The 55294-nt window shown below is 69.4% G+C and carries 57 protein-coding genes (2 of these 57 cut by a window edge); 29 read left to right on the top strand and 28 right to left on the bottom strand.

Going from position 1 to position 55294, the window contains the following annotated elements; all coding sequences use genetic code 11:
• Window positions 1–163, top strand: partial view of a DUF2000 domain-containing protein gene (locus tag BMY97_RS31735; RefSeq protein WP_091624010.1) — the end only. It extends 251 nt beyond the left edge of the window; the window shows 163 of its 414 coding nt (coding positions 252–414); its start codon lies off the left edge, out of view; it ends in the stop codon at window positions 161–163.
• A gap of 608 nt (window positions 164–771) precedes the next feature.
• Here BMY97_RS31735 and BMY97_RS31745 read toward each other — a convergent pair.
• From BMY97_RS31745 to BMY97_RS31755, 3 genes are read right to left on the bottom strand one after another with little or no spacing between them, the layout of a single operon-like run.
• The gene (locus BMY97_RS31745) at window positions 772–1374 is read right to left on the bottom strand and encodes a class I SAM-dependent methyltransferase (RefSeq protein WP_091624012.1); all 603 of its coding nucleotides are present in this window, start codon (window positions 1372–1374) and stop codon (window positions 772–774) included.
• Between the two features lie 32 nt (window positions 1375–1406).
• Complete coding sequence (locus BMY97_RS31750) at window positions 1407–1769, bottom strand: DUF2203 domain-containing protein (protein ID WP_091624015.1); 363 nt, start codon at window positions 1767–1769, stop codon at window positions 1407–1409.
• Between the two features lie 26 nt (window positions 1770–1795).
• Complete coding sequence (locus tag BMY97_RS31755; RefSeq protein WP_245787605.1) at window positions 1796–2269, bottom strand: hypothetical protein; 474 nt, start codon at window positions 2267–2269, stop codon at window positions 1796–1798.
• A gap of 229 nt (window positions 2270–2498) precedes the next feature.
• Here BMY97_RS31755 and BMY97_RS31760 point away from each other — a divergent pair, with 229 nt between their 5' ends.
• Both BMY97_RS31760 and BMY97_RS31765 read left to right on the top strand, forming a co-directional pair.
• Complete coding sequence (locus BMY97_RS31760; RefSeq protein ID WP_091624018.1) at window positions 2499–3722, top strand: NADP-dependent isocitrate dehydrogenase; 1224 nt, start codon at window positions 2499–2501, stop codon at window positions 3720–3722.
• Window positions 3723–3912: 190 nt separating this feature from the next.
• On the top strand, window positions 3913–4221 hold the full coding sequence (locus BMY97_RS31765) for an SH3 domain-containing protein (RefSeq protein ID WP_091624020.1): 309 nt from the start codon (window positions 3913–3915) through the stop codon (window positions 4219–4221).
• A 151-nt stretch (window positions 4222–4372) separates the two neighbouring features.
• Here the strand turns inward: BMY97_RS31765 and BMY97_RS31770 are convergent, their stop codons facing one another.
• A complete protein-coding gene (locus tag BMY97_RS31770; RefSeq protein WP_091624023.1) occupies window positions 4373–5365 on the bottom strand; it encodes an MBL fold metallo-hydrolase in 993 nt (330 codons plus the stop codon).
• A 110-nt stretch (window positions 5366–5475) separates the two neighbouring features.
• On the opposite strand from BMY97_RS31770, the gene BMY97_RS31775 reads away from it, so the two are divergent.
• A complete protein-coding gene (locus BMY97_RS31775) occupies window positions 5476–6285 on the top strand; it encodes an exodeoxyribonuclease III (protein ID WP_177231633.1) in 810 nt (269 codons plus the stop codon).
• A 63-nt stretch (window positions 6286–6348) separates the two neighbouring features.
• Here BMY97_RS31775 and BMY97_RS31780 read toward each other — a convergent pair whose 3' ends face one another.
• Window positions 6349–7101: a chitinase gene (locus BMY97_RS31780; RefSeq protein WP_091624028.1), complete on the bottom strand. Its 753-nt coding sequence runs from the start codon at window positions 7099–7101 to the stop codon at window positions 6349–6351.
• A gap of 498 nt (window positions 7102–7599) precedes the next feature.
• Here BMY97_RS31780 and BMY97_RS31785 point away from each other — a divergent pair, with 498 nt between their 5' ends.
• The 4 genes from BMY97_RS31785 (at window position 7600) to yhjD (ending at window position 10711) form a co-directional block, all read left to right on the top strand.
• Complete coding sequence (locus BMY97_RS31785; protein WP_091624031.1) at window positions 7600–7908, top strand: hypothetical protein; 309 nt, start codon at window positions 7600–7602, stop codon at window positions 7906–7908.
• A gap of 196 nt (window positions 7909–8104) precedes the next feature.
• Complete coding sequence (gene trpS, locus BMY97_RS31790; protein WP_091624034.1) at window positions 8105–9127, top strand: tryptophan--tRNA ligase; 1023 nt, start codon at window positions 8105–8107, stop codon at window positions 9125–9127.
• A complete protein-coding gene (locus BMY97_RS31795; protein ID WP_091624335.1) occupies window positions 9124–9642 on the top strand; it encodes an AAA family ATPase in 519 nt (172 codons plus the stop codon). The genes trpS and BMY97_RS31795 overlap by 4 nt, the downstream gene beginning before the upstream one ends.
• A 55-nt stretch (window positions 9643–9697) precedes the next feature.
• On the top strand, window positions 9698–10711 hold the full coding sequence (gene yhjD / locus BMY97_RS31800; protein WP_091624037.1) for an inner membrane protein YhjD: 1014 nt from the start codon (window positions 9698–9700) through the stop codon (window positions 10709–10711).
• Here yhjD and BMY97_RS31805 read toward each other — a convergent pair.
• Window positions 10708–11961, bottom strand: a complete 1254-nt coding sequence (locus BMY97_RS31805) for a D-alanyl-D-alanine carboxypeptidase family protein (protein ID WP_091624040.1) — start codon at window positions 11959–11961, stop codon at window positions 10708–10710. The two genes, yhjD and BMY97_RS31805, sit on opposite strands and share 4 nt — an antisense overlap.
• 42 nt (window positions 11962–12003) lie before the next feature.
• Between BMY97_RS31805 and BMY97_RS31810 the strand changes: the two genes are divergently transcribed.
• On the top strand, window positions 12004–12264 hold the full coding sequence (locus BMY97_RS31810; protein WP_091624043.1) for an SCO4848 family membrane protein: 261 nt from the start codon (window positions 12004–12006) through the stop codon (window positions 12262–12264).
• 78 nt (window positions 12265–12342) lie between these two features.
• Window positions 12343–13728, top strand: coding sequence for a S8 family peptidase (locus BMY97_RS31815; RefSeq protein ID WP_177231634.1), 1386 nt, complete (start codon window positions 12343–12345; stop codon window positions 13726–13728).
• Window positions 13729–13771: 43 nt separating this feature from the next.
• Here BMY97_RS31815 and BMY97_RS31820 read toward each other — a convergent pair whose 3' ends face one another.
• Window positions 13772–14683 carry a hypothetical protein gene (locus BMY97_RS31820; RefSeq protein WP_091624046.1) on the bottom strand — a complete coding sequence of 304 codons (912 nt, stop codon included), beginning with the start codon at window positions 14681–14683 and terminating at the stop codon, window positions 13772–13774.
• 341 nt (window positions 14684–15024) lie between these two features.
• On the opposite strand from BMY97_RS31820, the gene BMY97_RS49660 reads away from it, so the two are divergent.
• Window positions 15025–15309, top strand: coding sequence for a helix-turn-helix domain-containing protein (locus BMY97_RS49660; RefSeq protein WP_425425355.1), 285 nt, complete (start codon window positions 15025–15027; stop codon window positions 15307–15309).
• 253 nt (window positions 15310–15562) lie between these two features.
• On the opposite strand, the gene BMY97_RS31830 is transcribed toward BMY97_RS49660, so the two are convergent.
• From BMY97_RS31830 to sdhC, 4 genes are read right to left on the bottom strand one after another with little or no spacing between them, the layout of a single operon-like run.
• Entirely contained in the window at window positions 15563–16336 is a 774-nt protein-coding gene (locus BMY97_RS31830; RefSeq protein WP_091624052.1) for a succinate dehydrogenase iron-sulfur subunit, read from the bottom strand.
• Window positions 16336–18090 carry a succinate dehydrogenase flavoprotein subunit gene (gene sdhA / locus BMY97_RS31835; protein WP_091624055.1) on the bottom strand — a complete coding sequence of 585 codons (1755 nt, stop codon included), beginning with the start codon at window positions 18088–18090 and terminating at the stop codon, window positions 16336–16338. Before sdhA ends, BMY97_RS31830 begins: the two co-directional genes overlap by 1 nt.
• A gap of 48 nt (window positions 18091–18138) precedes the next feature.
• The gene (locus tag BMY97_RS31840; protein ID WP_091624059.1) at window positions 18139–18555 is read right to left on the bottom strand and encodes a succinate dehydrogenase hydrophobic membrane anchor subunit; all 417 of its coding nucleotides are present in this window, start codon (window positions 18553–18555) and stop codon (window positions 18139–18141) included.
• A 2-nt stretch (window positions 18556–18557) separates the two neighbouring features.
• Window positions 18558–19001 (bottom strand): succinate dehydrogenase, cytochrome b556 subunit, encoded by a 444-nt coding sequence (sdhC, locus tag BMY97_RS31845; protein WP_091624061.1) that lies wholly within the window; start codon window positions 18999–19001, stop codon window positions 18558–18560.
• 583 nt (window positions 19002–19584) lie between these two features.
• Between sdhC and BMY97_RS31850 the strand changes: the two genes are divergently transcribed.
• From BMY97_RS31850 to BMY97_RS31875, 6 genes are all read left to right on the top strand, one after another.
• Window positions 19585–20727, top strand: coding sequence for a BMP family lipoprotein (locus tag BMY97_RS31850; protein ID WP_091624064.1), 1143 nt, complete (start codon window positions 19585–19587; stop codon window positions 20725–20727).
• Window positions 20728–20805: 78 nt separating this feature from the next.
• Window positions 20806–22374, top strand: coding sequence for an ABC transporter ATP-binding protein (locus tag BMY97_RS31855; RefSeq protein WP_091624067.1), 1569 nt, complete (start codon window positions 20806–20808; stop codon window positions 22372–22374).
• Complete coding sequence (locus BMY97_RS31860; protein WP_091624069.1) at window positions 22371–23468, top strand: ABC transporter permease; 1098 nt, start codon at window positions 22371–22373, stop codon at window positions 23466–23468. The genes BMY97_RS31855 and BMY97_RS31860 overlap by 4 nt, the downstream gene beginning before the upstream one ends.
• A 47-nt stretch (window positions 23469–23515) precedes the next feature.
• Entirely contained in the window at window positions 23516–24748 is a 1233-nt protein-coding gene (locus BMY97_RS31865) for an ABC transporter permease (protein ID WP_091624340.1), read from the top strand.
• Window positions 24749–24753: 5 nt separating this feature from the next.
• Window positions 24754–25143 (top strand): cytidine deaminase, encoded by a 390-nt coding sequence (locus BMY97_RS31870; protein ID WP_091624343.1) that lies wholly within the window; start codon window positions 24754–24756, stop codon window positions 25141–25143.
• On the top strand, window positions 25140–26420 hold the full coding sequence (locus tag BMY97_RS31875) for a thymidine phosphorylase (RefSeq protein WP_091624072.1): 1281 nt from the start codon (window positions 25140–25142) through the stop codon (window positions 26418–26420). The genes BMY97_RS31870 and BMY97_RS31875 overlap by 4 nt, the downstream gene beginning before the upstream one ends.
• 57 nt (window positions 26421–26477) lie before the next feature.
• On the opposite strand, the gene BMY97_RS31880 is transcribed toward BMY97_RS31875, so the two are convergent.
• A complete protein-coding gene (locus BMY97_RS31880) occupies window positions 26478–27575 on the bottom strand; it encodes a coiled-coil domain-containing protein (protein WP_091624075.1) in 1098 nt (365 codons plus the stop codon).
• Window positions 27576–27786: 211 nt separating this feature from the next.
• Here BMY97_RS31880 and BMY97_RS31885 point away from each other — a divergent pair, with 211 nt between their 5' ends.
• Both BMY97_RS31885 and BMY97_RS31890 read left to right on the top strand, forming a co-directional pair.
• A complete protein-coding gene (locus BMY97_RS31885) occupies window positions 27787–28878 on the top strand; it encodes an adenosine deaminase (protein ID WP_091624078.1) in 1092 nt (363 codons plus the stop codon).
• 109 nt (window positions 28879–28987) lie between these two features.
• Window positions 28988–30196 carry an MFS transporter gene (locus BMY97_RS31890; RefSeq protein WP_091624345.1) on the top strand — a complete coding sequence of 403 codons (1209 nt, stop codon included), beginning with the start codon at window positions 28988–28990 and terminating at the stop codon, window positions 30194–30196.
• Between the two features lies 1 nt (window position 30197).
• On the opposite strand, the gene BMY97_RS31895 is transcribed toward BMY97_RS31890, so the two are convergent.
• Complete coding sequence (locus BMY97_RS31895; RefSeq protein WP_091624081.1) at window positions 30198–30779, bottom strand: TetR/AcrR family transcriptional regulator; 582 nt, start codon at window positions 30777–30779, stop codon at window positions 30198–30200.
• A 96-nt stretch (window positions 30780–30875) separates the two neighbouring features.
• On the opposite strand from BMY97_RS31895, the gene BMY97_RS31900 reads away from it, so the two are divergent.
• On the top strand, window positions 30876–31601 hold the full coding sequence (locus BMY97_RS31900; RefSeq protein ID WP_091624084.1) for an SDR family NAD(P)-dependent oxidoreductase: 726 nt from the start codon (window positions 30876–30878) through the stop codon (window positions 31599–31601).
• 67 nt (window positions 31602–31668) lie between these two features.
• Here BMY97_RS31900 and BMY97_RS31905 read toward each other — a convergent pair whose 3' ends face one another.
• Window positions 31669–32919 carry a primosomal protein gene (locus tag BMY97_RS31905; protein ID WP_091624087.1) on the bottom strand — a complete coding sequence of 417 codons (1251 nt, stop codon included), beginning with the start codon at window positions 32917–32919 and terminating at the stop codon, window positions 31669–31671.
• A 154-nt stretch (window positions 32920–33073) separates the two neighbouring features.
• Between BMY97_RS31905 and BMY97_RS31910 the strand changes: the two genes are divergently transcribed.
• Entirely contained in the window at window positions 33074–35578 is a 2505-nt protein-coding gene (locus tag BMY97_RS31910) for a DEAD/DEAH box helicase (RefSeq protein ID WP_091624090.1), read from the top strand.
• Here BMY97_RS31910 and BMY97_RS31915 read toward each other — a convergent pair.
• From BMY97_RS31915 to BMY97_RS31925, 3 genes are all read right to left on the bottom strand, one after another.
• On the bottom strand, window positions 35575–35982 hold the full coding sequence (locus BMY97_RS31915; RefSeq protein WP_425425351.1) for an NAD(P)-binding domain-containing protein: 408 nt from the start codon (window positions 35980–35982) through the stop codon (window positions 35575–35577). The genes BMY97_RS31910 and BMY97_RS31915 overlap by 4 nt on opposite strands.
• A gap of 194 nt (window positions 35983–36176) precedes the next feature.
• On the bottom strand, window positions 36177–36764 hold the full coding sequence (locus BMY97_RS31920) for a hypothetical protein (RefSeq protein ID WP_245787606.1): 588 nt from the start codon (window positions 36762–36764) through the stop codon (window positions 36177–36179).
• A gap of 106 nt (window positions 36765–36870) precedes the next feature.
• A complete protein-coding gene (locus BMY97_RS31925) occupies window positions 36871–37860 on the bottom strand; it encodes a sugar-binding transcriptional regulator (protein ID WP_091624096.1) in 990 nt (329 codons plus the stop codon).
• Window positions 37861–37992: 132 nt separating this feature from the next.
• Here BMY97_RS31925 and BMY97_RS31930 point away from each other — a divergent pair, with 132 nt between their 5' ends.
• The 5 genes from BMY97_RS31930 to BMY97_RS31950 all read left to right on the top strand — a co-directional run bounded on the left by BMY97_RS31930 (window position 37993) and on the right by BMY97_RS31950 (window position 43232).
• Window positions 37993–38997: a zinc-dependent alcohol dehydrogenase family protein gene (locus BMY97_RS31930; protein ID WP_091624099.1), complete on the top strand. Its 1005-nt coding sequence runs from the start codon at window positions 37993–37995 to the stop codon at window positions 38995–38997.
• The gene (locus BMY97_RS31935) at window positions 38990–40330 is read left to right on the top strand and encodes an ABC transporter substrate-binding protein (protein WP_177231635.1); all 1341 of its coding nucleotides are present in this window, start codon (window positions 38990–38992) and stop codon (window positions 40328–40330) included. Before BMY97_RS31930 ends, BMY97_RS31935 begins: the two co-directional genes overlap by 8 nt.
• On the top strand, window positions 40327–41259 hold the full coding sequence (locus tag BMY97_RS31940) for a carbohydrate ABC transporter permease (RefSeq protein WP_091624105.1): 933 nt from the start codon (window positions 40327–40329) through the stop codon (window positions 41257–41259). Before BMY97_RS31935 ends, BMY97_RS31940 begins: the two co-directional genes overlap by 4 nt.
• Before the next feature lie 83 nt (window positions 41260–41342).
• The gene (locus BMY97_RS31945; RefSeq protein ID WP_091624348.1) at window positions 41343–42131 is read left to right on the top strand and encodes a carbohydrate ABC transporter permease; all 789 of its coding nucleotides are present in this window, start codon (window positions 41343–41345) and stop codon (window positions 42129–42131) included.
• A gap of 12 nt (window positions 42132–42143) precedes the next feature.
• Window positions 42144–43232, top strand: coding sequence for an ABC transporter ATP-binding protein (locus BMY97_RS31950; protein WP_091624108.1), 1089 nt, complete (start codon window positions 42144–42146; stop codon window positions 43230–43232).
• A 63-nt stretch (window positions 43233–43295) separates the two neighbouring features.
• Here the strand turns inward: BMY97_RS31950 and BMY97_RS31955 are convergent, their stop codons facing one another.
• The 4 genes from BMY97_RS31955 to BMY97_RS31970 are packed head-to-tail and all read right to left on the bottom strand — an operon-like array spanning window position 43296 to window position 47174.
• Window positions 43296–43490, bottom strand: a complete 195-nt coding sequence (locus BMY97_RS31955) for a ferredoxin (protein WP_091624110.1) — start codon at window positions 43488–43490, stop codon at window positions 43296–43298.
• Window positions 43491–43530: 40 nt separating this feature from the next.
• Entirely contained in the window at window positions 43531–44739 is a 1209-nt protein-coding gene (locus tag BMY97_RS31960; protein ID WP_091624113.1) for a cytochrome P450, read from the bottom strand.
• Between the two features lie 10 nt (window positions 44740–44749).
• On the bottom strand, window positions 44750–45946 hold the full coding sequence (locus BMY97_RS31965; RefSeq protein ID WP_091624117.1) for a cytochrome P450: 1197 nt from the start codon (window positions 45944–45946) through the stop codon (window positions 44750–44752).
• 10 nt (window positions 45947–45956) lie between these two features.
• Window positions 45957–47174, bottom strand: a complete 1218-nt coding sequence (locus BMY97_RS31970; protein ID WP_091624120.1) for a cytochrome P450 — start codon at window positions 47172–47174, stop codon at window positions 45957–45959.
• A gap of 205 nt (window positions 47175–47379) precedes the next feature.
• Between BMY97_RS31970 and BMY97_RS31975 the strand changes: the two genes are divergently transcribed.
• Window positions 47380–48012 (top strand): TetR/AcrR family transcriptional regulator, encoded by a 633-nt coding sequence (locus tag BMY97_RS31975; RefSeq protein WP_091624123.1) that lies wholly within the window; start codon window positions 47380–47382, stop codon window positions 48010–48012.
• Here BMY97_RS31975 and BMY97_RS31980 read toward each other — a convergent pair.
• From BMY97_RS31980 to BMY97_RS32005, 6 genes are all read right to left on the bottom strand, one after another.
• Complete coding sequence (locus BMY97_RS31980; RefSeq protein WP_091624126.1) at window positions 48005–48508, bottom strand: hypothetical protein; 504 nt, start codon at window positions 48506–48508, stop codon at window positions 48005–48007. The two genes, BMY97_RS31975 and BMY97_RS31980, sit on opposite strands and share 8 nt — an antisense overlap.
• Before the next feature lie 70 nt (window positions 48509–48578).
• Window positions 48579–49448 (bottom strand): aldehyde dehydrogenase family protein, encoded by an 870-nt coding sequence (locus tag BMY97_RS31985; RefSeq protein WP_091624128.1) that lies wholly within the window; start codon window positions 49446–49448, stop codon window positions 48579–48581.
• Window positions 49441–50874, bottom strand: coding sequence for an aldehyde dehydrogenase family protein (locus tag BMY97_RS31990; protein WP_091624131.1), 1434 nt, complete (start codon window positions 50872–50874; stop codon window positions 49441–49443). Before BMY97_RS31990 ends, BMY97_RS31985 begins: the two co-directional genes overlap by 8 nt.
• Before the next feature lies 1 nt (window position 50875).
• On the bottom strand, window positions 50876–51850 hold the full coding sequence (gene deoC, locus BMY97_RS31995; protein ID WP_091624134.1) for a deoxyribose-phosphate aldolase: 975 nt from the start codon (window positions 51848–51850) through the stop codon (window positions 50876–50878).
• A gap of 23 nt (window positions 51851–51873) precedes the next feature.
• Entirely contained in the window at window positions 51874–53067 is a 1194-nt protein-coding gene (locus tag BMY97_RS32000) for a serine hydrolase domain-containing protein (protein WP_091624136.1), read from the bottom strand.
• Between the two features lie 23 nt (window positions 53068–53090).
• Window positions 53091–53705 (bottom strand): DUF1707 SHOCT-like domain-containing protein, encoded by a 615-nt coding sequence (locus BMY97_RS32005; protein WP_091624139.1) that lies wholly within the window; start codon window positions 53703–53705, stop codon window positions 53091–53093.
• Between the two features lie 107 nt (window positions 53706–53812).
• On the opposite strand from BMY97_RS32005, the gene BMY97_RS32010 reads away from it, so the two are divergent.
• Window positions 53813–54259 carry a protein-tyrosine phosphatase family protein gene (locus tag BMY97_RS32010; RefSeq protein WP_091624142.1) on the top strand — a complete coding sequence of 149 codons (447 nt, stop codon included), beginning with the start codon at window positions 53813–53815 and terminating at the stop codon, window positions 54257–54259.
• A gap of 66 nt (window positions 54260–54325) precedes the next feature.
• Window positions 54326–54949 carry a uracil phosphoribosyltransferase gene (upp, locus tag BMY97_RS32015; RefSeq protein WP_091624145.1) on the top strand — a complete coding sequence of 208 codons (624 nt, stop codon included), beginning with the start codon at window positions 54326–54328 and terminating at the stop codon, window positions 54947–54949.
• A 2-nt stretch (window positions 54950–54951) separates the two neighbouring features.
• Here upp and BMY97_RS32020 read toward each other — a convergent pair whose 3' ends face one another.
• Window positions 54952–55294 carry the 3' portion of a TetR/AcrR family transcriptional regulator gene (locus BMY97_RS32020; protein WP_091624147.1) on the bottom strand. Its footprint extends 254 nt past the window's final position, so the window shows 343 of its 597 coding nt (coding positions 255–597); the start codon falls outside the window, past its right edge — the gene reads right to left on this strand; its stop codon occupies window positions 54952–54954.

Consider the following 55294-nt stretch of genomic DNA (forward strand, 5'->3'; position numbering starts at 1 on the left):
CCCGATCTTCACCGAGGAGCTCTTCCACACGGGCAACGACGCCGACAATCGGGCCGCCGTCCGCGCCGTCCCGCGCGAGAAGCTCGCGCTGGCCGGATTGGCCGTCCACGGCCCGAAAAACGCGGTGGACAAGATCCTCAAGGGCGCCGAACTACACCGCTGACGACCCACGTTTGCCGTTCTTGGCGACCTGCTGCCCTGAACTACGGTGGTGGTTGCCGAGCCTTCGGGGTTGTGGTGACTGTTGCCTCGACGACCACGCCTGCGGTTGCCGAGCCCCCACGGTCGCGGCAGCTGCTGCCCTGACCACCGCGGTCGCGGCTGCCCGCTGACCCGGTTGCCACGGTCCGGGCCTCCGCCGGTCCGGCTCACCGCGCGGTCCAGATCTCCGCCAGCCCAGACCCCCACCCAACCACGGGTGCGCCCCGCTCCATTGTATCGCCGCTGAGCTGCGGAAACAGGCGTCGGGCGCGAGGTGGCCGCTCGCTGCGTGGGCGAGGTGGCCGTTGGCGACGGGTCGGGCGGTCGTGAGTGGACACCGTTGGCGAAGCAAGGCGGTTGCGAAAGGGCCGCTCGTGGAGTCGGGCGGTCGCGAGCGGGACCTTCCCCCGGCGGTTGTGAGAGGGACTTTCGCGCTGGGTTGCAGCGCCGTCTACGCCGACTTCACCAGCGGGCCGGCGACGGTACCGTCACCGACCTCGACGCCGCTTTCGACCAGCGTTGCGGAGCGGCCGACGCCCCCGCCGCGCACGGTGAGGTGCACTTCCACCGCTAAGCCACCGCGTGCACCACGAAGACTGAGCGCGTCCGGTCGCCCGCGGTGCTGGTCACGGTGTCGGCGGTCGCCTCGCGGAAGCCTGCCGCCGTGGCCAGCGCGGCGGCCTCGGCCAGGTCGCCCGGCAGCTGCAGATCGGCTGCCACCACCGAAGCGAACGCGTCCGAGGCCCGGAACCGGTGGACCGACGGCACGCTGAACGCCACCTCGCCACCCGGCCGCAACACGCGTCGCCAGTCGGCCAGTGCCGCGGGGCCCAGGAAGTGGAGGGCGGACGCGCAGACGACCGCGTCGGCCGTGCCGTCGTCCAGCGGCAGCGGCACACCGGGCGCGACCCGCCACTCGATCCGCCCGGCCGGGTCCAGCGAAGGGGCCTTCGCGGTGGCCAGCTTGACCATCGCCGGCGAGATGTCCACCGCGAGCACCGAGCCGGGCGAAAGCCGCAGCGCCGCGAAGGCCGCCGCGCCCGTGCCGGTCGCCACGTCGACCAGCAGGGACGGTTCGGGGGCCAGCCCGTTGATCAGGGTCTCGGCCACCAGCGGGTGGAAGGTGCCATCGTCGTCGTAACCAGGGGCCAGTGCGTCGAAGAATTCACTCACCGGCTCACTTTAATGACGTTGACCAGCGGTTTTCAGCTCAACGGCCGCCGGCCCGCGAAACCGAGGTCGGTGCGGTGGTACCAGGACAGCTCGCGGTCGCCCTCGAGCCAGCACAGCAGCACGTCGACGCCGTCGAGCTCCGCGGGGAAGTCCACCAGCAGCGGCGCGAAACCCTTCAGCTCGGCGCCGGTGCGCTGGACCGTGGTCATCAGGTCGTCGAGACGGGCCTGCGCGGCCTTCCACTCGGGCAGGCCGCCGAGGTCGGTGTCCCGCCCGCCCGGCCGCAGCGACGCGGCCAGCTCCGCGGCGTCGGCGCGCACCCGCACCAGCTCGTCGAGCACGGGGCGCAGCCGGGCGAGTTCGGCGCGGGCGTCGGCCACGGTGAACAGTCCCATGCGCGAAATGTTCCCACCGGGACCGGTCATCGGCGGCGCCGCACCAGCGTCGCCGCCAGCCCCGTGCCGACCAGCAGGAACCCGGCCGCGATCAGGCCGCCGGAGAACAGCCAGATGCTCGCGCCCGACATCAGGTCGAAGGGCAGGGCGCGCAGCAGGCGCAGGTCCCACTCCGGCATCGCCAGCCCCACCACGCCGGGCAGCACGCCCCACACCAGCCCGCCGAGCAGCGGCCCGGTCGACGACCACGCGCCGAGGGCGGCCACGACCAGCAGCAGGATCGCGCCTCCGGCCAGCAGCGCGATGGCCGGCGCGTCGCGGTGCGTGACGACCGCGGCCAGCTCGTTCTGCTGCTCGCGAAGGCCGCCGTAGCTCAGCAGCCCGAGCGCGACGGGCGTCAGCACCAAGCCGAGGATGCCGCTGAACAGGCGTGGCACCGCCCGGCCGCGCGGTTCCGCGACGGCCGGCTGGTAGGCGGTGTACGGCTCGGAGTACGACATGGCGTGACCTCCCGGGTGACTGAGTGCCCGAGGGGATGGTCTCCCGAAATCACCCGGTTCCGCGATCCGCTGAAGCGGGGTAAACCCGGTGATCGGCGCCGTCGGCGCCTGTTGGAGACTTGACGCCTACCACTTCTGGAACCATCCAGCTCCGTCAAGCAGTACGCTTGTACCGCTACGACGAGTCGAAGAAGTATCGCGAAGATCCGCGGAAGGAGCACCGCTGCTCATGGCCAAGATCAAGGTCCAGGGCACCGTCGTCGAGCTTGACGGCGACGAGATGACCCGCATCATCTGGCAGTTCATCAAGGACAAGCTGATCCACCCGTACCTGGACGTCAACCTGGACTACTTCGATCTGGGCATCGAGGAGCGGGACCGCACCGACGACCAGATCACGGTCGACGCGGCCAACGCCATCAAGCAGCACGGCGTCGGCGTCAAGTGCGCGACGATCACCCCGGACGAGGCCCGCGTCGAGGAGTTCGGCCTGAAGAAGATGTGGCGGAGCCCGAACGGGACCATCCGCAACATCCTCGGCGGCGTGGTCTTCCGCGAGCCGATCATCATGTCGAACGTCCCGCGGCTGGTGCCGGGCTGGACCAAGCCGATCATCATCGGCCGTCACGCCCACGGCGACCAGTACAAGGCCACCGACTTCAAGGTCCCCGGCCCGGGCACGGTCACCATGACCTACACGCCCGAAGACGGCTCCGCGCCGATGGAGTTCGAGGTCGCGAAGTACCCCGAGGGCGGCGGCGTCGCCATGGGTATGTACAACTACCGCCAGTCGATCGAGGACTTCGCGCGCGCTTCGCTGCAGTACGGCCTCGACCGCGGCTACCCGGTGTACCTCTCCACCAAGAACACGATCCTCAAGGCCTACGACGGCATGTTCAAGGACGTGTTCCAGGAGATCTTCGAGGCCGAGTACAAGGCCGACTTCGACGCCAAGGGCCTCACCTACGAGCACCGGCTGATCGACGACATGGTCGCCGCGGCGCTCAAGTGGGAGGGCGGCTACGTCTGGGCCACCAAGAACTACGACGGTGACGTCCAGTCCGACACGGTCGCGCAGGGCTTCGGCTCGCTCGGCCTGATGACGTCGGTGCTCCGCACGCCGGACGGCAAGACCGTGGAGGCCGAGGCCGCGCACGGCACGGTGACCCGGCACTACCGCCAGCACCAGCAGGGCAAGCCGACCTCGACCAACCCGATCGCGTCGATCTACGCGTGGACCCGGGGCCTCGAGCACCGCGGCAAGCTGGACTCCAACTCGGAGCTGGTCGGCTTCGCGAACAAGCTGGAGCAGGTTGTCATCGACACCGTCGAGGGCGGCAAGATGACCAAGGACCTGGCGATGCTGATCGGCAAGGACCAGCCGTTCCAGACCACCGAGGAATTCCTCGCGACGCTGGACGAGAACCTGGCCAAGAAGGTCGCGCAGGGCTGATCTTCCGCTTCACCGGCGACGGGCACCTCGGAGGAGTCTTCCGAGGTGCCCGTCGTTTTTGTACGCAGAGTGATGATGCGGTGACGCGGTTGGCGCCTCCGGGTGGTCTGGCGGCCGAAGCCTGTCCGCCGGACCCACTCACTGTCTACCCTGGTCCAGCACACTTTTTCGCGACGGAGGAGCGGCCGGCATGCTGGGCTTGTCGAAGAAGACGCTGATCATCCTCGCTGTGATCGCCGCGGTTGTCGTCATCTACGTGGTGAACCAGAAGGGCCAGGCCGACGCCCAGGGCTCCACGACCGGGTGCAAGGTCTCGGTGACCGCCGACGTCCTGAACGCCCGCGAAACCCCGGACGGCAACGGCAAAGTCGTCGGCAAGTACCTCAACGGCGCCGAGTTCGACGCGCTGCCGGTGGTACAGAACGGCTTCCGCAAGATCGCCGAGGGCAAATGGGTGGCGGGCGACTTCGTGAAGCCGATGGCCGGCTCCAAGTGCTGATCGTGGGCGGACCCGCTCTGCCGATGGTGGCCGGTTCGGGGTCCTGACGGTGGCCTGTTCGTGGTGTTGACGGCGGTTGGTTTCCCGGTGCGGGCAGGTCGGGCCGTGAGGTGGGCGGGGTTTGTCGGTGCCGGGTGGTAAACCTGGTGCATCACAGAGCGAGGGTCAGCCCCTCGTCCGCCGCGAGCACGTCGCCGGGGAATTCCGCGCGTGCCTCGGCCACCGACACCGCCCGGTCCGTCCCGGGCCAGAAATGCGTGAGGAGAAGTGTGCCCACCTTCGCTTCGGCCGCTGCCCGCCCGGCCTCGGCCGCCGTCATCAGCTGCCGTGGTTCGTCCGCGGGAGGCTCGCCCTGCAGGGTCGCCTCGCAGATCAGCAGGTCCGCACCTCGAGCCAGCTCGACCAGAAGCCGCGACGGTCCACAGTCGCCCGAATAGACCACGCTCAGCCCCGGCGCGCTCAGCCGCACGCCGTGGTTCGGCACGTGGTGGGGCAACAGAACGGCGGTGAGCTGAAACGGCCCGACGTCCCATCCCGAACCGAGTCCTTGCGCTGCACCGTGTTCCGGCGTTGCACCGAGTTCCAACGCCGCACCGCGTTGCCGCGCTGCGCTGAGTCCTTGCGCTGCGCCGGGTTCCCGCGTTGCACCGTGTTCCGGCGCGGTGCTGCGTTCCGGCGCTGTGCTTGGTCCTTGCGTTGCGCTGTCTTCCTGCGCCGGGTGGAGCTGCGGCCCGGAACTCAGGTCCCGCACGTCGAAGATCGTCGTCGGGTGGGGGTGTGGTTCCGTGGCTTCGAGCCGTCGCAGGGTTCCGGTGGTGCAGAACAGGGGCAACAGCAAAGGTCGCGAGGCGGTTTGTCCGTGGCGCGCACCTTCGCCCGGATCAGTCGGGGTGGGCGGCGCCTGCACCGTGTAGTGCCACGCGCGGCCGAGGGCGCTCAGATCCGCCATGTGGTCGGGGTGTTCGTGGGTGATCACCACGGCATCGACGTCCCGGGCGGCAGTGTGGGTCAGCAGCCGGCTCGCGGTGCCGTAGCCGAGGTCGATCACGAAGTTGAAACCGTTGTGGGACAACAGGAAACCCGTGCAGGCGCGGCCCGGCTCAGGCCAGGCCCCGCAGCTGCCCAGGACAGTGAGCCGGGTCATGGGGGCAGTCTTGCAGAAGGTCCGGCAGAAAGTCCGGACGAAGGTCCCACAGAAGCTCTCGCGGAAGGTCTCGCCCGGGATTGTCGGACCCGCGAGGTAGCGTTCGCGACGTGCTGACCGTCTCCACCGTGAATGTCAACGGCCTTCGGGCCGCCGTGAAAAAGGGCTTTGTCGAGTGGCTTGCCACCACGAAGGCCGACGTCGTCGCCTGTCAGGAGGTGCGGGCTGAGGCTGCGCAGTTGCCGGCGTCCGTTGTGTCGCCCGAGGGGTGGTTCGCTGTGCACGCGCCCTCGTCGGTGAAGGGGCGTAGCGGCGTCGCGCTGTATAGCCGCGTTGAGCCGGAAGAGGTGCGCATCGGCTTTGGTGAGCCCGAGTTCGAGGACAGCGGGCGTTACCTCGAGATGCACTTGCCCGGTGTGGTCGTCGCGAGCCTGTACCTGCCGAGTGGCGACGTCGGCACCGAGCGGCAGGACGAAAAGGAACGCTTCATGGCGGCCTTCCTGCCCTACCTCGTCGAGCTGCGCGCGAAGTCCGCCGCGGCCGGGCGCGAGGTCGTGGTGGTGGGCGACTGGAACATCGCCTACGACACCGTCGACCTCAAGAACTGGCGTGGCAACCGGAAAGCCTCCGGCTTCCTCCCCGAGGAGCGCGAGTGGCTCGGCCGCGTCTACGCGGAGGCGGGCTACACCGACGTCCAGCGGCGCCTCGACCCGGAAGGCCCCGGCCCGTACACCTGGTGGTCCTACCGCGGCCAGGCCTTCGACAACGACTCCGGCTGGCGCATCGACTGCCAGCTCGCCACCCCGGGCCTGGCCGAGAAGGTCACCTCCGTGGTCGTCGAGCGCGCGGCGAGTTACGACCAGCGCTGGTCCGATCACGCGCCCGTCACCGCCGTTTACGACCACCCGTTCGCCGGCTGATTCTTATTGCCGTACAAGCGAAAGGTCCCCTCGGCACGCGCCGGGGGGACCGTTCGCCCAGACTCAGCAGCTCAGGTTGGCACCCGGGTCGACGCCCAGGATGCCGGTGATCTTCGTGTAGGCGTCGATCCGGCTCTGCACCTGGGCGGGGTTGCCGCCGTTGCACTCGATGGAGCCGTTGATGCTGCGGATCGTCTCGCCGAAGCCGCGCTGGTTGACCATCGCGTCGTGCGGGGTCATGGTGCCGGGGCCGGTCTGGGTGTTCCAGTACCAGAGCCCGGTCTTCCACGAGACGGCCGCGTCCTGCTCGACCAGGTACGGGTTGTTCAGCAGGTCGATCCCGAGGGCGTCGCCGGCGGCCTTGTAGTTGAAGTTCCAGCTCAGCTGGATCGGGCCGCGGCCGTAGTACGCGGCCGTGCCCGCCGGGCAGCCGTAGGACTGGGTCGTGTCGCAGTAATGCGGGTAGTTCGAGGTGTTCTGCTCGACGATGTAGACGAGGCCGCCGGTCTCGTGGCTGACGTTGGCCAGGAACGCCGCCGCCTCCTGCTTCTTCACCGTGTCACTGCCGGTGTTGGCGAAACCGGGGTACGCGTCGAGCGCGGCCGTCAGCCCACCGTAGGTATAGAAGGAATTCCGGCCGGGGAAGATCTGGTTGAACTGGTCCTCGCTGACGACAAAGCTGGCGCTCGGCGAGGAAACGGCGGCGCTTCTGGCGGGTGCCGCGGTGGCTGTCGAAGCCGGGATGACCGCCGCCGCCGTGGCGACGAACGCGGCGGCCGTGATTCCGACGGCCTGCAAAATCCTTCGTAGAGACATCGTCAGCTCCCTTGGTCGGGCCCCCTGAAGTGGTCTACACCAGAGAGGTATAGACCAATAACAGCCGGGTGACCAGAGCGGGAAACCGGACATCGGAAAGAAAGCCGCGATAAGACCAGTGAACTTGGTGAAAAATTCGCGGAGGGTGACCCGGTGCGGCCATGTGGGTGAAGATCCCAGGCGCTCTCTTCGGCCGACGGGCGGCTACCGGGTTCGTCCGGACGGTGTCGGCGGTCTTCGTGCGTTCGGCCGCGGGCCCGCGGCCCGGTGCCCGGTTGGTCACGGAGCGCTGACCACGCACAACACTCAGGCGCCGGGGGTGCTCATTCGGCAGCCACGGATGGGCGCTAGTCTCGGCGCCCGAGTTGATCAAAACCAGCAGGTCTTGACACGCTCGGTAGTTTTCTCACCAGTAGCTCATCCTTACGGGTGAGCGTTCTCGCCAGGCACAGTCACTTCGCGGGAGGCACTCCGGTGCGTTACCCAGGTCATCTCCTGATGCGGTACACCCTGCGCTCGGCCCGGGCGGCGACGCTGGTCGCCCTCCCGGCGGCACTGCTGCTCGCCGGCGGCAGCGTCGCCTTCGCCGACGACGGGGTCGCCCGCGCGGAGACCAACTCCACGGGCTTCGGCATGCTCGGGCCGGTCGGCCTGGTCGCCGTGGCCCTCGGCATCGTCGGCATGACGCTCGGCGTCCTGCGCCAGCGACGCAAGGCCCGCGCGGCCGCCGCGCCGGCCCCGGCCGTCGAGGCACGGATGGACGCCGATGAGCCGACCCGCCCGCTCTCCCCGCTTCGCCAGCGCTGACGCCGCGGAGCCCGCCCAGCGGGCGGCGCCGAGCAGTGGGTACAAAGCAGCACACCCGATCTGACCTGGCAGTTTCCTTTGCCCAGGCCAAAACCGTGATAGCTCTCCGTGAACCGCCACTCCGTCGAGTAGGCGAAGAGCCGCCAGGGGAGACCTCCGTGTGACCCGCCCCGGCGGGGCCTGAAAGAATCCACTCGTGTCCGACGAACAGACCGGGCGCCTGCGGGTGCTTTCCGGGATCCAGCCGACTGCCGACTCGTTCCACCTCGGCAACTACCTCGGCGCGCTGCGCCAGTGGGTGCGGCTGCAGGACACGCACGAGACGTTCTACTGCGTCGTCGACCTGCACGCGATCACCGTCGAGCAGGATCCGAAGGTGCTGCTCGAGCGGACGCGGCGGTCGGCGGCCCAGCTGCTGGCCATCGGCGTCGACCCGCGGCGGAGCGCGCTTTTCGTGCAGAGTCACGTGGCCGAACACGCACAGCTGAGCTGGGTGCTGGAGTGCCAGACCGGCTTCGGCGAGGCCGGCCGGATGACGCAGTTCAAGGACAAGTCCGCCAAACAGGGCACCGACCGCGCCAGCGTCGGGCTCTTCACGTACCCGATCCTGCAGGCTGCGGACATCCTGCTCTACCAGGCGAACGCCGTGCCCGTCGGCGAGGACCAGCGCCAGCACCTCGAACTCACGCGAAACCTCGCGCAGCGCTTCAACAACCGGCTCGGCAAGACGTTCACCGTGCCGGAGCCGCACATCGTCAAGGACACCGCGAAGATCTTCGACCTGCAGGACCCGACGGCGAAGATGAGCAAGTCCGCGTCCGCCGCCAACGGCCTGGTCGAGCTGCTCGACGACCCGAAGCGCTCGGCGAAGAAGATTCGCTCCGCCGTCACCGACACCGGCCGCGAAGTCCGTTTCGACGCCGAGAACAAGGCCGGCGTCTCGAACCTGCTCACGATCTACTCCGCCCTCACCGACCGCACGATCGCCGACCTCGAGGCGGCCTACGACGGCAAGGGCTACGGCGACCTCAAGAAGGACCTCGCCGACGTGCTGGTGGAGTGGGTGACACCGCTGCAGGAGCGCGTTCAGTCCTATTTGGACGACGTCGCCGAGCTGGACAAGGTTCTGGCCGCCGGGGCGGAGCGCGCCCGCGAGGTCGCGGCCGCCACCCTCGCGACGGTGTACGAGCGCATCGGCTTCCTGCCGGTGGCCCGCTGAGCCCGCGGCTGATCCTCCTCAACGGTCCGCCCGCCGTCGGCAAGTCGACGCTGGCGGGCCGTTACGCCGACGAGCACCCGCCCGCGCTGGCCTTGGACATCGACCGGGTGCGCGCGCTGATCGGGGGCTGGCGGGACGACCCGTCCGGCGCCGGCCTCCCCGCGCGTGAGCTGGCGATCGCCGCCGCTCGCGCGCACTTTCAGGCGGGCCACGACGTCGTCATCCCGCAGCTGCTCGGGCGATGGGAATTCCTGGACCGGCTGGAAGCGCTGGCGCAGGAAGCCGGCGCGAGCTTCCACGAGATCGTCCTCTGGGACAGCAAGGACGAGATCCTCCGCCGGTTCGCGGAACGGCCGCCGCGGCCCGAGCACCCCGATGCCACGCCCGCCGAGGTCGCCGCACTCTACGACCGGCTCGAGGCACTGCTCGAGACCCGTTCGCGCGCGCACGTGGTGCCGGTGTCCGCCGGACGGGTGGACGACGCCTACCGTGCGTTCCTGTCCCGGCTCGACTGACCCACTCGTACCGGCTCGCGTTGCGGGGCGACACCCGCGTAGTTAGCGTCAACCAGTGGCGAAACAGACCGGTGAGAAGGAAAAGCTGCTGCCCCGGCTGCGGCGGAAGTACCCGTGGCTGGATCATCTGATCCGCGCCAATGACTCCTTCAACGAGCACTACGGCAATCACTACGCCGCCGCGATCACCTATTTCAGCGTGCTGTCGGTGATCCCGATCCTGATGGTCGCGTTCGCGGTCGTCGGTTTGGTCGTCGGTGGCGACCAGGCGGTGATCGGCCAGATCACCAACGGGATCAACAACTCCGTGCCCGCGGGCCTCCAGGACCTGGTCAAGACCATCACCAAGGCGGCGATCGACTCCGGCAGCGGCATCGGGATCTTCGGGCTGGTGATCGCGGCGTACTCCGGCGTCGGCTGGATGGCGAACCTGCGGGACGCGCTGACCGCCCAGTGGGGCCAGGAGAAAAAGCAACAGCCGTTGGTCACCACGACGCTCAAGGACCTGTTGTCGCTGCTCGGGCTCGCCCTGGCGCTGATCGTGTCGTTCGCGCTCACGGCCGCGGGCAGCGGCCTCGGCAACCTGCTGCTGAAGCTGGTCGGCCTGGAGGACCAGACCTGGGCCCGGTACCTGCTGACGGCCGCGACGATCGTGCTGGGCCTGCTCGCGAACACCCTGGTGTTCCTGTGGGTCATCGCGCGGCTGCCGCGTGAACGGGTCGTGGCGCGCAGCGCCGTGAAGGGCGCGATCTTCGCCGCCGTGGGATTCGTGATCCTGCAGAAGGCCGGGTCGTACTACCTGGCCAGCGTCACGAAATCACCGTCGTTCGCGATTTTCGGACCGGTGATCGGGCTGCTGGTCTTCGCGAACCTCGTCTCGCGCTTCCTGCTGTTCGTCACCGCTTGGACGGCCACGGCGGTCGAGAACCAGCGACGCGTTGTGGCGCCCCCGCCACCGGTGCGGCTGGAGCCGCAGGTGACTGTCCAACGTGGACTGGGCTTGGGCGCGGCCGCGGGCGCCTTCAGCGCCGGCGCGCTGCTCGGCTGGCTGGGCCGGCGCCGGCCTTAAGCGCTCCGCTGCTTGCGTAGCCGGTGCCGGAGGGTGAACCCGGCCGCGATGATCACGGCCACCACCAGGGTGAGGATCCAGCCGGTGGTGCCGAACGGGTCCGGCTTCGCGGCCGGGGCCGACTTCGCCGCCGCGGCGGGCGCGACGTTGAGCGGCGGCGCGCCGGGCGGGGCGGTGGCGACGAGGGCCTCGTACGCGATCCGCCCGACCGGCGTGGCGTGCTTGTCCTCCAACGCGAAGCTGTAGTCGAGCAGCTTGCCCGCCTGCGCGACGACGAGGGTGGGCCGCTGTTCGGCGCGCATCATCACCACGGCCAGGCGGTGGCCGTCGCGCTCGGCGGCGCCGACGTAGGTGTGCCGGGCATCGTCGGTGAAACCGGTTTTGCCGCCGAGGAAGCCGGGGTAGGCGCCGAGCAGCTTGTTGTCGTTGTAGACCGGGATCGCGGGCTTCCCGCCGGACGCCGGGATCGTGTACGCCTTCGTCCCGACGGCCTGCGCGAACTCCTGCTGCTTCATCGCGTAGTGGAAGATCAGGCTCAGGTCGTAAGCCGAGGTCGACATGCCCGGCCCGTCGAGGCCGGACGGCGTGGCCGCGCGGGTGTCGGTGGCGCCGATGCGCGCGGCCAGCCCATTCATCTTCCCGACGGCCACGTCCACGCCGCCGAGCGCGGTGGCGAACGCGTGCGCGACGTCGTTGCCCGAGTGCATCAGCAGGCCGTGCAGCAGCTGGTCGACGGTGTAGGGCACGCCCGCGGAGATGCCGACGCAGGTGCACTCCTGCTTGGCGTCCTCCTCGGTCGGCACCACGATCTTGTCCGGCTTCAGCTCGGTGACGACCACCAGCGCCAGCAGCGTCTTGATCAGCGACGCGGGCCGCTCGCGCGCGTGCGGGTTCTTGGCGGCGATGACGTCACCGGTGTCGAGGTCCTGGACCACCCACGACGCGGCCGTGTCGCCGGCGGGCAGCGGCGGCGCGCCCGGCGGGAGGATCGTGTCGCAGCTGCCGAGCAGCGGGCCGCCGACGGGCTGGGCCGGCACCGGCAGCGGGGGCGGCACGGTCTGGCCGGGAGCCGGCTTCTCGGACGTGTCCACCGGTGCCGGGGGCGCGGCGGCAGCGGTGCACGGCGACGACAGCGCGAGCGCGCCGGTCTGCGCGGCCGCGCCCGCCGCCGGTGGTGCGACGACGGACAGGACGCCGACGGCGAGCGACGCGACGAGGAGCCGGGGTGACCGGGAGGAGACGCTGAACACCCACGCAATCTAGCCGGGAGGGCGCGGCTGCATACTCAGGACATGCGTATCTCTCGTGGTACCGCGTGGTTCCTGCTGGCCTTCGGCGGGTGGTCCTGGATCATCTGGATCACGTTCGCGAAGAACCTGTGGGCCAGCGATCAGTCCTGGTCAGCGGACGGTTCGCCGACCGCGTACTTCATCGTGCACGCGGTGCTGACGGTCGTTTCGTTCGTGCTCGGCACGATCATCGGCCTGCTGGGCTGGCGCGCGGTCCGGGCGACGGCGAAGGAACGGGACACCGAGAAGAGCTCGGCCACCTGATCGTGTGACGGTCCTTTGGTCGGTGGCGGGCGGCGCACCGGCTGCCTAACGTTCTCGCCACCAACCTCGGAGGTGGGAATGTCCCGTTTACGTCGATTGCTCGTGCCCGCGGCGCTGGTGTCCGTCGTCGCCGGTGGGCTGGCCGCGCCGGCCTCGGCCGCCCCCGCTGTCGCCTGTGACACCACGAGCACGCCGTTCAGCTACGTGGTGCTGTACCAGCCGGGCTCGCCGCAGTTCGTGGTCGACGCGGAGTTGCGGGCCAAGTGCGGGGCGAAGGTGGGGTACTACCCGGAGATCGGCGTCGCCGTCGCGAGCTCGCGCAATGCGGACTTCGCGCAGCGGATCGGCGTCAACCGGGCTTATTCGGGTGGGAAGGACGTGGCCTCGCAGGCGGCGCGGGTCTCGGCGCGCTCGGCCGTCCGGGAGCTGGAGGCGACGCAGCGCGTGGCCGGTGACGGGGACCTTTCGGCCCAGCAGTGGGACATGCGCGCGATCCACGCGCCCGAGGCGAACAAGGTGAATCAGGGCTCGCGGTCGGTCACCGTCGGCGTGCTGGACTCGGGCATCGACGCCAAACACCCGGCGCTGGCGAAGGCCGTCGACGCGAGCTCGTCGGCCGGCTGCGTGACGGGCGCGCCGGACCGCACCCCGGCGTCGTGGGCCCCGACGAATTCCGACCACGGCACGCATGTCGCCGGCACCATCGCGGGCAAGGACGCGGCGCGCGGCTTCACGGGCATCGCCCCGGGCGTGCGGCTGGCGTCGGTGAAGGTCGTGAACGACGACGGCTACATCTTCCCGGAGGCCGCCGTGTGCGGTTTCGTCTGGGCCGCGCAGCACGGCTTCCGCGTGACGAACAACAGCTACTACATCGACCCGGGCATGTTCTACTGCTCGCGCGAGCCGGGCGATTCGGCCGCGTACGAGGCCGTCCGGCGCGCGGTGGTGTACTCGACCCACCGCGGCGTGCTGAACGTGGCGGCGGCGGGCAACAGCGGCTTCGACGTCACCAAGCAGACCACCGACCCCAACCGCCCCCACCCGGTCGACTCCTCGTGCGGCATCCTCCCGAAGGCGATCGACGGCGTCGTGACGGTCTCGTCGGTCGGCTACCAGGGCACGAAGTCGTCCTTCTCGAACTTCGGCGCCATCTCGGTCACCGCCCCGGGCGGCGACTTCGCGCAACTCCCGCCCACTGGTTCGGGCGAGGGCTGTCCGTTGTCGACGATCTTCGACGGCGGGTACGGCACCAAGTGCGGCACGTCGATGGCCTCGCCGCACGTGGCCGGGGTGGCGGCTCTGCTGGCTTCGCGGCACCCGTTCGCTTCGCCTCGGATTTTGACGGGGCTGTTGGAGGCCGAGGCGGACCCGGTGGCTTGCGACGCAGCGGAGTGCTCGGGGGCGGCGCGGGACAACTCGTATTACGGGCATGGGTTGGTGAACGCGCTCGACGCGGTTCGGTGAGCTGATCCGTCCGGCTCTGGTTTCCACCGGGGCCGGACGGAGTTCACTCGGCCAGATCCGCGACGAAGCCCCGAGGCTGCAACAGCTCGGGATTCGAGCCGCGGAAGGTGACGACGGTGTCGCCACTCCGTCGTTCGCGGACCACCTCGGTACCCGGCAACGGCCGGATGCCCAGACGGCGGGTGTGACCGGCACAGCGGAACACCACACGGTGCTCGAACCAGGCCACCGGAATGGCGAACCTCGCCTCGAATGTTTCCGGAGCCTTACCGGACATTAGCTCGGTCGAAAACCGGGGCCAGCTGCATTCGAGGGTGAGCAGATCTCCGTCCTGAACAGTCCTGCCGAGGTGGGCGTAGACGGTGAGCCGTTCTCCAGTCGGTGCCTTTGTCCAGCTGGCTGTGGTGTGCACCCGAGTACCGCCGCTGAGATCATGCGGCCGGCTCGCGTGGACGGCGGAGTAGGTGACACGTCGCCGAGAGCGTTCCGACATCGGTGACCTGTCGAACCGGACGATGCCCAGACTGACGTAGCGAGGGGTGTCACTGCCGGAATCGCCGAGGACGAGAGTCCGGGAGAAGTGCGTATCGCCAGTAGACTCAATGACGACTTCCTGTTTCCATTCACGAATGACTGTGGCTGGGCTCTTGTACAGCGACTCGGCGTAGTCGTGGAGCAGGGCCTCATCTCGGTCTATCCGCGAGCGCAGCCGTTGCGTGCCCGCGAAGGAAACCGCGCTGACCAGTACGAACAAGACGGCAGCGAAGGTTGCAAAAGTAGTACGCAGCCAAGCGATTCCGAGTAGCTGACCGATCAGGCCGACGCTGCCGAGTGTTGTGATCGTGGCCGCCAGCGTGCGGAGATATCCTTCGCGGTGGACCAGTTCTTCGATATCGGCGATGAACGGTGCGAATCTTCGGGAAACCGTTCTCCGGAGGTCCGAGTTCGCGCTCATATAGCCTCCCCGTGCCGACCGCGGGTGTCCACTTTAGCCCACTGTTCCGTCAGGGCCCAGGAAACGACGAAGGCCCCACCCGAATCCCTTGGGTTCTAGGAGTCGTCGCAACACCTCAGTTCAGGGGTTGCGATGGGCTTTCAGGTCCAGGCGGAGCGGAAGCCTCAGGGCCGCGCAGGCTTGTTGTGGAACGGGCCGAATACTTGCGGCTCGTGCGGTAGGGCGTGGGCAACGATGAGGCGTGCCGGCTGGTCGGGGTGAAGCTGAGGACCGGTAAGCGCTGGCGTAACGGGCGCAACGCGTGCGGCAAGGATAAGGCGGCACGACCAGTCGCCGCGGTGGTGCCGCCGTCTGCGTCTTCTCGCTATCTGGGCGAGGACGACCGCGTCCACATCGCTGACCGGCTGCGGGAGCAGGCCACGATCCGGCAGATCGCCGCCGAGCTGGGCCGCAGCCCGTCCACGATCAGCCGGGAGATTCCGCCGCAACCGCCACCCCGGCAACGGGCAGTACCGGCCACACGCCGCGCAGGCCCGTGCCGACACCCGCCGGCCGCGGCCCAAGACCTGCACGCTCGCGGCCGATGCCGAGCTCTACCAGGTCGTGCAGGACCATCTAGCCCGTAAACGCAGGCCCGAGCAGATCGCCGCGATCCTGCGACGGAAGCATCCCGACCGGCCGGAGTGGCATGTAATCCACGAGACGATCTACCAGGCCCTCTACGCCCAAGGACGCGGCGAGCTGCCCACGCAAAACGCTCGGCTGGGACACCCCAGCCGAGCGCCTCGCTAAACTCCTCACCCAAGCCAACTAACCACTCGTGCTGCAACGACCCCTCGAATCCGCCGAATCCGGGCAGGGGCCTTCGACCGGCAAGGCTCAGACGCGCTTGAACAGCAGTGCGCGCTTCACTTCCTGGATCGCCTTCGTGACCTGGATGCCACGTGGGCAGGCGTCGGTGCAGTTGAAGGTGGTGCGGCAGCGCCAGACGCCCTCGCCGTCGTTCAGGATGTCGAGGCGTTCTTCGGCTCCGTCGTCGCGGGAGTCGAAGATGAAGCGGTGCGCGTTGACGATCGCGGCGGGGCCGAAGTACGAGCCGTCGTTCCAGTAGACCGGGCAGGACGACGTGCAGCAGGCGCAGAGGATGCACTTGGTGGTGTCGTCGAAGCGGTCGCGGTCGGCCTGGGACTGGATGCGCTCGCGGGACGGCTCGTTGCCGTAGGTGATCAGGTACGGCTTGATCGCACGGTAGGCCTCGAAGAACGGGTCCATGTCGACATAGAGGTCCTTCAGGGTGGTCAGGCCCTTGATCGGCGCGATCGAGATGACGGTCTTCTTGCCGTCCTTCTCCAGCAAGTCCTTCATCAGCACCTTGCAGGCCAGCCGGTTGATGCCGTTGATCTGCATGGCGTCCGAGCCGCACACGCCGTGGGCGCACGAGCGGCGGAAGGAGAACGTGCCGTCGAGGTAGTCCTTGACGTAGAACAGCAGGTTCAGCAGCCGGTCCGTGCGCTGCGCCGGGACGTCGTAGGACTCCCAGTGCGGCTCCGAGTCGACCTCCGGGTTGAACCGCAGGATCTTCAGCGTGACCGTGATCGGCGTGTGCTCTTCGGAGGCCTCGGACGAGGGGGCCTCGGGGGTTGCCGTCGTCATCAGTACTTCCGCTCCATCGGTTCGTAGCGGGTGAAGGTCACCGGCTTGTAATCGAGCCGGATGTCGGACGAAAGGCCCTCGCCCTGCTTGTAGGCCATGGTGTGCCGCATGAAGTTCGTGTCGTCGCGGGTCGGGTAGTCCTCGCGGGCGTGGCCGCCGCGGGACTCCTTGCGGGCGATCGCGCCGACGATCAGGACCTCCGCCAGCTCCAGCAGGAAGCCCAGCTCGACGGCCTCGAGCAGGTCGGTGTTGTACCGCTTGCCCTTGTCCGACACGGTGATCCGCGTGTACCGCTCCTTCAGCGCCTGGATGTCGGTCAGCGCCTGCTTGAGCGTGTCCTCGGTGCGGTACACCGAAGCGTGCGAGTCCATCGTCTGCTGCATCGCCTTGCGGATGTCGGCGACGCGCTCGTCACCGTGCTCCGACAGCAGCAGCTCCAGCTGGTCCTCGACCAGCTTGGTGGGGATCTCCGGCAGCTCGACGTGCTCGTGCGCGAGCGCGTACTCCGCCGCCGCGATGCCCGCCCGGCGGCCGAACACGTTGATGTCCAGCAGCGAGTTGGTGCCCAGCCGGTTCGAGCCGTGCACCGAGACGCACGCGACCTCGCCGGCCGCGTACAGGCCCGGGATCACGTTTTCGTTGTCCCGCAACGCTTCGCCGTGGATGTTGGTCGGGATGCCGCCCATCACGTAGTGACAGGTCGGGAACACCGGCACCGGCTCCTTCACCGGGTCGACGCCCAGGTAGGTGCGCGAGAACTCGGTGATGTCCGGGAGCTTGGTCTCCAGCACCTCGACCGGCAGGTGCGTGACGTCGAGGACCACGTAGTCCTTGTTCGGCCCGCAACCGCGGCCCTGCAGCACCTCCTGGACCATCGAGCGGGCGACGATGTCGCGCGGCGCGAGGTCCTTGATGGTCGGCGCGTAACGCTCCATGAAGCGCTCGCCGTCGGCGTTGCGGAGGATGCCGCCCTCGCCGCGGACCGCCTCGGAGATGAGGATGCCCAGGCCCGCGAGGCCGGTCGGGTGGAACTGGAAGAACTCCATGTCCTCCAGCGGCAGGCCCTTGCGGAAGATGATGCCGAGGCCGTCACCGGTGAGGGTGTGCGCGTTCGACGTCGTCTTGAAGATCTTGCCAGCGCCGCCGGTGGCGAACACGATCGACTTGGCCTGGAAGACGTGCAGCTCGCCGGTGGCCAGCTCGTAGGCGACGACACCGCAGGCGACCGGGTTGCCGTGCTCGTCCTCGTTGGTCACCAGGTCGAGCACGTAGAACTCGTTGAAGAACTCCGTGCCGTACTTGACGCAGTTCTGGTACAGCGTCTGGAGGATCATGTGGCCGGTGCGGTCCGCGGCGTAGCAGGCGCGGCGGACGGCGGCCTTGCCGTGGTCGCGGGTGTGCCCGCCGAACCGGCGCTGGTCGATCTTGCCCTCGGGCGTCCGGTTGAACGGCAGGCCCATCTTCTCCAGGTCGAGGACCGCGTCGATGGCCTCCTTGGCCATGATCTCGGCCGCGTCCTGGTCGACCAGGTAGTCACCGCCCTTGACGGTGTCGAAGGTGTGCCACTCCCAGTTGTCCTCTTCGACGTTCGCCAGCGCGGCGCACATGCCGCCCTGGGCCGCGCCGGTGTGGGACCGGGTCGGGTACAGCTTCGTGAGGACCGCGGTGCGGGCGCGCTGGCCGGATTCGATGGCCGCGCGCATGCCGGCGCCACCGGCGCCGACGATCACCACGTCGTACTTGTGGAACTGCATGGGAAAGACTCCGCTTGTTCTCGGATGTGCGCTGTGGTGGGTGCGCCGTCAGCTGGCGGGCATCTCGGGGTCGAACGTGAAGATCACCATGGTGCCGACGGCCAGGATCAGCGCCATCGAGACGTACAGCAGGATCTTCAGCCAGAACCGCGTCGAGTCCTTGCGGGCGTAGTCGTCGATGATCGTGCGCAGCCCGTTGCCGCCGTGGATCTCCGCGAGCCACAGCATCGCCAGGTCCCAGAACTGCCAGAACGGCGAGGCCCAGCGCCCGGCGACGAAGCCCCAGTTGATCCGGTGCACCCCGCCGTCGAGGATGTTCATGATCAGCAGGTGGCCGAGCACCAGGATGATCAGCGCGAGGCCGGAGATCCGCATGAACAGCCAGCTGTACAGCTCGAAGTTGCTGCGGCGGGCCGCCGGGCGCTTGGGCGCGCGCGGCTTCTCGATGATGAGCGAGTCGGCCATCGTCAGTTACCCCCGAAGAGCGTCTCGACCGTGCGCTTGAGCATGAAGAACGCACCGGGAATCATCACGACGACCCAGACGACGCCGATCACCCACAGCATCGTCTTCTGGAACTTCGGGCCCTTCGACCAGAAGTCGACCAGCATGACCCGGATGCCGTTGAGCGCGTGGAAGAGCACCGCGCCGACGAGGCCGACCTCCAGCAGGTTCACCAGCGGGGTCTTGTACGTCTCGATCACCTGGTCGTACGTGTTCGGCGACACGCGCACCAGCGCGGTGTCGAGCACGTGGACGAACAGGAAGAAGAATGTCAGCACGCCGGTGATGCGGTGCAGCACCCAGGACCACATGCCCGGGTCGCCCCGGTAGAAGGATCCCTGACGGCGTGAGGCACCCGCCCGATCGCTCGCGCCTGCCTCAGTGGCAGGGCTCGCCGTGGTGGACATCGGTGAACGGCCTCCAACGTCATCTGTCGTGCCCGGGTACCCGGTGAGGTCCGCACTCGCCTCCGGGGTCGGTCCACTGGGGACAACTCCGGCAACGGTGCCGAGATCAGGGGCCATCGAGCGTGGATGACTGGATGCTAGACCCGCCATCCGGGCCCGGCTCACCTCCGGGTTCGTCTCTGTGATGGACCAGACACCGGGAGCGTCCTGCTCCGCTCGGGCGTGTGGTGTGGAGCACGTGGCGGTGCCGCTTCGCCGCCGGAGGGCTTCCGCCCGGCGGCCCGGGATGACCACAATGGACACCGAACGTGCCGGTCGGGCGGCCCGAGCCACCCCGGCGGTTCCGCTGATCAGGTGAGACCGGCGGGCCGAGCCTGCGGAGTGTGTCCGACCTGATCACCGTAAGTACACGAATGGTCGCGCATCGGGCCGCTGAGTAAACGTTTGTGTTACGTAGCGTGCCTTTCCTATGGCGACTTCCTGGCCGTTGGGTACGGTCTTGCGGTCGAACCCGGCGCCAAAGGCCGGGTCGTTCTCGGATCATCCGCTGGATCAGCGGGGAGGGAGACACACGTTGCGTCGCATGCGTGGAACCGCGCTGGCCGCCGTGACCATGGCCGGGGTGCTGACTCTGGCCGGTTGCGCGAAGGACACCGGGAACAGCAGTAACAACGCTTCGGGCTCGACCGGCAACTCCGGCTCGAGCTGCGTGACCGCGCCGAAGCCGCCCGCCGCGCCCGAACTGGCGACGAGCAGCAGCGCCGCCGGCGGCAAGGTCGACGCCAGCAAGCTGAAGATCGGCCTGGCCTTCGACGTCGGCGGCCGTGGTGACGCCTCGTTCAACGACGCGGCCGCCGCCGGCACCGACAAGGCGAAGGCCGACCTCGGCGTCACGCAGGTCAGCGAGAGCACCGCGAGCGCCAGCGAGGCCGAATCCGCGAAGCAGCAGCGTCTCGAGCAGATGGCCGCGGACGGCCTGAACCCGATCATCGCGGTCGGGTTCGCGTACGCCCCCTCCGTCGCCGCCGTCGCGCCGAAGCACCCGGGCACCAAGTTCGCGATCGTCGACGACGACTCGATCAACCAGCCGAACGTGACCCCGCTGGTCTTCGCCGAGGAGCAGGGCTCGTTCCTGGCCGGCGTCGCCGCCGTCTACAAGAGCAAGAGCTGCCACATCGGCTTCGTCGGCGGCGTCAACACCCCGCTGATCCAGAAGTTCGAGGCCGGCTACATCCAGGGCGCGAAGGCCGTGTCGGACAAGGTCAAGATCGAGGACGAGTACCTGTCCCCGGCCGGTGACTTCTCCGGTTTCCAGGACCCGGCCAAGGGCAACGTGAAGGCCGCGGCCGAGATCGCCAAGGGCGCTGACGTCGTCTACCACGCGGCCGGCGCCTCCGGTAAGGGCGTGTTCGACGCCGCGAAGGCGGGCAAGGCGCTGGCCATCGGCGTCGACTCCGACCAGTACAACCAGAAGACCGTCGCCGCGGACAAGGACATCATCATCACCTCGATGATCAAGCGCGTCGACGTCGCCGTCTTCAACTACATCCAGGCGGTCGCCAAGGGCGACCTGAGCGTGCTGCCGAAGCGGTTCGACCTGAAGGTCGACGGCGTCGGCTACGCCACCTCGGGCGGCAAGGTCGACGACATCAAGGACGTGCTCGACGGGTACAAGGCCCAGATCATCGACGGCACGATCAAGGTTTCGGACAAACCATCGAAGTAGCTCACTGACGCGCCAGGGCTCGGAAGGATCTTCCTTCCGAGCCCTCACGCGTTTCGACAGAACTGGATGCCTTCCTCCATGAGCACCGCAGAGGCCGAAGCCGTCCCGGACCGGGGCGTGGCGGCCGTCCAGCTGACCGGGATCACCAAGCGCTTCCCGGGTGTGGTCGCGAACTCCGACGTCAACCTGACCGTGGCACCGGGCGAGGTCCACGCCCTCTGCGGTGAGAACGGCGCCGGCAAGTCGACCCTGATGAAGATCCTCTACGGGATGCAGCAGCCCGACGAGGGCACCATCGCGATCAACGGCGCCGAGGTGAAACTGCGCAACCCGCAGGACGCCATCGGGGCCGGGATCGGCATGGTGCACCAGCACTTCATGCTCGCCGACAACCTCACCGTCGGCGAGAACGTGTTCCTCGGCGCCGAGTCCCTGCACGGCATCGGCCGCGCGGCGCGCGCCCGGCTGGCGAAGCTGGCCGAGCAGACCGGCCTGCACGCGAAGCCCGAGACGCTGCTGGAGGAGCTCGGCGTCGCCGACCGCCAGCGCGTCGAGATCGTGAAGGTGCTCTACCGCGGCGCGAAGATCATCATCCTCGACGAGCCGACCGCCGTGCTCGTCCCGCAGGAGGTGGACGCGCTGTTCGCCACCGTCCGCGGGATGCAGGCCGACGGCTACACGTTCCTCTTCATCTCCCACAAGCTCGACGAGGTGCGCGCGATCGCCGACACCGTCACGGTGATCCGGCGCGGCACCACCGTCGGCACGGCCGATCCGAAGACCATCACCAGCCGTCAGCTGGCGGAGATGATGGTCGGCTCGGAGCTGCCCAGCCCGGAGACCCGCGAGTCGACGGTGACCGATCGCGACATCCTGCGCCTGCGCGAACTGCGGCTCGCCGCGGAGGGCTCCGAGCGGAACCTGCTCGACGACATCTCCTTCACCGTGCACGCGGGCGAAGTGCTCGGCATCGCCGGCGTCGAGGGCAACGGGCAGACCGAGCTCGTCGAGACGATCATGGGGATGCGCAAGGCGAGCGGCGGGCACATCGAGCTGGTGTCCCCCGAGGGCGAGGCCCGCGACCTGGTGAAGCTGGGCACGCTCGCGCGGCGCGAGGCGGGCATCGGCTACATCGCCGAGGACCGCACGCGGCACAGCCTGCTGCTCACACAACCGTTGTGGGTCAACCGGATTCTCGGCTACCAGACGCGCGAACCGGTCTCGAACGGGCAGCTGCTCGACATCGCGGGCGCGCGCGCCGACACCGAGCGCATCGTGCGCGAGTACGACGTGCGCACGCCCGGCATCGAGGTGCCGGCCGCCGCGCTTTCGGGCGGCAACCAGCAGAAGCTGATCGTCGGCCGCGAGCTGTCCGGCAATCCCGTGCTGCTGATCGCCTCACACCCGACGCGTGGGGTCGACGTCGGCGCGCAGGCGATGATCTGGGAGCAGATCCGCCAGGCCCGCGCCGACGGGCTCGCGGTGCTGCTGATCTCCGCGGACCTCGACGAGCTGATCGGGCTGTCCGACACCATCCGCGTCATGCTGCGCGGCCGTCTGGTGAGCGAGGCGAACCCCGCCACCGTGACCCCGCAGGAACTCGGCTCCGCCATGACCGGCGCCGAAGAAGGTGAAGAAGAGTTATGAGTTCGTGGCGCACGCGGCTGCTGCCGCCTCTGCTGGCGATCGTCTTCGCCCTGCTGCTCTCGGCGATCGCGCTCATCATTTCCGGCGCCGACCCGCTCGAGGCGTACGGCACGATGGTCGGCCAGCTGTTCAAGGGCTCCACCGCCGTCGACACGGTCAACCTGGCCACGGTCTACTACCTGTCCGGGCTCGCGGTGGCCATCGGCTTCCAGATGAACCTGTTCAACATCGGGGTCGAGGGCCAGTACCGGTTCGCGGCGGTGATCGCGGCCATCATCGGCGGCGCGCTGCAGCTGCCGCCGGTCATCCACACCATCGTGATCCTGCTGGTCGCCATCGTGTCCGGCGCGCTGTACGCGGCGGTCCCGGCGGTGCTGAAGGTGACCCGCGGGGTCAGCGAGGTCATTTCGACGATCATGCTGAACTCGATCGTCGCCGGGATCATCGCCTTCCTGATCAACGCCGACCAGTTCGGCGTGCAGACCGGCAACAACATCGGCACCCGCGTGATCGCGCCGTCGGGCCGGATCCCCGGCATCCCGCTCGGCTCGGGCACGCTGTTCGGCTTCGTGATCATCGCGGCCGTGATCGGTGTCGCGTACTGGTTCATGCTCAACCGGACGCGGTTCGGCTTCGAGCTGAAGGCCAGCGGCGAGTCGACGACCGCGGCGGCCGCGGGCGGCGTCAACGCGAAGAAGATGACGCTGATCGCGATGATCCTCTCGGGCGCGGTGGCCGGGCTGGTCGCCATGCCGGAGCTGCTCGGCCGGGATTACAGCTACGGCATCACGTCCACGCAGATGTACGGCTTCACGGGCATCGCGGTAGCGCTGCTCGGCCGCAACAACCCGGGCGGGATCGCGCTCGGCGCGCTGCTCTGGGCGTTCCTCGACACCTCGGCGGTTTCGCTGGAGCAGATCAACGTGTCCAAGGAGATCGCGACCATCATGCAGGGCATCATCGTGCTGTCGGTCGTCGTGGCGTACGAGGTCGTGCGGCGCGCGGACCTGGCCGCCGAGCAACGCCGGGTGGGCCGGGCACTGGCCGGCAACGGGCGCAAGGGCTCCTCGGTCGCGGAAGGCGGTGCGGTGTGACCGCCACGACGGAGTTTTCCCGCCCCGAGCCCGAATCCGGCACCCCGATGCCGAAGCGGCGCCGGGTCCCCCGGATCCCGGGCTGGGCGCGTGGGGTGATCTGGGCGGTCGTCGCGATCGTGGTCATGTCGACCGCGTCGTACTCGACCGGCGTCGCGGCGCTGACGTCCAGCAACACGGCTTCCACCGCGTTGCGGCTCGCGCTGCCGATCCTGCTGTGCGCGCTCGGCGGCCTGTGGGCCGAGCGCGCGGGCGTGGTCAACATCGGCCTCGAAGGCATGATGATCCTCGGCACCTGGGGCGCGGCTTGGGGCGCGTACTACGGCGGCGTTTGGGTCGGTCTGATCGCGGCGATCGTGTTCGGCGCGCTCGGCGGTCTGCTGCACGCGGTCGCGACGGTGACGTTCAACGTCAACCACATCGTCTCCGGCGTCGCGATCAACCTGCTCGGCCTCGGCGTCGCGAAGTACCTGGCGAACCTGATCTTCGAGCCGATCTCCGGCAACCCGCGGCAGTCGCCGCCGGTGCCGAAGTTCGACACCTACTCGGCGTCGGGCCTGTCCGATTGGCTGGGCTCACTGGAAAACGAGCAACGCGTCGGGATCTCCGACGTCGCGGGCGTGCTGCGCGGCCTGGTCACCGGTGTCGCGCCGCTGACCATGATCGCGATCCTGCTGGTGCCGATCAGCTACTACGTGCTCTGGCGCACGCGGTTCGGCCTGCGGTTGCGCTCGTGCGGGGAGAACCCGGTCGCGGCCGAGTCGCTGGGCGTGAACGTCTACCGGCACAAGTACGTCGCGATGCTGATCTCGGGCGGCTTCGCCGGCATGGGCGGCGCGTCGCTGGTGCTGCTCAAGGGCGGCGCGGACTACCTGGAGAACCAGACCAACGGCCGTGGTTACATCGGCCTGGCCGCGATGATCTTCGGCAACTGGCGGCCCGGTGGGCTGCTCGGCGGCGCCGCGCTGTTCGGTTACGCCGACGGCCTGCAGCTGGCCGGCGGCGGCGAAGCGGTGCTCGCGCTGCTGTACGGCTCCGTGATCCTGCTGGGCGTCATCGTGGTCGTGCAGCTGTTCCGGCGGCGCTGGCTGGCGGCCGGGCTCGGCGTCGTCGGCGCCGGGATCCTGTACGCGATCTACTGGACGAACGACACGCTGCCCAGTGACCTGATCCCGTACACGGCGCACTTCGTGACGCTGATCGTGCTGGCCGTGGCCTCGCAACGACTACGGCCGCCGAAGGCCGACGGGCAGCCGTACCGCCGGGGTGAAGGCGACTGATGACAGTGTCTACTGTGGACTGGGAGGCGCTGCGGGCCGCGGCGGTTTCCGCTGCCTCGCATGCGTACGCGCCGTACTCGGGCCTGCACGTCGGCGTCGCGGGCATCGTGGACGACGGCCGCCAGGTGACCGGCTGTAACGTCGAGAACGCCTCGTACGGCCTCGGCTTGTGCGCGGAGTGCACGATGGCGGGCCAATTGCGGCTCTCGGGCGGCGGCCGGCTGGTGGCCGTCGCGTGCCGCAGCGGTGAGGGCGAGCTGCTGATGCCCTGCGGCCGATGCCGGCAGATCCTGTTCGAGCTGGGCGGTTCGACGTGTCTGGTGGACACCCCGCGCGGCGTGCTGCCGATGTCGGACGTCCTGCCGGACGCGTTCGGTCCGGACGACCTGCCGTGAGCCGGTTTGCGGCGGTGGACGTCATCCGGGCCAAGCGCGACGGCGGGCGGCTGAGCGACGAGCAGATCGACTGGGTGGTCGACGGCTACACGCACGGGGTCGTCGCGGAGGAGCAGATGGCCGCGTTGGCCATGGCGATCTTCTTGCGCGGCATGGACTCCGGCGAGATCTCGCGCTGGACCGGAGCGATGATCGAGTCGGGTTCGCGGCTTTCGCTGGACGTCTCGCGCCCGACCGTGGACAAGCACTCGACGGGCGGGGTCGGCGACAAGATCACGCTGCCGCTGGCGCCGCTGGTCGCCGCGTGCGGGGCCGCCGTGCCGCAGCTGTCCGGCCGCGGCCTCGGCCACACCGGCGGGACGCTGGACAAGCTGGAGTCCATCCCGGGCTGGCGGGCCGCACTGTCGCTGGACGAGATCTCGGCCCAGCTCGACTCCGTCGGCGCGGTCGTCTGCGCGGCGACCGAAGGGCTCGCGCCGGCGGACAAGAAGCTGTACGCGCTGCGGGACGTGACGAGCACCGTCGAGTCCATCCCGCTGATCGCCAGCTCGATCATGAGCAAGAAGATCGCCGAGGGCGCGTCCGGACTGGTCCTGGACGTCAAGGCGGGCTCCGGCGCGTTCATGAAAACGGTCGACGACGCCCGGGCGCTGGCCCGGACGCTGGTCGACATCGGCACGGCGCACGGCGTCGCCACGGTCGCCCTGATCACCGACATGAACGTGCCGCTGGGCCGCGCGGTCGGCAATGCGGCCGAGGTCGCCGAAGCGGTCGAGGTGCTCAAGGGCGGCGGCCCGGCCGACGTCGTCTCGCTGACGGTTTCGCTGGCCCGCGAGATGCTCGCGCTGGCCGGCCTGTCCTCAGTGGACCCGGCGGCGGTGCTCGCTTCGGGCGCGGCCTACGAGACGTGGTGCCGGATGATCGCGGCCCAGGGCGGCGACCCGTCGGCGGCGCTGCCCTCGCCTTCGCATGTCCACGTGGTCAAGGCGCCTGCTTCGGGCGTGCTGGCCTCGCTCGACGCGTACGCGGTCGGCGTGGCGGCCTGGCGTCTCGGCGCGGGCCGGGCTCGTAAGGAGGACCCGGTCCAGGCGAGCGCGGGCATCCTGTGCCTGGCGAAGCCGGGCGAGCGGGTCTCGGCCGGCGATCCGTTGCTGGAACTGCACACGGACACCCCCGACGCGGTCCCGTCCGCGCTGGCGGCGCTGGAAGGCGCGTACACCGTGGCCGACTCGGCGCCCGGCGCCGGGCCGATCGTGCTGGGCACCGTTCGTCCCTGACGCGCTCGCGAAAACGCCCCCGCCAGAGTTCCCGGCGGGGGCGTTTCCACGCGTTGCTCACTCGGAGGCGGAGTCCTCGGAGTCGGAGCCGTTGTTCGACTTGGCGTCGGCCGCGGCCTTGGGGGAGCGGCCGTTGCGCGAGCTGCGGCGCGGCTGGCGCGGCGCGGGCGGCGGCGGGGAGATCTGCTGCACGGCCGGGCCGCCGCCGAGCATCAGCTCCGCGAAGGTCGCCATGGCCTCGTCCAGCTGGCCGCCGATGCGGCGCACGGACTCGTCGTTGCTGCGGCGCACCAGCGAGTCGACCGAGTCGGTGTCCGGCTGCTTCGCCAGCGTGCCCTCGACCTTGGACAGGCCGCTCTTGAGCGCGCCGTCGAGGTCGCCGAGCTGCGAGACGAAGCCGTCCTCCACCTTGTCGAGGCGGTTGCCGAGATCGTCGAGGCGCTGGGTGACGGTCTCGAGGCGGTTGCCCAGGTTCTCCAGCCGGTCCGAGGCGTCGATCATCTCGCCGGTCTCGGTCAGCGCCGTCTTGAGCGCCTCGGTGCCGGCGCCGATCCGCTCCTTGGTGGCGCGGTCCAGCTCGTCGACGCGGGAGCGCAGCTCGTGGTCGGCGGTGTCGATGCGCTCGCGCAGCGCGGCCTCGGCCGACTCGACGCGCTCGCGCACCGGGCCGAGCACCGACTGCGGGATCGACTCGAGCTTGGCGTCCTGCTTGTCCAGGTGGCCGCCCAGCTCGTCGATCCGGCGGTGGATGTTCTGGAGCTTGTCCTCGAGCCCGTCCATCCGGCCCGCGACGCCCTCGAACCGGGCCGCGACGCCGTCCAGCCGGCCGTCGAGCTGGGCGAACGGCTTCGCCAGCTTGTCGACGATGCTCTCCACCGCGTGCGTGATCGCCGCGATGGCGTTGTCCTGGGCCTCGAGGCGGGTCATGGCCTCGTCGAGGCGCTCGGCGAGCACGCCGACCTCGGTGCGGTCGGGCATCTCGGACAGCCGCTTGCGGACCGCGCCCAGCGAGTCGACCGGGGCGAGCCGGGCGTAGATGTCGTCCAGCGCGTCGAAGATCTGCTGCTGCTCGCTCTCACGCACTTCGGCCGCGCGCACCAGCATGTTGCGCATCCGGTCGAAGGACGGAGCGGCAATCTGGTTGTCAGTGGTCACTGCGGTGTCCTTCGTCGGCGGGGAAATGGAAGGGACGTGGGACGAAGCTTATCGATAAGAAAATTGCGCTGCGTGTGGCCCCCGCGAACGTGCGATAACGGCGGCGTTACCCGGATGGCCGATTCGATCCTTGATCGACAAAGCTGAGGGTGGCCTCGGGGTGGGAAGTTAGGGCCATGTAGGGGAATGACAACGAGGTTACCGTTGAGGCATGTCAGATGTAACCCTCCTCGGCGCGGAAACCCTGCGCCAGGCCCCCAAGGTCCTGCTGCACGACCACCTGGACGGCGGCCTGCGGCCCGCCACCGTCGTCGAACTGGCGGAGTCGACCGGGTACGCCGGCCTGCCGACGACCGATGCCGACGCGCTCGGCCGCTGGTTCCGGGAGGCCGCCGACTCGGGCTCGCTGGTGTCCTACCTGGAGACCTTCGCCCACACCTGCGGCGTGATGCAGACCGAGGACGCGCTGGTCAGGGTGGCGGCCGAGGCCGTCGAGGACCTGGCCGCCGACGGCGTCGCGTACGCCGAGGTCCGGTACGCGCCGGAGCTGTTCGTCGAACGCGGCCTGTCACTCGATGCGGTGATCGAGGCTGTGCAGGAGGGGTTCGCCGAGGGAACACGGCGCGTGGCCGCCGCGGGGGGCCGGATCGTCGTCCGGACCTTGCTCTGCGCGATGCGCCAGCACGCCCGTTCGCTCGAGATCGCCGAGCTGGCGGTGCGCTACCGCGACGCGGGCGTGGCGGGCTTCGACATCGCCGGGCCGGAGGACGGATTCCCGCCGACCCGCAATCTGGACGCATTCGAGTATTTGCGCCAGAACAATGCGCATTTCACCATTCATGCCGGGGAGGCGTTCGGCCTGCCTTCCATTTGGGAGGCGATCCAGCACTGCGGCGCGGAACGGCTCGGGCACGGCGTGCGGATCGTCGAGGACATCAAGACCGATTCGGCCGGAACGGTCCACCTTGGACGGTTGGCGAGCTACGTGCGGGACCGCCGGATACCGCTGGAGATCTGCCCGACGTCGAACGTCCAGACCGGCACCGTGCCCTCGCTGGCCGAGCACCCGATCGGGCTGCTGGCCCGGCTGCACTTCCGGGTCACCGTGAACACGGACAACCGCCTGATGAGCGGGTGCTCGATGACCAGTGAATTCGCGGCGCTGACCGCCACGTTCGGGTTCGGCCTCGAGGATCTGCGCTGGTTCACCATCAATGCCATGAAATCCGCGTTCCTCGATTTCGACTCCCGGCTCGCGCTGATCAACGACGTGATCAAGCCCGGGTACGCCGCGCTGGCCTGAGTTCCCGCTGCCGGACGTGATCGCCAGAACGGCGGTTGCGTTCCTTAGCATGGCCAACTAATGTTCACGATGTAGGAATTGATTCCCATATTGTGAGACGGTGGCGAACATGGCGCAGGTCGCGGCGGGTGACACGGTACGAGAAAAGCCCAGTTCTCGACGCTGGCTCATCCTCGCGCTCGGCCTCGCCGCGCAGACCGCGAGCTGCTCGTTCCTCTATGGACTGCCGTTCCTGGTGCCCGCGATGCGCGCCGTCGACGGCCTGTCGCTCGCGGAGGCGGGCACGGTCGTCGCGGCGCCCAGCATCGGGCTCCTGCTGACCCTGATCGCGTGGGGCGCGGCTGCGGACCGTTACGGAGAGCGGCTGATCATGGCGCTCGGGCTGGGCGTTTCGGGATTACTCCTGGTGTACGCCGCCCTCTGGCATCACCCGGTTGGCCTACTCTTTGGGGTCTTTCTTGTCGCCGGAGCGTGCACGGCCTCGGTGAACGCGGCGAGCGGCCGGGTGGTGATGGGCTGGTTCGCGAAGTCCGAGCGCGGCGTCGCGATGGGCATCCGGCAGACGGCGCAGCCGCTCGGGGTCGGCGTGGCCGCGCTGGGGCTGCCGCCGATCGCCGCGCACTGGGGCTTCCAGGCCGCGATGCTGCTGCCGGCGGTGCTGGCGATCCTGGTCGCGCTGCTGGTCGCCGCCCTGGTGGTCGACCCGCCGCGGCCGCCGCGCGCGGCCGCGGGGGAGAAGCCGCCTTCGCCGTACCGGAAGCCTTGGCTGTGGCGGGTGCACGGGGCGAGCGCGCTGCTGGTGGTGCCGCAGTTCGCGGTGTCGGCGTTCGCGCCGGTGTACCTGGTCTCGCAGCAGCACTGGAGCCCGTCGGGGGCCGGTGTTTTCCTCGCGGTGGCCCAGGTGCTGGGCGCGGCGGGACGGCTGGGCTCGGGCTACTGGTCGGACCGCGTCGGCAGCCGGCTGCGGCCGATGCGCCAGCTCGCCGTCGCGAGTGTGCTGGTGATGCTGCTGGTGGCGGTCGGCGACGTGAGCTGGCTGTGGCTCGTGCTGTTCGCGCTGGTCCTCGCCGCGGTCATCACGGTCGCGGACAACGGCCTCGGCTTCACCGCGTCGGCCGAGCTGGCGGGCGTCGCGTGGTCGGGCCGGGCGATGGGCACGCAGAACACCGCGCAGAACATCGCGGCCTCCCTCACTCCGCCCCTGCTGGGCCTGGTCATCGGCGACAGCCGGTACGCGCCGGCCTTCTGCGTCGCCGCGGTCTTCCCGGCGGTGGCCATCGCCGTCGTCCCGGTCCGAGCGCAGTCCGAAGCGGACTGATTCAGGCCAGGGCCGTGGAAGCCTTGAGGCCGTCCAGGAAAAACGCCAGGTGCCGGCGCCAGACGTCCGGGCTGGTGTCGATCGACTCGTGGATCAGCTGGGACATCGCGGTGACCAGCGAGCCCAGGTCGGACGGCTCGAAGTCGAGGCGCAGCACACCGGCGGCCTTCGCGCGGGTGAGGATGCGCTCGGCGTGCCGGAAGCCTTGACAGCAGGCATCGACGACGACGGGGCTGAGCGGGCGCCGCCGGGCGAGGGCATCGTTCAGGCTGTGGTTCTCGGCCTGCATGGCGAACAGGTCCTCGACGAACCGCACGAAGCCCACCCACGGGTCCGGCTCGGCCCAGGCCCGGGTGGTGATGTCTTCGAGAGCGGCCAGCTGCGCGGGCAGGATCGCGTCGTAGAACGCCTCGCGGGTGGGGAAGTGGGCATACAGCGTGCCGATGCTGACGCCGGCGGCCCGCGCGATCGGCTCCAGTGGCGCGTCGAGCCCGTGCTCGGCGAACGCGTGGGTCGCGGCAGCGAGCAGCTTGTCACGGTTGCGCGCGGCGTCTACCCGCAGCGGCTTGGATCCGGCGGCCATGGCCTCATCCTACAAGTCGAGGGTGACCTCGGGTTCTGTGATAGCGTCGGCCGCGAAATCGAGGTGACCCTCGACTTAAGGGGAAGGAACTTCGCCATGGCTGAAACGACCCGCCCGACCGCCGTTGTCCTCGGGGCCGGTCCCGGGCTCGGCATGTCCGTCGCCCACCGGTTCGGGCGGGCGGGGTACGACGTCGCGCTCGTCTCGCGCACCGACACCCGCCACTCCCGTTACCTGGCTTCGCTCGCCGATGCCGGGATCACGGCCGAGGCCTTCGTCGGCGACGTCCGCACCGGCGTCCTGGCCACGCTCGACGCGATCACCGAACGGTTCGGCACCATCGACTTCGTCTACTACGGGCCCGCGTCGACCGACCCGGACAACCTTCCCGGGCCGATCACCGAAGCCGATTCCGCCGCCGTCGAGCGGGCGATGAGCTGGGTGTACCCGGCGGTCGACGTGGTCGGCCGGGTGCTGCCCGGCATGCGGGAGCGCGGCCGCGGCGGGCTGCTGTTCGCCGGCGGGCTCAGCTCGGTCCGGCCGATGCCCGCGCTCGGCGCCCTCGCCGTTTCGGCGGCCGCACTGCGGAACTACGCCGTGACCCTCCACGCGGGACTCGACGGCACCGGCGTCTACGCGGGGAGCCTGACCATCGGCGGGGTGATCGAGCGCGGTGACGTCCACCGTCTGGTCGCTTCGCAGCCCGCGGAGTTCGGTGACCTCGCCGGGCGCACCCTCGACCCCGACGTCATCGCGGACGCGGCGTGGCGGATGTACTCGGAGAGTCGCGAGCCCGAGGGCGTTTTCAGCGTTTTCGACTGACCCAGCACCAAAAAACCGGAGGCCGCCCCCGCGTGGGGGACGGCCTCCGGTCAGGACGACGTCAGGTTCAGACCACCGTGAGGCGGTTCTCGAACGACTCCACCAGCTTGCGCCACGCGCTCTGCTCCGCGTCGAACGGCGCGCTCGGCTCGAGGCGCGTCGGGTCCGGGCGCAGCACGAAGGAGATCAGCCAGCCGAGGCTCTCGTTCGCGGCCAGCGCCTCCTCGACGGTGTCGTCGTCCGCCCAGTCGGCGGCGTCGGTGATCAGCTCGACCGCCAGCTCCAGCTGGGTCGCGTCGATCGACTCGGGGCCTTCGGCGATGTCGGCGTCCAGCCCGCCCAGCACGTACGTGTTCTCGGTGTCGACCTCGACTTCGAGTTCGCCCGCGGTGGCCTTGGCGACCACCTCGTCCCAAGTGGACACCTCGGCGATGTCGGTGTCGGCCAGGTCCTTGCCGCCCTTGATGGCCTTGAGCAGCGCCTTCTCGGAGGTGAACACGTCGATCTCGCCGTCGCTGCCCAGGAACAGCGGCTTGTCGTCGAGGTAGCAGCGCAGGGTGTAGTACTCCGTGCCGGAGGTGACGATCTTGATCGGGTCGATCCCGACCTCGCCCCAGAAGCCGACCGGCTCGTCGTCCTCGGCGTCGTCTTCGGAGTCGGGCGCGTCCACGGCCTCGAGGTCTTCGGGCTGCGCGGCTTCGGCCTCAGCCGACTCCTCGTGGAAGGCGGCCAGCTCCTCGGCCGTCTGCTCCAGCACCGCAGCGTCGACGTCGGGCGCCGTGACCAGGTTGTCGATCGCGTCGAGCACGATGTCCCACTTCTCGGACACGGCCTTCGACAGGTCGTTCCAGAGCGCCTCGCCCTCACGCCCGGTGAACGGCAGCCGGCCCTGCTCCAGCAGCGAGAAGCCCTCGTACGCGTCGAGGACCTCGTGCACCTCCTCCAGCTCGCACACGTCGGCGAGCGAGCGGACGATGCCGACGATCTCCGCCAGCTCCGCGATGGTCCACGAGTCCGGCTCCTCGGCGACCAGCTCGGGCACGCCGACCAGGTCGTAGGAGTGGTCTTCGTCCGGGATCAGCTCGGGCACGTTCAGCGCCGGCACCGCGTCCCACGCAGGGTGGTCCAGCAGGTCGTGCTGCTCGGACGTCCGCACGAAGGCGGCCAGGTGGGCGGCGTCGGGGAAGGCGTACAGGTCGTCCTCGTCGCCGAGGAACGCTTCCCACTCCTCGCCGTCCTCCCGCCACCGGGGCGCCCACAGGGTGACGACGTCGCCCTGCGGCAGTCCGAGCTCGATCGGGATGATGTCCTGTGCCATTCTTCGAACCCTCCGGCAGTTCCGCCCGTGTACGCGCTCGTCCGAAAGTATCCCCCGGTCGGTGCGCGGTACCGCGAAGCCTACGGGTTTGGGCAAGCAGCCGCGATCGCCCCTCGCCAAGACCCGGCGAAGGGATGGCACGATGGGTCCCGCGATGACACTCACAGACCTCCTGCCTGCGGATCCTGATCCCGACGCCCTGTTCGAAGCCTTCTCCGCGTGGACGGCCGAGCGGGGCATCCAGCTGTACCCGGCGCAGGAGGAGGCGCTGATCGAGGTCGTCTCCGGCGCGAACGTGATCCTCTCGACGCCCACCGGCTCCGGGAAGAGCCTGGTGGCCGTCGGCGCCCACTTCACCGCGCTCGCCCACGGCCGCCGCAGCTTCTACACGGCGCCGATCAAGGCGCTCGTCTCGGAGAAGTTCTTCCAGCTCATCGAGATCTTCGGCGCGGACAGCGTCGGGATGATGACGGGTGACTCCTCGGTCAACGCCGACGCCCCGATCATCTGCTGCACGGCGGAAATCCTGGCGAACATGGCGTTAAGGCTCGGTGCCGACGCGCCCGTGGGCCAGGTCGTGGCCGACGAGTTCCACTTCTACTCCGAGCCGGACCGCGGCTGGGCCTGGCAGGTCCCGCTGATCGAACTGGACAAAGCCCAGTTCGTCCTGATGTCGGCGACCCTCGGCGATGTGTCCTTCTTCCAGAAGGACCTCACCCGCCGCACGGGCCGGACCACGGCGGTGGTCACCTCGGCGGAGCGGCCGGTGCCGCTGACCTTCCGCTACGCGCTGACGCCGGTGCACGAGACGATGTCCGAGCTGCTCCACGGCGGGCAGGCGCCGGTGTACGTGGTGCATTTCTCGCAGGCGGCGGCGATCGAGCGCGCGCAGACGCTGATGAGCATCAACGTGACCACCAAGGCCGAGAAGGACGCCATCGCCGAGCTGATCGGCGGCTTCCGGTTCTCCGCGGGTTTCGGCAAGACGCTGTCCCGGCTGGTCCGCCACGGCATCGGCGTGCACCACGCGGGCATGCTGCCGAAGTACCGGCGGCTGGTCGAGACGCTGGCGCAGTCCGGGCTGCTCAAGGTGATCTGCGGGACCGACACCCTCGGCGTCGGCATCAACGTGCCGATCCGCACCGTGGTGTTCTCGGCGCTGACCAAGTACGACGGCGTGCGGCAGCGGCACCTCAAGGCGCGCGAGTTCCACCAGATCGCCGGCCGCGCGGGCCGCGCCGGGTACGACACCGACGGGTACGTGGTGGTGCAGGCGCCCGACCACGTCGTGGAGAACGCGAAGGCGCTGGAGAAGGCGGGCGACGACCCGAAGAAGAAAAAGAAGATCGTCCGGAAGAAGGCGCCCGAGGGCTTCGTCAACTGGACCGAGAGCACGTTCGACCGGCTGATCGCGGCCGAGCCCGAGCCGCTGACTTCGAGCTTCCGGGTCAGCCACTCGATGCTGCTGAACGTGATCTCGCGGCCCGGCAACGCGTTCGAGCACATGCGGCACCTGCTGGAGGACAACCACTCCGACCGGCCAGCGCAGCGAAAGCTGATCCTGCGCGCCATCGCGATCTACCGCGCCCTGCTGACCGCGGGCGTCGTCGAGCGGCTGCCCGAGCCGGACGCGGACGGCCGCATCGTGCGGCTCACCGTCGACCTGCAGTTCGACTTCGCGCTGAACCAGCCGCTCTCGCCGTTCGCGCTGGCGGCGGTGGAGCTGCTCGACCTGGAGTCGCCTTCGTACGCGCTGGACGTCGTGTCCGTTGTGGAATCCACTGTGGACAATCCGCGGCCGGTCCTTTCGCAGCAGCAGTTCAAGGCCCGCGGCGAGGCCGTGCAGGCGATGAAGGCCGAGGGCATCGAGTACGACGAGCGGATGGAGCTGCTCGAAGGCGTCACGTACGCGAAGCCGCTGGAGGAACTGCTCACCGCCGCCTACGAGTCCTACCGCCAGGGCCACCCGTGGGTGGCGGACTACGAGCTTTCCCCGAAGTCCGTGGTCCGCGACATGTACGAGCGGGCGATGAACTTCGTGGAGTACGTGGGGTTCTACCAGCTCGCGCGGTCCGAGGGCTTGGTGCTGCGCTACCTCGCGGACACCTACGACGCCCTGCGCCACACCGTCCCGGACGAGGCGAAAACCGAGGCGCTGCAAGACCTCATCGAGTGGCTGGGCGAGCTGGTCCGCCAGGTCGACTCCAGCCTGCTGGACGAGTGGGAGGCGCTGCGTCATCCCGGCGAGGAAGGCCCCGTCTCGCAGCGGCCGCCGTCCGAGCCGCCCGGGGTCACCCGCAACGAGCGTGCGTTCCGGGTGCTGGTGCGCAACGAGTTGTTCCGTCGCGTGGAGCTGGCCGCCCGCCGCAACTTCTACGCGCTCGGCGAGCTGGACGCCGACGCCGGCTGGGACGCGGACGCGTGGGAAGACGCCGTCGAGGACTACTTCGACGAGCACGAGACGCTCGGCATCGGCCCGGACGCCCGCGGCCCGGCGCTCCTGCTCATCGAGCAGGAGCCCGACCTCTGGCGCGTCCGGCAGATCTTCGACGACCCGGCCGGCGACCACGACTGGGGCATCGGCGCCGAGGTCGACCTGCGCGCGTCGGACGAGGTGGGGGCCGCGGTCGTGCGGATCGTGGACGTGAACCAGCTCTAGGCCGGAGTGAGGATCGCCTGGGCGTCGAAGCCGGACATCCACCGGCCGATGGCGAACGCGGCCGTCGCCTCCAGGAGTGCGGCCCGCGTCAGGTCACCGGCTGCGATGGGCGTGCAGCCGACGTCCCGGACCAGCGACGAGACCGTCTCGGGCGCGCCGCACAGCGGAACGGCCAGCGGGCGGCCCTCGAAGACCGGCGGGGTCATGCGCCAGACGTCCACGTGGGCGAGGTTGAAGGCCTTCACCACCGACGCTCCTGGCGCCAGTCCCGCGATCCGCGCCGCGACCGGGGTGCCCGGCGGCGGTTCGGCACCGGTCGGGCCCGGGGTGTTGGTGCAGTCGACGAGGATCTTGCCGTCCAGCGCGAGCGAGGACAGTAAGCCGTCCATCGCGGAGGTGGGCACGGCCAGGAGGATCACGTCGGCGAAGTCCGCGGCCCGCCCGGGACCACGCCGTGCCGAGGGCGTCGGCCATGCCGCCGGTACCGAAGAGCGCGATGCGCATGGAAGGGTCCTCTCGTAGGCGCGAACTGCACCCGACGTTAGAAACCCGGTCAGGAACCGAAAGGTAACCAGACGAGGTCGTGGCGGCCCAGAACTCAGGCGGTCACCAACCGCGGCCGTCGCCCGCTCAGCAGCACGACCAGCATCACCAGTGACAGCGCCGGCAGCGGATAGCCCAGCAGCAGCCCGGCAATCGTGTCCACCACCGGCGCGGCGACGCCGAGTACGAACACCCAGCGCGGCGCCGTTTCCGGGCGGCGGGCGGGAGACCAGGGCGTCTTCGACCACGGCTTCGCGATCGAGACCCAGACCTGGAACGCGAGCGCGCCCACCATCACGGCGGTGCCCGCGATCAGCTGCCACGGCACCGTGCGCGGGGCCTCGGCCAGGTCGCCGAGCGCGGGGGAGAGCAGGAAGATCCCCGCATACAGCTGCGCGATCGTCAGCACGAATTTGACCAGCACCCACCAATGCCGGAAGAAGCCCCAGGCCGTCGCGCCCGCCAGGAGCAGGCCGGTGAACGCCGCGGCGTTGGCCATCGGGGCCAGCAGCAGGGTGTCGAGCCGGTGCGCCATCGACGTCGCGGCCGCAGACGGGCCCCGCAGGCCCACAGCCAGCAGCGTCATCAGCCCGAGCGCCTGGCTCAGCCACGCGACCGAAGACAGCACGTGCAGCCACGCCACCGTTTGCCGCCATCGAGGCGAAACCCGAGTCACCCCACCAGGATCGGGCCCGGCCCGGCCGGGCACATCCGGTGGATTCACCCAGTCGACCCTGAGATCCGACGGTTCAGTGGCGCGCCGGGAGCGGGTTCCGCGCCACCAGGTCCAGCAGGGGCACCGCCGCCGCGGCGTCGGTGACGAGGGTGGAGACCATGCCCGAGCGCAGGACGGCGTCCACGGCCGCGGCCTTGGGCTCGCTGTAACCGATGGCGATCACCTCCGGGACGGCGCGCAGGTCTTCGGTGCTGATCGCCAGGACGTGGTGCGCCAGCCCGGTCGACACGGCGTTGCCGGAGGCGTCGAACAGTCTCGCGGCCACCTCGGCCGTCGCGCCGCGGGCGGCGATCGCGGCGCGCTCGGCATCGTCGAGCGCGTCGTAGACGGTGGACTCGCCCGGCTGCCAGGCGCCGATGCTCACCACGGCCTTGGTCAGGTTCTTGAACTGGCCGAAGGTCTCCGCGATGCCCGGCTGACGGCGCAGCGTCTCCGCCGTCCGGCGGTCCGGCAGCACCAGCGGGCCGAAGATCGGGTACGCGTCGCCGCCGGACACCGCGGTCACGCGGCTGACCGTCTCGACCGACCGGCCCCGCATGTCCATCCCGGCCTGCACCCCGCACAGCTGCACGATCGGGCAGCGCGGCAGGGTCCGGATGGACTCGGTCATGGCGTTGACCGACCGCGCCCAGGAGAGCCCGACCACGTCCTTCGAGCTGACGATCTCTTCGAGCAGATGAGCGGCCAGCGCGCCGACCTTCTTGCGCACCAGCTCCCTCGGCTCCTTCACCGCCGTTCGCTCGAGCACCAGCGCGCGGTCCAGCCCGTAGGCCAGCCGCAGCTCGTCCGAAAGCTCCACGTCGACCGGCGCCGGCAGGTCGAACTCGACCCGCACCAGCCCGCTCTCCCGGGCCGTGTCCAGCATGCGGGCGACCTTGAACCGGCTGATGCCGAACTCGTCCGCGATCTCGAGCTTCGAGCGGCCCTGCACGTAGAAGCGCCGGGCCATGGTGGCCAGCTCCAGCGTCTCAGTCAGGCGGGGTTGCCCTTTCTTTCTGCTCATATGAGCACTATAACCTGAAAAACACCTGAAGAGGTTGACGTAACTCCCCAGAAACACCTCTAATGCTCTACACATGTTAGCTGAGCCATAGATCACAGTCGCTCAGATGAGCGAACAGGAAGGGGATGAGGCATGCGCGCCGCGATCGTGGACCGGCCCGGCGAAATCCGGGTCGGAGACGTTCCCGATCCGAAGCCCGGGGAGCGCCAGGTCGTCGTGAAGGTGGGTGCCTGCGGGATCTGCGGGACCGACCTGCACATCGCCGACGGGCACTTCCCGCCGACCCCGTATCCCATCGTCCCCGGCCACGAGTTCGCCGGGGAGATCGTCGAGCTCGGCGCGGACGTGCCGCCCGAGTGGAAGGTCGGCGACCGCGTGGCCGTCGACCCCTCGCTGTATTGCGGATACTGCACGCCGTGCCGCTCCGGGCACGGGAACCTCTGCGCCAACTGGAACGCGACCGGTGACACGGTGGACGGCGCGTTCGCCGAGTACGTCGCCGTGCCCGCGGACACCTGCCACCGGATGCCGGACTCGATGACCTGGGAGCAGGGCGCGATCGTGGAGCCCGTCTCCTGCGCCGTGCACGGCGTGCGCCGCATCGGCGTCGAGGCCGGCGAACGGTTCCTGGTCGTCGGCGCCGGCACGATGGGCCTGATCATGCAGCAGCTGCTGCAGCGTTCGGGCGCCGAAGTGACGGTGGTCGACCGCAACGCGAGCCGGCTGCCCCGCGCCACCGGGCTCGGCGCCGCCGCCGTGGCCGAGGACGTGTCCGCGCTCGACGGCGAGCTGTACGACGCCGCCGTCGACTGCACCGGGGCCGCGCCCGCCATCGAGTCCGCCTTCGACGCGCTGCGGCGCGGCGGACGGCTGCTCGTGTTCGGCGTCGCGCCGGCCGAGGCGCGGGTGGCCCTGTCCCCGTTCCGCATCTACAACGACGAGATCACCATCGTCGGCTCGATGGCGGTGCTGAACAGCTACGCCACCGCGCTCGACCTGGTGGCCAAGGGCGTCATCGACACCGAGGCCCTGATCACCGACACCCTGCCGCTCGAGCAGTACCCGGAAGCGCTGGCCAAGATGCGCAGCGGCTCCGGCCTGAAGATCCAGGTCCTCCCCGGAGGTGGCCGTGCGTAAACTCCTGTGCCTCCTGGCCGTGACAGCGCTGTTCGTGACGGGATGCGCCGGAGCCGGCTCGCTCGGCAACGGCGGCCGGACACTGGTCGTCGCGATCGTGTCCAACGCCCAGATGAAGGACGCCATTTCGCTCAAGGGCGAGTTCGAGAAGAACAACCCCGGCATCAACCTCAAGTTCGTCTCCCTGCCGGAGAACGAGGCCCGCGCGAAGATCACCGCCTCCACCGCCACCCAGGGCGGCGAGTTCGACGTGGTGATGATCAGCAACTACGAGGCCCCGCAGTGGGCGGCCAACGGCTGGCTCGAGAACCTCGAGCCGCACATGAAGGCCACCCCCGGTTACGACGAGGGCGACTTCATCCCGAGCATCCGGGAGTCGCTGTCGTACCAGAACCAGATGTACGCGGTGCCGTTCTACGGGGAGTCGTCCTTTGTGGTCTACCGCAAGGACCTCTTCCAGCAGGCCGGTCTGACCATGCCCGCGCACCCCACGTGGGACCAGATCGCCGACTACGCCGCGAAGCTCGACAACAAGCAGACCGGCGTCTCGGGCATCTGCCTGCGCGGCAAGCCGGGCTGGGGCGAGAGCCTCGCGCCCTTCACCACGGTCGCCAACACGTTCGGCGCGCAGTGGTTCGACAAGGACTGGAACGCCAAGCTGACCAGCCCCGAGTTCACCAAGGCCGCGAACTTCTACGTGAACCTGGTGCGCGACCACGGTGAGGTCGGTGCCTCCAGCGCCGGGTTCACCGAGTGCGGCACGCGGTACGCCCAGGGCAACGCCGCGATGTGGTACGACGCCACGTCGATGACCGGCACGACCGAGGACCCGTCCACCAGCCTCGTGGTCGGCAAGAACGGCTACGCCCCGGCCCCGGTCGACAAGACCCAGGCCAGCGGCTGGCTCTACACCTGGTCGCTGGCCATTCCCAAGGTGGCCAAGGACAAGGACGACGCCTGGAAGTTCATGGCGTGGATGACCGACAAGGAGTACGCGAAGAAGGTCGGCGAGACCTACGGCTGGAACCGCGTGCCGCCGGGCACCCGCAAGTCGACCTACGAGATCCCGCAGTACAAGGACGCGGCCAAGGCGTACGCGCAGCCGACGCTGGACGGCATCGCGAACGCGAACCAGCAGAAGACCATGGTCAACCCCGTGCCCTACCCGGGCATCCAGTTCGTCGGGATCCCCGAATTCCAGGACCTCGGCACCCGGGTGAGCCAGCAGCTCTCGGCGGCCATCGCCGGGCAGACCTCCGTGGCGGACGCGCTCGCGCAGTCGCAGAAGTACGCGGAGACGGTGGGCAAGTCCTATCAGGAGGTGGCCCGGTGAGTACGCTCTCGGTCCCCGCCGGCACGGCGCCGGCAACCACGTCCGCACCGGCGAAGAAAGAGACGAGCAAGTCCGGGAAGCGGCGGCTGCCGCTGCTGCCGGCGCTGATCTTCGTCATCGCGGTCACGCAGATCCCGTTCCTGCTCACGCTGTACTACTCGTTCCAGTCCTGGAACCTGGTGCGGCCGGGCTCGCAGCACTTCGTCGGCTTCAGCAACTACGTCGACGTCTTCACCGACACCACGTTCCTCGGCGCGCTGCTCAACACCGTGATCCTCACCGTGGTGTGCGTGCTGGTTTCGCTGTTGCTCGGGCTCGGGCTGGCGATCCTGCTCGACCGCAAGTTCGCCGGCCGCGGCTTCGTGCGGACGCTGCTGATCACGCCGTTCCTGATCCTCCCGGCGGCCGGCGCGCTGCTGTGGAAGACCACGATGTTCGACCCGACGTTCGGCTTGCTGCACTTCGTGTTCCACACCGACGTCGACTGGCTTTCGCAGTTCCCGCTGGCCGCGGTGATGGCGCAGATCGTCTGGCAGTGGACGCCGTTCATGATGCTGCTGACCCTGGCCGGCCTGCAGAGCCAGTCGAAGGAGGTGCTGGAGGCCGCCTCGGTGGACGGGGCGAACCGCTGGCGCACCTTCTACTCGATCACGCTGCCGCACCTTTCGCGGTTCCTGCAGCTGGCCACGCTGCTCGGCGCGATCTACATCGTGAACAGCTTCGACGCGATCTTCCTGATGACCCAGGGCGGTCCGGGCACGGCCAGCACCAACCTGCCGTTCTACATCTACCAGCGCGCGTTCGAGGGCTTCGACATCGGCCAGTCCTCGGCGATGGGCGTGGTCGTGGTCATCCTGACCATGATCGTCGCGACCTTCGCCCTGCGGCTGATGTTCCGGGCGTTCTCCGTGGACGGAGGCACGAAGTGAGTACCGCAACCGCCACCGCACCCGTCAGCACCGGCTCGGCACCACCGTCGCGCAAGCCGAAGCGCCGCGTCGGGGCGGGCTCGCTGACCGTCGTCACGTGGGTGCTGGCCATCCTGTTCGTCTTCCCGCTGCTGTGGATGATCCTCACCGCGTTCAAGCAGGAGTCCGACGCCTACAGCGATCCGCCGAAGCTGTTCTTCAAGCCCACCTTCGACCAGATCTCCGGGGTGCTGAACGGCGATTTCCTGCCCTACCTCGGAAACTCGGCGTTCGTCACGATCATCTCGACGCTTTTGGTGCTGCTGCTGGGCATCCCGGCCGCGTACGCGCTGTCGCTGGCGCCGGTGAAGGGCACGAAGAACGCGCTGAGCTTCTTCCTCTCCACGAAGATGCTGCCGATCGTCGCGGCGATCATCCCGCTGTACGTGATCTCGCAGAACACCAACCTGCTCGACACGGTGTGGGCGCTGATCATCCTGTACACCGCGATGAACCTGCCGCTGGCGATCTGGATGATGCGCTCGTTCTTCCTGGAGGTGCCGGGCGAGATGATCGAGGCGGCGCGGATCGACGGGGCGAACCTGCCGACACTGCTGCGCAAGATCATCATGCCGGTGGTCGCGCCCGGGGTGGCCGCGACCGCGTTGATCTGCGTGATCTTCTCCTGGACGGAGTTCTTCTACGCGGTCAACCTCACCGCTGCCCGGGCCGGCACCGTGCCGGTGTTCCTGGTCAGCTTCATCACCAGCGAAGGCCTGTACTGGGCCCAGCTGTCCGCTGCCGCGTTGCTGGCCTCGCTGCCGGTGATGATCGTCGGCTGGATCGCGCAGAACCACCTGGTGCGCGGCCTGTCCATGGGCGCCGTGAAGTAAGGGAGAGACACTGTGTCCGCTGAAGTGAGTTACGAGCAGGCGTCGCGGGTCTACCCCGGCAACCCGGGCGTGCGCGCCGTCGACAAGCTGAGCCTCGACGTCCCTGACGGCGAGTTCCTGGTGCTGGTGGGCCCGTCCGGCTCGGGCAAGTCCACCGCACTGCGGATGCTGGCCGGGCTCGAGGACGTGAACGAGGGCGCCATCCGGATCGGCGACCGCGACGTCACCGACCTGCCGCCGAAGGACCGGGACATCGCCATGGTGTTCCAGTCCTACGCGCTGTACCCGCACATGACCGTCGCCGACAACATGGGCTTCGCGCTCAAGTTGCGCGGAGTGTCCAAATCGGACATCGACGCGAAGGTGGCCGAGGCCGCCGCGATGCTGGACCTGACGAAGTACCTGGAGCGCAAGCCGAAGGCACTCTCGGGCGGCCAGCGCCAGCGCGTGGCGATGGGCCGGGCGATCGTGCGCGAGCCGAGTGTGTTCCTGATGGACGAACCACTGTCCAACTTGGACGCGAAGCTGCGGGTGGAGACGCGCGCCAACATCGCGAAGCTCCAGCAGCGCCTCGGCACCACCACCATCTACGTGACCCACGACCAGGTCGAGGCCATGACGATGGGCGACCGGGTGGCCGTGCTGAAGGACGGCGTGCTGCAGCAGTGCGCCGCGCCGCGGGAGCTGTACGAGAACCCGACCAACGCGTTCGTCGCGGGGTTCATCGGCTCGCCGGCGATGAACCTGGCGACCCTGCCGCTGGCCGCGGGCGGGGTCAAGCTCGGCGACCTCGTGGTGCCCCTGCCGACGGCCACGCTGACCGCCGCCCGCGCGGACAGCCTGACGGAGGTGATCTTCGGCGTCCGGCCGGAATCCCTGCGCCTGGTCGGTGAAGCCGAGGAGGGCTTCGAGCTGGTGGTCGAGCTGGTCGAGGAGCTGGGCGCCGACGCCTACCTGCACGGCAAGGTCGGCGACGACCGGTTCGTGGTCCGCGTCGACGGCCGCACGCCGCCCCGCATCGGGGACAACGTGCGCGTCGCGCTGCGCGGCGAGGGCGAGACCCACGCGTTCCACCCCGGCACGTCACTGCGCCTGAGCTGAGCAGCAGCGAAACCGTGAAGGCCACCTCGGACGTCCGAGGTGGCCTTCACGGTTTTCACCGGTCTACTCCTGCAGGGAGAGGGCCTGGCTCGGGCAGACGTTGACGGCCTCGCGGGCCTTGTCCACCAGCTCGCCGTCCGGCGTCTCGTTCAGCACGATGACCGTGCCGTCGTCCTCGCTCTGGTCGAACAGGGCGGGTTCGGTGAGCACGCACTGGCCGGCGCCGACACACTTGCCGGTGTCCGCGATGATCTTCATGACTTCCTCTTCCTGGCTCGTGGTGGGAGCACTCTGATCTCTACCAGGTCACCGGCAGCTGGTACAGGCCATAGATCGACGCGTCCTGCTTGAACGGCAGCTCGTCGATCGGGGCGGCCAGCTTCAGCCCCGGGATCCGGCGGAACAGGGTGTCGAAGACGATCTGCAGCTCGGCCCGGGCCAGGTTCTGGCCGAGGCACTGGTGCGGGCCGAAACCGAAGGCGACGTGGTGGCGCGCCCCGCGCTCGATGTCGAGCTGGTCCGGCTCCTCGAAGACCCGCGGGTCCCAGTTGGCGGTGTACCCGACCAGGAGCACGCCTTCACCCGCCTTGATGGTGACCCCGCCGATCTCGACGTCCTCGGTGACAAAGCGCGAGGTGGCCAGGTCGACGATCGTGAAGTAGCGCAGCAGCTCCTCGATCGCGTGGAGGGTCTTGCCGGGGTCGGCCTTGATCAGCTCGAGCTGCCCGGGCTGCTCCAGCAGGGCCACGGTGCTCAGCGAGATCATGTTCGCCGTGGTCTCGTGCCCGGCCAGCAGCAGCAGGAACGTCAGCCCGACCAGCCCGTCGCGGCTGTAGGTGCCCTCTTCCCGCAGCTTGACGATCTGCCGGCCCACCAGGTCGTCACCCGGGTCGGCCTCCTTCGAGATGACCAGGTCCCGCAGGTACGCGCGCACCCGGTCGGACGCCGCCCGCCGCTCCTCGAACGGGAGGTTCCGCTTGAGCAGCTTCGCCGTGTCCTGCTGGAACAGGTCGTGGTCCTCGTAGGGGACGCCGAGCATTTCGCAGATCACCAGCGACGGCACCGGCAGCGAGAGCATCTCCACCAGGTCCACCGGGCCGGGGGCGGCGAGCATCTCGTCGATCAGCCCGTCCACGATCTCCTGGATCCGCGGCCGCAGCGCGTTCACGCGCTTGACGGTGAACTCCCCGAGCACCGCCTTGCGCGCCGGGCCGTGCTGCGGCGCGTCCATCGAGATGATCGTCTTCTCGGACTCCGGGCGGTCGCGGAAGACGTTGCCGCCCTCCACCAGGATCGGGAAGTTGTCGTCGAACCGGTCGGAGGAGAACCGGCGGTCGTTGAGCGCCGCGCGGACGTCCTCGTGCCGGGTGATCAGCCAGGCGTGCTTGCCGTTGGGGATCCGCACGCGGGTGATCGGCTGCTCTTCGCGGATCTGCGTGTACAGCTCCGGCGGTGCGAACGGGCTCGTGCGCGAGAGCGGGAACTTCACTTCTTCGATCGTTGTCATCGCTCCTCCTTCACCAGGTGACCGGCAGCCGGTACAGGCCGTAGATCAACGCGTCGTTCTTGAAGGGCAGTTCGCCGACCGGGGCCGCCAGCGCCAGCGTGGGCACGCGGCGGACCAGGGTGTCGAAGACGATCTGCAGCTCGGTGCGGGCCAGGTTCTGGCCGAGGCACTGGTGCGGGCCGAAACCGAAGGCGACGTGGTGGCGCGCGCCGCGCTCGATGTCGAACGCGTCGGAGCCGGCGAACACCCCGGGGTCCCAGTTCGCGGCGTAGGTCATCACGACCACGCCCTCGCCGGCCTTGATGGTGACGCCGCCGATCTCGACGTCCTCTTTCGCCATCCGCGTGGTGTTGTCGACGATGGAGAAGTACCGCAGCAGCTCCTCGACGGCGACCGGCGTCTTGCCCGGGTCCGCCTTGATCGCCGCCAGCTGCCCGGGGTGCTCCAGCAGCCCCATGGTGCCGAGCGAGATCATGTTCGCCGTGGTCTCGTGCCCGGCCGCCAGCAGCAGGAACGACAGGCTGGTCAGTGCCGCGTGGTCGTACGTGCCTTCGGCCTTGCGCTTGACGATCTGACGGCTGATCAGGTCGTCACCCGGGTCCGCAGCCTTCGCCGTGACCAGGTCGCCGAGGTAGCCGGTCACGTTGTCCAGCGCCGCGCGCCGGTCGTCCTGGCTGGTCGCCCGGCTGATCAGCTTCTTGGTGTTCTCCTGGAAGAACTCGTGATCGGCGTACGGGACGCCGAGCATTTCGCAGATCACCAGCGAGGGCACCGGCAGGGAGAGCCGCTCGACCAGGTCGGCGGGCTTCGGGCCGGCCAGCATCTCGTCGATCAGCTCGTCGACGATCTCCTGGATCCGCGGCTTCAGCTCCGCGATCCGCTTGACGGTGAACTCGCCGAGCACCGCCTTGCGCTCCGGGCCGTGCTGCGGCGCGTCCATCGCGAGCATCGTGCGCTCGGACTCGGAGCGGCGCAGCGCCTGGCCGCCCTTGACCAGTGTCGGGAAGGCCGGGTTGAACCGGTCGGCGGAGAACCGCGGGTCGTTGAGCACGGCCCGCACGTCCTCGTGCCGCGAGACCACCCAGGCCTGCTTGCCGTCCGGGATCCGCACCCGGTGGACCGGGTCCTGCTCCCGCGTCGCCGTGTACTCCTCGGGCGGCGCGAACGGGGACGTCCGGCTGATCGGGAGCTCTTCCATCGTGGTCATGGCTTCCCCCTCACCAGGCGACGGGCAGGCGGTGGATGCCGAAGATCGCGGAGTCGTGCTTGAACGCCAGCTCGGCGACCGGGGTGGCCAGCTTGAGCGTGGGGATGCGGCGGAACAGCGTGTCGAACACGATCTGCAGCTCCATCCGCGCCAGGTTCTGGCCGAGGCACTGGTGGACGCCGAAGCCGAAGGCCACGTGATGGCGGGCGCCGCGGGTGATGTCGAGCTTGCCCGGCTCGGGGAACGCCTCGCCGTCGAAGTTCGCGGCGTGGCTCAGGCCCAGCACGCCCTGGCCCTCGTGGATGGTGACGCCGCCGATCTCGATGTCCGCCGTCGCGACGCGGGTGGTGGCGAACTCCGCGATGGTGAAGTAGCGCAGCAGCTCCTCGATCGCGTCGAGGGTCTTGCCCGGGTCGGCCTTGACCACCTCGAGCTGCTCGGGGTGCTCCAGCAGCGCGACGGTGCCGAGCGAGATCATGTTCGCCGTGGTCTCGTGCCCGGCGATGAGCAGCAGGAAGGCCATCGCCACGAGGCTTTCGCGCTCGTAGTTGCCCTCTTCGCGGCCCTTCACGATCTGACGGCCGAGCAGGTCGTCGGTCGGGGCCTGCTCCTTCTTCTCGACCAGATCGTGCAGGTAGTCCCGCAGCGCCTCCACGGTCGCCAGGCGCTCTTCCCCAGTCGCGTCGCGGTTGAGCAGCCGGCTGCTGTGCGCCTGGAAGAAATCGTGATCGGTGTAGGGGACACCGAGCTGCTCGCAGATCACCAGCGACGGCACCGGCAGCGAGAGCGCCGACACCAGGTCGGCGGGCTGGTCCCCGGCCAGCATCCCGTCGATGCACTCGTCGACGATCTCCTGGATGCGCGGCTGCAGGGCCTTCATCCGCTTGACGGTGAACTCGCCCACCACGGCCCGGCGGGCGGGGCCGTGCTCCGGCGGGTCCATGTTGATCAGCGACGGCTTGAGCCGGCGCTCCCCGGGCTTCTGCTGCTGGACGTTCCGGAAGAGGTTCGGGAAGCCGGGGTTGAACCGGTCGGAGCTGAACCTGGCGTCGTTCAGCATGGCGCGGACGTCCTCGTGCCTCGTGAGCACCCAGGCCTCCTGGCCGGAATCGAGCTCGACGAGCCGGGCCCTGGCCTTCTGGAACCGCTCGTACGCCGGTGGCGGCGCGAACGGGTCAGTGCGCGTCATCGGGAAGCTGGCGAGCTCGGGTTCGGCAACTTCAGTCATGATCGAGTCCCCTTTGTGCGGTTTGAACCTGTACGGAACGTATGTGGAGGACTACATTCCGGTTCGTGGTCCACGGTACCGAAACGGAATATCTTCGTCCACTAGCAAAGGGGTGACGGGTCGTGTTCGCAGTACGTCGACTGCTGACCATGCGAGAATTCGGACTCGTAGTGGATCCGAACGGGCTAGGCGGAAGGGCGGGGCCATGAGCGCAGACCCCCAGATTCCCTTGAGGGCGGACGCGCGGCGCAACCGTGACCAGATCATCGCGGCGGCGCGCCTGATCTTCGCGGAGTACGGCCCCGAAGTGCCGATGGAGGAGATCGCCCGCTCGGCGGGGGTCGGCGTCGGCACGCTCTACCGGCGGTTCCCCGACCGTGAGGCCCTGATCCGCGAGGTCGCGGTCGACAACTTCTCCCGGGTGCTCCAGGACGCCCGCGCGGCCATCACCGAAGAGCCGACCTGGTGGCAGGCGCTGGTCCGGCTGCTGTACCAGTCCGTGGAGCTGCACCTGTCGATCCAGCTGGCGATGCTGTCGAAGAAGGCGCTGGAGATCGTCAAGGACGACCCGGCGATCACCCAGCTGCGCGACGACCTGCTGGTCGAGGTCGACACCATGGTCCGTGGCGCGCAGGAGGAGGGCGACCTGCGCCCGGATGTCGGCGCGGGCGACGTGGCGATGCTGTTCGCCTTGCTGCTACGCCAGATGGAGTCGCGCCGCCCGGAGATCGCGGAGATGTCCACCGCCCGCTGCATCACGATCATGATCGACGGCCTCCGGGCCAACCCGGGCACCCCGCTGCCCGGCCGCCCGCTGAACCGGCACGACATCAACTGAGCCGGGGGACCGCCCGCCGGACGAAGGCCGCCGCGAATCCGCCGGATACGGCCAGCAGGAGCGCGGGCAGCAGCCCGGCCAGCGGCAAGTCGAAGCTGATCTCGACTTTGCTGAAGTTGATGCTGAGCGCCAGCGGCAGGATGACGAAGCTGAGCACGGTTTCGGCGAAGCCCGAGAGCCAGAGCACGATCACGTTCCGCCGGGCGGCGAAGCCGGCGTTGCGGTCGAGATACCCGGAGGCGACGTGCTCGGGCAGGCTCAGGACGATCACCGCGACGGCGAACCCTTCGATCACGGCCGCCGCCTGCAATCCGACCATCATCCCGGTCAACGGGAGCCGCGGCGCCCACCGGACCGCGAGGAAGACGATCGCCACGGTCGTGACGATGGTCAGCCCCAGCTGCCCGAGCCCGACGGGCCGGGCCGAGCGCCGGATCCGCGCCACCAGGTCCGGCGGGATCGGCTGGTAGGACACCGGTTTGCGGGCGCGGGCCATCGTCGTCGTTCCCCCTGTTGTGGGCGGCCACCTGGCCCCGGCGCGCGCCGGGGCCAGGGTCCACCGAACCTCAAACGCCGATCGGGTGCCAGACGGTCTTCGCCTCGAGGTAGCGGCGCAGGCGCGAGAGGTCGGGCCGCGCGGTCCAGTCCGGGTCCGCGTCGGGGACGGTCAGGACGCGCTTCACGGTGCCCGCCGCCTCCTGGGCCAGCTTCACGCGGTCGTCGACCGAGGCGCCGGTCGGGTCGAGGGCGTTGACGTCGCCGTGCGAGGCCAGCCACGGGCCCAGTTCGGCGGCGTGGCCGGTGAGGATGTTCGCGACGCCGCCCGGCAGGTCGGACGTCGCCAGCACCTCCGACAGGGTGATCGCGGGCAGCGGCCGCTCGGCGCTGGAGACGACCACGGCGGTGGAACCCGTGGCCAGCACCGGCGCGAGCACGCTCACCAGGCCCAGCAGCGAGGACTCCTGCGGTGCCAGCACCCCGACCACCCCCGTCGGCTCCGGGACGGTGAACGAGAAGTACGGCCCCGACACCGGGTTCGCCGAGCCGAGCACGGCCGCGATCTTGTCCGTCCAGCCCGCGTACCAGACCCAGCGGTCGATGGCAGTGTCCACAAGAGACTCGGCCTTGCGGTCGGACAGTCCCTCCGACGCCGCGACCTCGGCGGTGAACTGGCCGCGCCGGCCCTCCAGCATCTCGGCGACGCGGTAGAGCACCTGGCCGCGGTTGTACGCCGTGGCACCGGACCAGCCGCCGAACGCCTTGCGCGCGGCCACCACGGCGTCCCGTGTGTCCTTGCGCGACGCGTGCGCCGCGTTGGCCAGGAACTTGCCCTTCGGGTCGGTGACCGGGTACACCCGGCCGGACTCCGAACGCGGGAACTTGCCGCCGATGTAGAGCTTGTACGTCTTGGCAACGGAAATGCGCGACTCAGACATCTAGGTAAGCCTCCAGTCCCGCGCGCCCGCCTTCGCGGCCGAACCCGGACTCCTGGTAACCGCCGAACGGCGCGGCGGGATCGAAGCGGTTGAAGGTGTTGGCCCAGACGACGCCGGCCCGCAGCTGGTTCGCCATCCACAGGATGCGCGAGCCCTTCTCGGTCCAGATCCCGGCCGAGAGCCCGTACGGGGTGTTGTTGGCCTTCGCCACGGCCTCCTCCGGCGTGCGGAACGTCAGCACCGACAGCACCGGCCCGAAGATCTCCTCGCGCGCGATCCGCATCGACTGGTGCACCTCGGAGAACACGGTGGGGGCGAAGAAGAAACCACGCTCCGGCACCGGGCACGGGCTGGTCCAGCGCTGCGCGCCCTCGTCGTCGCCGGACTCCACCAGGCCGCGGATCTTGGCCAGCTGCTCGGCCGAGTTGATCGCGCCGATGTCGGTGTTCTTGTCCAGCGGGTCGCCGAGGCGCAGTGTGGAGACGCGGTAACGCAGCTTCTCCAGCACCTCCTCGGCCACCGATTCCTGCACCAGCAGCCGCGAGCCCGCGCAGCAGACGTGGCCCTGGTTGAAGAAGATCCCGTTGACGATCCCCTCCACGGCCTGGTCCAGCGGCGCGTCGTCGAACACCACGTTCGCCGCCTTGCCGCCCAGCTCCAGCGTCAGCTTCTTGCGCGTGCCCGCGACCGTGCGCTGGATCAGCTTGCCGACCTCGGTCGAGCCGGTGAACGCGATCTTGTCGACGTCGGCGTGCTCCACAATGGACGCTCCGATGTCACCGGCGCCCGGCAGGATGTTGACCACCCCCGGCGGCAGCTCCGCCTGCTGGCAGATCTCGGCGAACACCAGCGCGGTCAGCGGCGTGGTCTCGGCGGGCTTCAGCACCACGGTGTTGCCGGTGGCCAGCGCCGGCGCGATCTTCCACGCCAGCATCAGCAGCGGGAAGTTCCACGGGATCACCTGGCCGGCCACGCCGAGCGGCTTCGGGTCCGGCCCGTAGCCCGCGTAGTCGAGCTTGTCGGCCCAGCCCGCGTGGTAGAAGAAGTGCGCGGCGGCCGTCGGCACGTCGGAGTCGCGCGACTCCTTGATCGGCTTGCCGTTGTCCAAGGACTCCAGCACCGCCAGCTCACGCGAGCGCTCCTGGATCAGCCGGGCGATGCGGAACAGGTACTTGGCCCGCTCGGTGCCCGGCATCTTCGACCAGACCGAGGTGTACGCCTTGCGCGCCGCCTTCACCGCGGTGTCCACATCGGACACCGACGCCGTGCCGACCTCCGCGAGGATCTCCTCGGTGGCCGGGTTGACCGTCTTGAGCGGCTCACCGGAGCCGTCCACGAACTCCCCGCCGATGAACGGCCGGTAGTGGTCCTTGAGGTTGGCCAGCGCGCGCGACTCGGGCGCGGGGGCGTACTCGAAAATGCCCATGTCAGTCCACCGTCACGTAATCGGGGCCGCTGTAGTGGCCGTCCACCTGGGTGCGCCGCTGGAGCAGCAGGTCGTTGAGCAGGCTGGAGGCGCCGAACCGGAACAGGTCCGGGGTCAGCCACGCCTCGCCGGCCACCTCGTGCACCGCCACCAGGTACTTGATCGCGTCCTTGGTGGTCCGGATGCCCCCCGCGGGCTTGACGCCGCGCAGCTCGCCGGTCTGCGCGTGCCAGTCGTGCACCGCCTGCAGCATCACGTGGGTGACGGGCAGCGTCGCGGCGGGGGAGACCTTTCCGGTGGAGGTCTTGATGAAGTCGCCGCCGGCCAGCAGCGCCAGCCAGGACGCGCGGCGGACGTTGTCGTACGTCGCCAGCTCGCCCGTTTCGAGGATCACCTTGAGGTGGGCCTCGCCGCAGGCCGCCTTGATGGCACGGATCTCGTCGAACACGCTCATGTAGCGGCCTTCGAGGAACGCGCCGCGGTCGATCACCATGTCGACCTCGTGCGCGCCCGCTTCGACGGCGAGACGCGTGTCGGCCAGCTTCACCTCACGGCTGGTGCGCCCGGCCGGGAAGCCGGTGGCGACGCTCGCCACGTGCACCCCGCTGGTCCCGAGCGCCTCGACGGCGGCCTCGACCATGTCCGGGTACACGCACACCGCGGCCACACGCGGGCAGTCCTGCCGCTCCGGGTCCGGCCGCACGGCCTTGGCCGCGAGCCCGCGGACCTTGCCGCGGGTGTCGGCGCCCTCGAGCGTGGTCAGGTCGACCATCGAGATGGCGGTGTCGATCGCCCAGCGCTTGGCGTCCTTCTTGATGGAACGGGTGGCCAGGCCCGCCGCGCGCTGCTCGACGCCGACCTGGTCGACGCCGGGCAGCCCGTGGAGGAACCGCCGCAGGCTCGCCTCGTCGCGAGTCACGTCCGCCAGTGGCGCCGGGGTGGCCGGCGCCGCTGACGAGCTGGTGGTAGCTGTCATACGGGTGAGTGTAGGTGGGCCCTTCAGAGCGCGGAGCGGAACAGCGGGGCGTACTCCGCCTTCGCCGCCGGTGCCGAGGCCGGCGGCGGGGTGAAGGCGCAGAACTCGTTCACGAACGGGACCTGGCGCAGCAGCCGCTGGCGGGGGTTCGCGGTGATGTCCAGTGTCGCGACCGTGGTGATCTGCCGTGGTGTGGCGGCGTCCTTGAACGCCAGCGTGTTGTACCCGGCCACGTCGCCCGCGTGGCCCCACAGCGTGATCGGCGTGCCGCAGATCGGGGTGAGGTCGAAGCGCATCAGGCCGAGGCCGTACGCATAGCCCTGGTCGACTCCGGTGGGGGTGTCGACGGCGGGCACGGTCTGCTGCATTTCGGCCAGCTGCGCGGCCGGCAGCAGCCGGCCGCCGAGCAGGGCGTCGAGGAAGCGGTTGACGTCCGGGCCGCTGGAGACGAGCTGCCCGGCGCCGAGGTAACGCGAGTAGTTGTACGTCGTCACGTCGGTGATCGGGTGCGGCACCGGGTACGCCTGCTCGTAGCCGTGCGCGGCGGGCCGGGGGAGGAACGGGAAGTCACCGGGCAGGAAGGTGCTGTGCAGGCCCAGCGGCCGCGCGATCCGTTCGTCGAGCACCTTGGCGAGTGGCTCGCCGGTGATCTTCTCGACCAGCAGGCCGAGAATGTTGAAGCCGGTATTGGAGTACGACCAGCCGGTGCCGGGCGCGAACAGCAGCGGCTGCGTGGTGCTCAGCCGCACCGACTCGGCCCCGTCGAAGTGCTCGAACCGTTCGGTGTCGAGTTCCGGCAGCGTCGCCCAGGTGTAGGCGAGCGGCAGGTCGCGCGGCACGCCCGAAGTGTGCTGCAACAGCTCGTGCACGGTGATCGGCTGGGGGTAGGGCAGCAGCCCGGGCAGCCGTTGCTGCACCACGTCGTCCAGCGAAAGGCGGTGCTCGGCGACGAGCTGGAGCACCAGCGTCGCGGTGAACACCTTGGACACGCTGCCGACGCGGAACTGCCCCGATGGATCAGGCTTGCCCGGCCGGTCGAGGTCGAGCCGTCCGCTGGACCCGCGCCACTCCGGCGCAGCGGCGGCCATGCCCGGTATACCGGCCGCGGTGGCCGCGTCCATGGCGGCTTGGCGGCGGTCCACCGAAGCGCCGGCGGGCGCCGCGGTGACCAGCGCGGCGACGGTGACGGTGCTCAGCAGCGCGCGGAAAAGGCGCATCTGTAGTTCCCCCAGTGGTTTGTTCAGCCCTCGATCTGCTGGTTGTCGCGCTTGGCGGGCTTGCGATAGACGACCACGCCGCCCCAGAAGGCGAGGCCGTTGATGGTGACGGTCGGCGCGGTCGGCGGCGCGGGCTGGGCGCCGGAGCGGTCCTCCAGGACGAAGCCGCCCATCAGGCCGATGCCGGTGACGTCGACGTTGATGTCGTCGGGCACGGTGATCTCGATGCCGCCCATGATCGCGACGGCGGTGATCGTCGAGTGCTTCTCCGAGAACCGGGCCGCGCGCAGGTCGATCTCGGTGCCGCCCCAGAACGCGACGCTGGTGTGCTGGGACGGCAGCACCCAGCTGCCCTTGCGCTGGGCGCCGGACATCACGGCGATCGAAAGCGTCGAACCCGGGTGGCCGCCGACGCGGTTGTCCGGGAAGCCCAGCGCGCGGGTGGGGGCGGGCTGCAGCGCCGCGGACGTGCTGGTGACCGGCAGGTCGGCGGTCATCGGTTTCAGCTCGCCCATCGTCTTCGCCGCGTAGACCGATGTCAGCCGCTCCTCGAGCTCGGCCATCGTGATGCGGCCCTCGGACAGCGCCTGGTGCAGGACCTGTGCGACCTGCTCGCGATCGGCGTCGGACGCCCGCATCTGCTCGGGGCCGGGGATGTCTGGGTCTTGACTCACCCGGCGCAGCCTAGCCCCGGCCGGGTGCGCCCGGCGTCCGTCGAACGATGGATAAGGGTCAGAATGGGCCGATGCCATCCGCTTTGGTGGGGACTCTCGTGCTGCCGGACGGCGCCGAGCTGCGCGGCCGCGGCCTCGGCCGGCCCCGGCCCGAAGGCCCGGACCCGGACTACGGCCTCTATCTCGGCTCGAACCGGCTGCGCCGTCGGCACGACGACGGGCTCACGTGGGACCACGACTGGATCCGCTGGCCGGACTTCCTGCTACCCCTGGACTGGGCCGAGGCCCGCAACCGGATTCTGGGGTTGCACTCTCGCGCGCTGGCGGGCGAGGCCGTGGAGGTGGCTTGTCACGGCGGCGTCGGCCGGACCGGCACGGTGCTGGCCTGCCTGGCCACGGCGTCCGGCCTGACTCCGGGCGAAGCCGTCGCGTGGGTGCGGGAGAACCACCACCACCGCGCCGTGGAGACGGCCTGGCAACGGCGGTGGGTGCGCTGGTTCGCTGCGCAGGACTCGTGAGTGTTCGCGACGGTCAGAACCGGTTTGAACACTCACGAGTCCGGCCTGCCAGCTAAGTTGTGCGGCATGGATGTGCACGTCGTCGATCACCCGCTGGCCAAGGCCCGCCTCTCCACGATGCGCGACGCGCGCACGGACAGCGCCGCGTTCCGGGCCGCGCTGCACGAGCTGACCGTGATGCTCGTGTACGAAGCCACGCGTGATGCCCCGGTGCGCACCGAGCGGATCCACACGCCCGTCGCGCGCACGGAGGCGTTCCGGCTGGCGAGCCCGCCGTTGCTGGTCCCGGTGCTGCGCGCGGGACTCGGCATGGCCGACGAGGCACACCGGCTGATCCCCGACGCGCAGATGGGCTTCGTCGGCCTGGCGCGCGACGAGGAGACCCTCAAGCCCACGCCGTACCTGGAGTCGCTGCCGGAGTCCCTCGCCGAGCGCCCGGTGCTGGTCCTCGACCCGATGCTGGCCACCGGCGGCTCGATGGAGTACACCATCCGCCTGCTCACCGACCGCGGCGCCACGGACGTCACGGCCATCTGCGCGCTGGCCGCCCCGGAAGGCCTGGCGCACCTGGAGCAGACCGGCCTCCCGGTCCGCGTGGTCACCGCGAGCATCGACGAGCGCCTCAACGATTCCGGCTTCATCGTCCCAGGCCTCGGCGACGCGGGGGACCGGCAGTACGGCGCCGTCTGAGCTCAAGTTGTTCTGAGCCACCCGGAAGCGTAGGCGCGCAACACTTCTTCGTACGCACCGCTCACGTTGAACCCCTCCGGCAGGTTCCCGGACAGCTCAAGGGAAACCAGCCCGTGGACGACGCCCCACGCGCCGATCGTGATCACCGACGGTGGGACGTCCGTGAACTGCCCGGACGCCACGCCGTCGGCGGCGATTTCCTCCAGGGGGTTCAGCGTGGCGCGGGCGAAGCGGTCGGCCTCGTGGTTGGGCTCGAAGCCGGGCACGGAGCGGGTGAACATGATCGCGTACAGGTGCGGGTCGGCCTGTGCGCTGGCGCGGTAGGCGACGCCGAGGCGAACCAGG

The organism is Amycolatopsis saalfeldensis (assembly GCF_900110575.1).
Taxonomy (GTDB): domain Bacteria; phylum Actinomycetota; class Actinomycetes; order Mycobacteriales; family Pseudonocardiaceae; genus Amycolatopsis; species Amycolatopsis saalfeldensis.

Excerpts from the sequence above, each read along its gene's own strand:
- BMY97_RS31860 (WP_091624069.1), top strand. The coding sequence starts at position 22,371 with ATGAGTTCGTGGCGCACGCGGCTGCTGCCGCCTCTGCTGGCGATCGTC.
- BMY97_RS31955 (WP_091624110.1), bottom strand. The coding sequence starts at position 43,490 with ATGAAGATCATCGCGGACACCGGCAAGTGTGTCGGCGCCGGCCAGTGC.
- BMY97_RS31965 (WP_091624117.1), bottom strand. The coding sequence starts at position 45,946 with ATGACCACGATGGAAGAGCTCCCGATCAGCCGGACGTCCCCGTTCGCG.
- sdhA (WP_091624055.1), bottom strand. The coding sequence starts at position 18,090 with ATGCAGTTCCACAAGTACGACGTGGTGATCGTCGGCGCCGGTGGCGCC.
- BMY97_RS31810 (WP_091624043.1), top strand. The coding sequence starts at position 12,004 with ATGCGTATCTCTCGTGGTACCGCGTGGTTCCTGCTGGCCTTCGGCGGG.
- BMY97_RS31815 (WP_177231634.1), top strand. The coding sequence starts at position 12,343 with ATGTCCCGTTTACGTCGATTGCTCGTGCCCGCGGCGCTGGTGTCCGTC.
- BMY97_RS31770 (WP_091624023.1), bottom strand. The coding sequence starts at position 5,365 with ATGACCCGGCTCACTGTCCTGGGCAGCTGCGGGGCCTGGCCTGAGCCG.
- BMY97_RS31785 (WP_091624031.1), top strand. The coding sequence starts at position 7,600 with ATGCGGTACACCCTGCGCTCGGCCCGGGCGGCGACGCTGGTCGCCCTC.
- BMY97_RS31780 (WP_091624028.1), bottom strand. The coding sequence starts at position 7,101 with ATGTCTCTACGAAGGATTTTGCAGGCCGTCGGAATCACGGCCGCCGCG.
- BMY97_RS31820 (WP_091624046.1), bottom strand. The coding sequence starts at position 14,683 with ATGAGCGCGAACTCGGACCTCCGGAGAACGGTTTCCCGAAGATTCGCA.
- BMY97_RS32005 (WP_091624139.1), bottom strand. The coding sequence starts at position 53,705 with ATGCGGGCGTCCGACGCCGATCGCGAGCAGGTCGCACAGGTCCTGCAC.
- BMY97_RS31830 (WP_091624052.1), bottom strand. The coding sequence starts at position 16,336 with ATGACGACGGCAACCCCCGAGGCCCCCTCGTCCGAGGCCTCCGAAGAG.
- BMY97_RS31855 (WP_091624067.1), top strand. The coding sequence starts at position 20,806 with ATGAGCACCGCAGAGGCCGAAGCCGTCCCGGACCGGGGCGTGGCGGCC.
- BMY97_RS32010 (WP_091624142.1), top strand. The coding sequence starts at position 53,813 with ATGCCATCCGCTTTGGTGGGGACTCTCGTGCTGCCGGACGGCGCCGAG.
- BMY97_RS31755 (WP_245787605.1), bottom strand. The coding sequence starts at position 2,269 with ATGTCGTACTCCGAGCCGTACACCGCCTACCAGCCGGCCGTCGCGGAA.
- deoC (WP_091624134.1), bottom strand. The coding sequence starts at position 51,850 with ATGACAGCTACCACCAGCTCGTCAGCGGCGCCGGCCACCCCGGCGCCA.
- BMY97_RS31970 (WP_091624120.1), bottom strand. The coding sequence starts at position 47,174 with ATGACTGAAGTTGCCGAACCCGAGCTCGCCAGCTTCCCGATGACGCGC.
- BMY97_RS31850 (WP_091624064.1), top strand. The coding sequence starts at position 19,585 with ATGCGTGGAACCGCGCTGGCCGCCGTGACCATGGCCGGGGTGCTGACT.
- BMY97_RS31885 (WP_091624078.1), top strand. The coding sequence starts at position 27,787 with ATGTCAGATGTAACCCTCCTCGGCGCGGAAACCCTGCGCCAGGCCCCC.
- BMY97_RS31925 (WP_091624096.1), bottom strand. The coding sequence starts at position 37,860 with ATGAGCAGAAAGAAAGGGCAACCCCGCCTGACTGAGACGCTGGAGCTG.
- BMY97_RS31750 (WP_091624015.1), bottom strand. The coding sequence starts at position 1,769 with ATGGGACTGTTCACCGTGGCCGACGCCCGCGCCGAACTCGCCCGGCTG.
- BMY97_RS31865 (WP_091624340.1), top strand. The coding sequence starts at position 23,516 with ATGCCGAAGCGGCGCCGGGTCCCCCGGATCCCGGGCTGGGCGCGTGGG.
- BMY97_RS31895 (WP_091624081.1), bottom strand. The coding sequence starts at position 30,779 with ATGGCCGCCGGATCCAAGCCGCTGCGGGTAGACGCCGCGCGCAACCGT.
- BMY97_RS31980 (WP_091624126.1), bottom strand. The coding sequence starts at position 48,508 with ATGGCCCGCGCCCGCAAACCGGTGTCCTACCAGCCGATCCCGCCGGAC.
- BMY97_RS31760 (WP_091624018.1), top strand. The coding sequence starts at position 2,499 with ATGGCCAAGATCAAGGTCCAGGGCACCGTCGTCGAGCTTGACGGCGAC.
- BMY97_RS31840 (WP_091624059.1), bottom strand. The coding sequence starts at position 18,555 with ATGGCCGACTCGCTCATCATCGAGAAGCCGCGCGCGCCCAAGCGCCCG.
- sdhC (WP_091624061.1), bottom strand. The coding sequence starts at position 19,001 with ATGTCCACCACGGCGAGCCCTGCCACTGAGGCAGGCGCGAGCGATCGG.
- BMY97_RS31960 (WP_091624113.1), bottom strand. The coding sequence starts at position 44,739 with ATGACAACGATCGAAGAAGTGAAGTTCCCGCTCTCGCGCACGAGCCCG.
- BMY97_RS31890 (WP_091624345.1), top strand. The coding sequence starts at position 28,988 with ATGGCGCAGGTCGCGGCGGGTGACACGGTACGAGAAAAGCCCAGTTCT.
- BMY97_RS31975 (WP_091624123.1), top strand. The coding sequence starts at position 47,380 with ATGAGCGCAGACCCCCAGATTCCCTTGAGGGCGGACGCGCGGCGCAAC.
- BMY97_RS31990 (WP_091624131.1), bottom strand. The coding sequence starts at position 50,874 with ATGGGCATTTTCGAGTACGCCCCCGCGCCCGAGTCGCGCGCGCTGGCC.
- BMY97_RS31930 (WP_091624099.1), top strand. The coding sequence starts at position 37,993 with ATGCGCGCCGCGATCGTGGACCGGCCCGGCGAAATCCGGGTCGGAGAC.
- BMY97_RS31985 (WP_091624128.1), bottom strand. The coding sequence starts at position 49,448 with ATGTCTGAGTCGCGCATTTCCGTTGCCAAGACGTACAAGCTCTACATC.
- BMY97_RS31900 (WP_091624084.1), top strand. The coding sequence starts at position 30,876 with ATGGCTGAAACGACCCGCCCGACCGCCGTTGTCCTCGGGGCCGGTCCC.
- BMY97_RS31905 (WP_091624087.1), bottom strand. The coding sequence starts at position 32,919 with ATGGCACAGGACATCATCCCGATCGAGCTCGGACTGCCGCAGGGCGAC.
- BMY97_RS32000 (WP_091624136.1), bottom strand. The coding sequence starts at position 53,067 with ATGCGCCTTTTCCGCGCGCTGCTGAGCACCGTCACCGTCGCCGCGCTG.
- BMY97_RS31910 (WP_091624090.1), top strand. The coding sequence starts at position 33,074 with ATGACACTCACAGACCTCCTGCCTGCGGATCCTGATCCCGACGCCCTG.
- upp (WP_091624145.1), top strand. The coding sequence starts at position 54,326 with ATGGATGTGCACGTCGTCGATCACCCGCTGGCCAAGGCCCGCCTCTCC.
- BMY97_RS31765 (WP_091624020.1), top strand. The coding sequence starts at position 3,913 with ATGCTGGGCTTGTCGAAGAAGACGCTGATCATCCTCGCTGTGATCGCC.